The sequence below is a fragment of the Desulfofundulus luciae genome, from assembly GCF_030813795.1.
Taxonomy (GTDB): domain Bacteria; phylum Bacillota; class Desulfotomaculia; order Desulfotomaculales; family Desulfovirgulaceae; genus Desulfofundulus; species Desulfofundulus luciae.
The window spans coordinates 230,687-285,135 of the sequence record NZ_JAUSUX010000001.1; the positions used below are offsets into that span (position 1 = coordinate 230,687).

Annotated in this window: 47 protein-coding genes and 1 other RNA gene (1 of these 48 cut by a window edge); 40 read left to right on the forward strand and 8 right to left on the reverse strand. The window is 53.8% G+C overall.

Going from position 1 to position 54,449, the window contains the following annotated elements; translation table 11 throughout:
* Positions 1 to 138 carry the 5' end (the start) of a Uma2 family endonuclease gene (locus tag J2Z49_RS01110; protein WP_307399050.1) on the reverse strand. It extends 426 nt beyond the left edge of the window, so only the first 138 of its 564 coding nucleotides appear in the window; it begins with the start codon at positions 136 to 138; the stop codon falls past the left edge of the window.
* A 152-nt stretch (positions 139 to 290) separates the two neighbouring features.
* Between J2Z49_RS01110 and uvrA the strand changes: the two genes are divergently transcribed.
* The 18 genes from uvrA to J2Z49_RS01200 all read left to right on the forward strand — a co-directional run bounded on the left by uvrA (position 291) and on the right by J2Z49_RS01200 (position 25,278).
* Positions 291 to 3,188, forward strand: coding sequence for an excinuclease ABC subunit UvrA (uvrA, locus tag J2Z49_RS01115; RefSeq protein ID WP_307399052.1), 2,898 nt, complete (start codon positions 291 to 293; stop codon positions 3,186 to 3,188).
* A gap of 19 nt (positions 3,189 to 3,207) precedes the next feature.
* Entirely contained in the window at positions 3,208 to 5,067 is a 1,860-nt protein-coding gene (uvrC, locus tag J2Z49_RS01120) for an excinuclease ABC subunit UvrC (RefSeq protein WP_307399054.1), read from the forward strand.
* A gap of 100 nt (positions 5,068 to 5,167) precedes the next feature.
* Positions 5,168 to 5,977, forward strand: coding sequence for a Cof-type HAD-IIB family hydrolase (locus J2Z49_RS01125; RefSeq protein ID WP_307399056.1), 810 nt, complete (start codon positions 5,168 to 5,170; stop codon positions 5,975 to 5,977).
* Positions 5,970 to 6,977: an ROK family protein gene (locus J2Z49_RS01130; protein ID WP_307399058.1), complete on the forward strand. Its 1,008-nt coding sequence runs from the start codon at positions 5,970 to 5,972 to the stop codon at positions 6,975 to 6,977. Before J2Z49_RS01125 ends, J2Z49_RS01130 begins: the two co-directional genes overlap by 8 nt.
* 71 nt (positions 6,978 to 7,048) lie before the next feature.
* A complete protein-coding gene (locus J2Z49_RS01135; protein ID WP_307399060.1) occupies positions 7,049 to 9,019 on the forward strand; it encodes an amylo-alpha-1,6-glucosidase in 1,971 nt (656 codons plus the stop codon).
* Between the two features lie 50 nt (positions 9,020 to 9,069).
* On the forward strand, positions 9,070 to 10,131 hold the full coding sequence (locus J2Z49_RS01140; protein ID WP_307399062.1) for a bifunctional phosphoglucose/phosphomannose isomerase: 1,062 nt from the start codon (positions 9,070 to 9,072) through the stop codon (positions 10,129 to 10,131).
* Between the two features lie 173 nt (positions 10,132 to 10,304).
* On the forward strand, positions 10,305 to 11,156 hold the full coding sequence (rapZ, locus tag J2Z49_RS01145; RefSeq protein ID WP_307399064.1) for an RNase adapter RapZ: 852 nt from the start codon (positions 10,305 to 10,307) through the stop codon (positions 11,154 to 11,156).
* A 17-nt stretch (positions 11,157 to 11,173) separates the two neighbouring features.
* Positions 11,174 to 12,508, forward strand: coding sequence for a gluconeogenesis factor YvcK family protein (locus J2Z49_RS01150; RefSeq protein WP_307399066.1), 1,335 nt, complete (start codon positions 11,174 to 11,176; stop codon positions 12,506 to 12,508).
* Between the two features lie 200 nt (positions 12,509 to 12,708).
* On the forward strand, positions 12,709 to 13,569 hold the full coding sequence (locus J2Z49_RS01155; protein WP_307399067.1) for a polysaccharide deacetylase family protein: 861 nt from the start codon (positions 12,709 to 12,711) through the stop codon (positions 13,567 to 13,569).
* 347 nt (positions 13,570 to 13,916) lie between these two features.
* Positions 13,917 to 14,921, forward strand: coding sequence for a DNA-binding protein WhiA (gene whiA, locus J2Z49_RS01160; protein ID WP_307399069.1), 1,005 nt, complete (start codon positions 13,917 to 13,919; stop codon positions 14,919 to 14,921).
* 71 nt (positions 14,922 to 14,992) lie between these two features.
* A complete protein-coding gene (gene rpoN / locus J2Z49_RS01165) occupies positions 14,993 to 16,408 on the forward strand; it encodes an RNA polymerase factor sigma-54 (RefSeq protein WP_307399071.1) in 1,416 nt (471 codons plus the stop codon).
* 243 nt (positions 16,409 to 16,651) lie between these two features.
* Entirely contained in the window at positions 16,652 to 17,683 is a 1,032-nt protein-coding gene (gene gap / locus J2Z49_RS01170; RefSeq protein ID WP_307399074.1) for a type I glyceraldehyde-3-phosphate dehydrogenase, read from the forward strand.
* 206 nt (positions 17,684 to 17,889) lie between these two features.
* Positions 17,890 to 19,056: a phosphoglycerate kinase gene (locus J2Z49_RS01175; RefSeq protein ID WP_307399165.1), complete on the forward strand. Its 1,167-nt coding sequence runs from the start codon at positions 17,890 to 17,892 to the stop codon at positions 19,054 to 19,056.
* Between the two features lie 10 nt (positions 19,057 to 19,066).
* Positions 19,067 to 19,828 (forward strand): triose-phosphate isomerase, encoded by a 762-nt coding sequence (gene tpiA / locus J2Z49_RS01180; protein WP_307399076.1) that lies wholly within the window; start codon positions 19,067 to 19,069, stop codon positions 19,826 to 19,828.
* Between the two features lie 72 nt (positions 19,829 to 19,900).
* On the forward strand, positions 19,901 to 21,448 hold the full coding sequence (gpmI, locus tag J2Z49_RS01185) for a 2,3-bisphosphoglycerate-independent phosphoglycerate mutase (RefSeq protein ID WP_307399078.1): 1,548 nt from the start codon (positions 19,901 to 19,903) through the stop codon (positions 21,446 to 21,448).
* 63 nt (positions 21,449 to 21,511) lie between these two features.
* Positions 21,512 to 22,813 carry a phosphopyruvate hydratase gene (gene eno / locus J2Z49_RS01190; protein ID WP_307399080.1) on the forward strand — a complete coding sequence of 434 codons (1,302 nt, stop codon included), beginning with the start codon at positions 21,512 to 21,514 and terminating at the stop codon, positions 22,811 to 22,813.
* Between the two features lie 60 nt (positions 22,814 to 22,873).
* The gene (gene secG / locus J2Z49_RS01195; protein ID WP_072867274.1) at positions 22,874 to 23,101 is read left to right on the forward strand and encodes a preprotein translocase subunit SecG; all 228 of its coding nucleotides are present in this window, start codon (positions 22,874 to 22,876) and stop codon (positions 23,099 to 23,101) included.
* 161 nt (positions 23,102 to 23,262) lie between these two features.
* Entirely contained in the window at positions 23,263 to 25,278 is a 2,016-nt protein-coding gene (locus J2Z49_RS01200) for a sodium-translocating pyrophosphatase (protein ID WP_307399083.1), read from the forward strand.
* 124 nt (positions 25,279 to 25,402) lie between these two features.
* On the opposite strand, the gene J2Z49_RS01205 is transcribed toward J2Z49_RS01200, so the two are convergent.
* Positions 25,403 to 25,687, reverse strand: coding sequence for a CC/Se motif family (seleno)protein (locus J2Z49_RS01205; protein WP_307399085.1), 285 nt, complete (start codon positions 25,685 to 25,687; stop codon positions 25,403 to 25,405).
* A gap of 374 nt (positions 25,688 to 26,061) precedes the next feature.
* Complete coding sequence (locus J2Z49_RS01210; protein WP_307399087.1) at positions 26,062 to 26,346, reverse strand: metal-sensitive transcriptional regulator; 285 nt, start codon at positions 26,344 to 26,346, stop codon at positions 26,062 to 26,064.
* A 250-nt stretch (positions 26,347 to 26,596) separates the two neighbouring features.
* On the opposite strand from J2Z49_RS01210, the gene J2Z49_RS01215 reads away from it, so the two are divergent.
* Entirely contained in the window at positions 26,597 to 27,271 is a 675-nt protein-coding gene (locus J2Z49_RS01215; protein WP_307399089.1) for a 4Fe-4S binding protein, read from the forward strand.
* 86 nt (positions 27,272 to 27,357) lie between these two features.
* Here the strand turns inward: J2Z49_RS01215 and J2Z49_RS01220 are convergent, their stop codons facing one another.
* Positions 27,358 to 28,740 (reverse strand): radical SAM protein, encoded by a 1,383-nt coding sequence (locus J2Z49_RS01220; RefSeq protein ID WP_307399091.1) that lies wholly within the window; start codon positions 28,738 to 28,740, stop codon positions 27,358 to 27,360.
* Positions 28,741 to 28,965: 225 nt separating this feature from the next.
* The gene (locus J2Z49_RS01225; protein ID WP_307399092.1) at positions 28,966 to 29,658 is read right to left on the reverse strand and encodes a LexA family protein; all 693 of its coding nucleotides are present in this window, start codon (positions 29,656 to 29,658) and stop codon (positions 28,966 to 28,968) included.
* A gap of 818 nt (positions 29,659 to 30,476) precedes the next feature.
* Here J2Z49_RS01225 and J2Z49_RS01230 point away from each other — a divergent pair.
* From J2Z49_RS01230 to J2Z49_RS01330, 21 genes are all read left to right on the forward strand, one after another.
* Positions 30,477 to 30,893, forward strand: coding sequence for a PaaI family thioesterase (locus J2Z49_RS01230; protein ID WP_307399094.1), 417 nt, complete (start codon positions 30,477 to 30,479; stop codon positions 30,891 to 30,893).
* Positions 30,890 to 31,441, forward strand: a complete 552-nt coding sequence (locus J2Z49_RS01235) for an HD domain-containing protein (RefSeq protein WP_307399096.1) — start codon at positions 30,890 to 30,892, stop codon at positions 31,439 to 31,441. Before J2Z49_RS01230 ends, J2Z49_RS01235 begins: the two co-directional genes overlap by 4 nt.
* Before the next feature lie 209 nt (positions 31,442 to 31,650).
* Positions 31,651 to 32,106: an SsrA-binding protein SmpB gene (gene smpB, locus J2Z49_RS01240; RefSeq protein WP_307399098.1), complete on the forward strand. Its 456-nt coding sequence runs from the start codon at positions 31,651 to 31,653 to the stop codon at positions 32,104 to 32,106.
* A gap of 10 nt (positions 32,107 to 32,116) precedes the next feature.
* Positions 32,117 to 32,469, forward strand: a transfer-messenger RNA (tmRNA) gene (gene ssrA, locus J2Z49_RS01245).
* A gap of 295 nt (positions 32,470 to 32,764) precedes the next feature.
* A complete protein-coding gene (locus J2Z49_RS01250; protein ID WP_307399100.1) occupies positions 32,765 to 32,980 on the forward strand; it encodes a hypothetical protein in 216 nt (71 codons plus the stop codon).
* A 161-nt stretch (positions 32,981 to 33,141) separates the two neighbouring features.
* Complete coding sequence (locus J2Z49_RS01255) at positions 33,142 to 34,650, forward strand: copper amine oxidase N-terminal domain-containing protein (protein WP_307399101.1); 1,509 nt, start codon at positions 33,142 to 33,144, stop codon at positions 34,648 to 34,650.
* 12 nt (positions 34,651 to 34,662) lie between these two features.
* Complete coding sequence (locus J2Z49_RS01260) at positions 34,663 to 34,968, forward strand: tetratricopeptide repeat protein (protein ID WP_307399103.1); 306 nt, start codon at positions 34,663 to 34,665, stop codon at positions 34,966 to 34,968.
* Positions 34,969 to 34,985: 17 nt separating this feature from the next.
* A complete protein-coding gene (locus J2Z49_RS01265; protein ID WP_307399104.1) occupies positions 34,986 to 35,255 on the forward strand; it encodes a hypothetical protein in 270 nt (89 codons plus the stop codon).
* A gap of 305 nt (positions 35,256 to 35,560) precedes the next feature.
* Entirely contained in the window at positions 35,561 to 37,948 is a 2,388-nt protein-coding gene (locus J2Z49_RS01270; protein ID WP_307399106.1) for a tetratricopeptide repeat protein, read from the forward strand.
* 42 nt (positions 37,949 to 37,990) lie between these two features.
* Positions 37,991 to 39,073 carry a serine/threonine-protein kinase gene (locus tag J2Z49_RS01275; protein ID WP_307399107.1) on the forward strand — a complete coding sequence of 361 codons (1,083 nt, stop codon included), beginning with the start codon at positions 37,991 to 37,993 and terminating at the stop codon, positions 39,071 to 39,073.
* The gene (locus J2Z49_RS01280) at positions 38,994 to 39,704 is read left to right on the forward strand and encodes an FHA domain-containing protein (RefSeq protein ID WP_307399109.1); all 711 of its coding nucleotides are present in this window, start codon (positions 38,994 to 38,996) and stop codon (positions 39,702 to 39,704) included. Before J2Z49_RS01275 ends, J2Z49_RS01280 begins: the two co-directional genes overlap by 80 nt.
* A gap of 228 nt (positions 39,705 to 39,932) precedes the next feature.
* Positions 39,933 to 40,202: a WXG100 family type VII secretion target gene (locus J2Z49_RS01285; protein WP_307399111.1), complete on the forward strand. Its 270-nt coding sequence runs from the start codon at positions 39,933 to 39,935 to the stop codon at positions 40,200 to 40,202.
* Between the two features lie 99 nt (positions 40,203 to 40,301).
* Positions 40,302 to 44,324, forward strand: coding sequence for a type VII secretion protein EssC (gene essC, locus J2Z49_RS01290; protein ID WP_307399113.1), 4,023 nt, complete (start codon positions 40,302 to 40,304; stop codon positions 44,322 to 44,324).
* A 38-nt stretch (positions 44,325 to 44,362) separates the two neighbouring features.
* Positions 44,363 to 45,790 (forward strand): glucosaminidase domain-containing protein, encoded by a 1,428-nt coding sequence (locus tag J2Z49_RS01295; RefSeq protein ID WP_307399115.1) that lies wholly within the window; start codon positions 44,363 to 44,365, stop codon positions 45,788 to 45,790.
* A 15-nt stretch (positions 45,791 to 45,805) separates the two neighbouring features.
* A complete protein-coding gene (locus J2Z49_RS01300) occupies positions 45,806 to 46,522 on the forward strand; it encodes a hypothetical protein (RefSeq protein WP_307399117.1) in 717 nt (238 codons plus the stop codon).
* A 19-nt stretch (positions 46,523 to 46,541) separates the two neighbouring features.
* Positions 46,542 to 47,363 (forward strand): hypothetical protein, encoded by an 822-nt coding sequence (locus tag J2Z49_RS01305; RefSeq protein ID WP_307399119.1) that lies wholly within the window; start codon positions 46,542 to 46,544, stop codon positions 47,361 to 47,363.
* A gap of 13 nt (positions 47,364 to 47,376) precedes the next feature.
* Positions 47,377 to 48,099: an FHA domain-containing protein gene (locus tag J2Z49_RS01310; RefSeq protein WP_307399121.1), complete on the forward strand. Its 723-nt coding sequence runs from the start codon at positions 47,377 to 47,379 to the stop codon at positions 48,097 to 48,099.
* 51 nt (positions 48,100 to 48,150) lie between these two features.
* Complete coding sequence (locus tag J2Z49_RS01315; RefSeq protein WP_307399123.1) at positions 48,151 to 48,801, forward strand: FHA domain-containing protein; 651 nt, start codon at positions 48,151 to 48,153, stop codon at positions 48,799 to 48,801.
* Positions 48,802 to 48,808: 7 nt separating this feature from the next.
* The gene (locus J2Z49_RS01320) at positions 48,809 to 50,776 is read left to right on the forward strand and encodes a serine/threonine-protein kinase (protein ID WP_307399125.1); all 1,968 of its coding nucleotides are present in this window, start codon (positions 48,809 to 48,811) and stop codon (positions 50,774 to 50,776) included.
* A gap of 251 nt (positions 50,777 to 51,027) precedes the next feature.
* Positions 51,028 to 51,864: a Stp1/IreP family PP2C-type Ser/Thr phosphatase gene (locus tag J2Z49_RS01325; protein WP_307399127.1), complete on the forward strand. Its 837-nt coding sequence runs from the start codon at positions 51,028 to 51,030 to the stop codon at positions 51,862 to 51,864.
* A gap of 147 nt (positions 51,865 to 52,011) precedes the next feature.
* Positions 52,012 to 52,773 (forward strand): DUF3352 domain-containing protein, encoded by a 762-nt coding sequence (locus tag J2Z49_RS01330; RefSeq protein ID WP_307399129.1) that lies wholly within the window; start codon positions 52,012 to 52,014, stop codon positions 52,771 to 52,773.
* A gap of 171 nt (positions 52,774 to 52,944) precedes the next feature.
* On the opposite strand, the gene J2Z49_RS01335 is transcribed toward J2Z49_RS01330, so the two are convergent.
* The 3 genes from J2Z49_RS01335 to J2Z49_RS01345 form a co-directional block, all read right to left on the reverse strand.
* Entirely contained in the window at positions 52,945 to 53,211 is a 267-nt protein-coding gene (locus J2Z49_RS01335) for a hypothetical protein (RefSeq protein WP_307399131.1), read from the reverse strand.
* 17 nt (positions 53,212 to 53,228) lie between these two features.
* A complete protein-coding gene (locus J2Z49_RS01340; protein WP_307399167.1) occupies positions 53,229 to 54,029 on the reverse strand; it encodes an ExeA family protein in 801 nt (266 codons plus the stop codon).
* Positions 54,029 to 54,449, reverse strand: a 421-nt coding sequence (locus tag J2Z49_RS01345) for a Mu transposase C-terminal domain-containing protein (protein WP_307399133.1), incomplete at its 5' end; no start/stop codon positions are given. The genes J2Z49_RS01340 and J2Z49_RS01345, both read right to left, overlap by 1 nt.

Sequence of the window (54,449 nt, forward strand, 5' to 3'; positions counted from 1 at the left end):
CTGGTGGCGGGTGGTGGGGGAGGGCGTCATGTGCAGCACCCCTTCCAGGATTTCATAACGGTTACCGTCGTCGGGCAGGTCAAGATAATCCTCATAGGTGAGGATGATCTTCCCTGCCGGGGGAGTGGGGATACTCATGGCCGGGCCTCCTTTGCGCTCAAATATTCCTGAGCGGCTTTTGTTTTGCTACCGTCAATTGTATAATATATCCCCGGGACAGTCAAAGGGGTCCCTTTATTCTTTTCTGTGGCGCTATAGTGCGGCAAAGAGCATTATATGGAGGAAGAGTTATGCTAGAAAAAATTGTCGTTAAGGGAGCAAGGGTGCACAACCTTAAAAATGTTGACGTGGAGATTCCCCGGGGAAAGCTGGTGGTGCTGACGGGCCTTTCCGGCTCCGGGAAGTCTTCCCTGGCCTTCGACACCATTTACGCCGAAGGCCAGCGCCGCTACGTGGAATCCCTGTCGGCCTATGCCCGTCAGTTCCTGGGCCAAATGGACAAGCCGGACGTGGACTACATTGAAGGTCTTTCCCCGGCCATCTCCATTGACCAGAAAACCACCAGCCACAACCCCCGTTCCACCGTGGGGACGGTGACGGAAATATACGATTACCTGCGCCTCATTTTTGCCCGGGTGGGCCGGGCCCACTGCCCGTCCTGCGGCAGGCCTATTTCCCGGCAGACGGTGGAGCAGATGGTGGATCAGCTCACGACCCTGCCGGAAGGTACCCGCCTGCAGATTCTGGCCCCGGTGGTACGGGGCAAGAAGGGCGAGCACCAGAAGGTGCTGGAGGAAATCCGCAGAAGCGGCTTTTCCCGGGTGCGGGTGGATGGCGAGGTCAGGGACCTGGCCGAGGGGGTCAAGCTGGATAAGAATAAAAAGCATACCATAGAGGTAGTGGTGGACCGGGTGATCATTCGCCCCGGCGTGGCCCGGCGCCTGGCCGACTCGCTGGAAACGGCCCTGGGCATGGCCGGGGGCGTGGCCCTGGCTGCCGTGGTGGACGGCCCCGAGATGCTGTTCAACGAAAACTTTGCCTGCCCGGAATGCGGCATCAGCCTGCCGGAGATAGCCCCCCGGCTGTTCTCCTTCAACAGCCCCTACGGGGCCTGCCCGGTGTGTACCGGCCTGGGGGTGAAGCGGGAGATTGACCCCGACCTGGTCATTCCCGACAGGCGCAAGTCCATTGCCGAGGGGGCCATCGTAGGCTGGTTCCGCGGTACCAATGCCTATGCGTGCCTGGAAGCCCTGGCCGAAAAGTACGGCTTTTCCCTTTCCACCCCGGTGGCCGAGCTGACTGAAGAGCAGCTGGATAAAATCCTTTACGGCACCGGCACGGAGAAAATCCTGGTCAATTACCGGGACGCCTCCGGCCGGCGGCACCAGTACATGGCCACCTTTGAGGGGGTAATCAACAACCTTTCCCGGCGCTACCGGGAAACCACTTCCCCCCATATCCGGGAGGAAATCGAGCGGTACATGAACGACCGTCCCTGCCCGTCCTGCGGCGGAGCCCGCCTGCGGCCCGAGGCCCTGGCGGTGAAGCTGGGAGGACTCTCTATTGTGGAAGTTACCCGCCTGTCGGTAAAGGAAGCCCGGGAATTTTTCCAGCGCCTTGAACTGACGGAAAGGGAGCGGCTCATTGCCCGGCAGGTGCTCAAGGAGATTAACGCCCGGCTCGGTTTTCTGGTCAACGTGGGTTTGGACTACCTGACCCTGGACCGGGCGGCGGGTACGCTTTCCGGCGGGGAGGCCCAGCGCATCCGCCTGGCCACCCAGATCGGCAGCGGACTGACCGGGGTACTTTACATCCTTGATGAGCCCAGTATCGGCCTGCACCAGCGGGACAACCAGCGGCTCCTGGACACCCTGCTGCACCTGCGGGACCTGGGCAACACGGTGATCGTGGTGGAGCACGACGAAGACACCATCCGCACGGCGGACCACATCATCGACATCGGCCCGGGAGCCGGGGAGCACGGGGGCAGGGTGGTGGCCCAGGGCACCCTGGAGGACATCCTCAATAACCCCGACTCCATTACCGGCCAGTACTTGAGCGGCCGCCGCTTCATCCCCGTCCCGGCTGTGCGCCGGAAGCCCAACGGCAAGGTGCTTGAGGTGATGGGGGCGGCCGAACACAATCTCAAGAAAATCGATGTGACCTTCCCTCTGGGGGTGTTTATCTGCGTCACCGGGGTTTCCGGTTCGGGCAAGAGCACCCTGGTCAATGAAATCCTGTACAAGTACCTGGTCCGGGAACTTCACGGCAGCCGCACCCAGCCGGGGGCCTGCCGGGAGATCAGGGGGATCGAGCACCTGGACAAGGTGATCAACGTGGACCAGTCCCCCATCGGCCGCACGCCCCGGTCCAACCCGGCCACCTATACCGGGGTGTTCAACGACATCCGGGATCTTTTTGCCAGCCTGCCCGAGGCCCGGATGCGGGGCTACAAGCCGGGCCGTTTCAGCTTCAACGTCAAGGGCGGGCGTTGCGAGGCCTGTGCCGGGGACGGCATCATCAAGATTGAAATGCACTTTTTACCCGACGTCTACGTGCCCTGCGAGGTCTGCAAGGGCCGGCGCTACAACCGGGAGACCCTGGAGGTAAAATATAAGGGCAAGAACATTGCCGACGTGCTGGACATGACGGTGGACCAGGCGGTGGAGTTTTTCCGCCACATCCCCAAGATCCACCGGCGGCTGAAAACCCTGCAGGACGTGGGTCTGGGCTACATCCGCCTGGGCCAGCCGGCACCGGAGCTTTCCGGGGGTGAGGCCCAGCGGGTTAAGCTGGCCACCGAGCTTTCCCGGCGTTCCAACGGCCGCACCCTGTACATCCTGGACGAACCAACCACCGGCCTGCACATGGCCGATGTGCACCGTCTGCTTCACGTGCTGCACCGCCTGGTGGAAGCCGGGGACACGGTGGTGGTCATCGAGCACAACCTGGACGTCATCAAGACCGCCGACTACATCATCGACCTGGGTCCCGAGGGCGGTGACGGCGGCGGCCGGGTGGTAGCCTGCGGCACCCCGGAAGAAGTGGCCCGGGTGAGCGAATCATACACCGGTCAGTTTCTGGCCCGGGTACTGGCCAGTGCCCCCGTATCCCACCATTTCTTTGCCGGTGGAGCGGATACGCAGGGTTCGTCCTTACTTGATGGGGTGCGTGCGGTGGGAGGTTGATGACGGGGAGGGGAGCAGGATGACACCCGAGGAAAAATTACAACACCTCCCGGACAAACCCGGCGTGTATCTCTTCCGCGATACGGCCGGGGAAATTATTTATGTGGGCAAGGCTGTTTCCCTGAAAAACCGGGTGCGTTCCTACTACCAGTCCGGTGCCCGGCAGAGCCCCAAAGTCCGGGCCTTGATGAACCGGGCGGTGGACTTTGAGTATATTGTGACCGACAACGAAGTGGAGGCTCTCATTCTGGAATCAAACCTGATCAAGGAGCATCGCCCCCGCTATAACATCTACCTTAAAGACGATAAAAGTTATCCTTACCTTAAAGTAACCCTGGGGGAGGACTTCCCCCGGGTGCACGTCACCCGCAGGGTGGTCAGGGACGGCTCCCGTTATTTCGGTCCCTACACTTCGGCGGGAGCGGTGCACGAAACCCTGGACCTTTTGCGCCGGCTCTTTCCCTTCCGCACCTGCAAGCAAAAACTGGCTGAGGGTGTGATGCCGGCCAGGCACCGTCCCTGCCTCAACTTTCATATCGGCCGCTGCCTGGCCCCCTGTTCGGGCCAGGTGGGCAGGGAGGAATACCGGGCCATGATCCGGGAGATCAGCCTGTTCCTGGAGGGCCGCCAGGACGACCTGATTAAGGAGCTTACCAGGCGCATGAACGAGGCGGCGGAAAAACTGGAATTTGAGCGGGCGGCCCGCCTCCGGGACCAGCTGCAGGCCGTGCGCCAGGTGCTGGAAAATCAGAAGGTGCTGTCAACCAGTAAGGAAGACCGGGACGTGGTGGCCCTGGCCCAAAATCATGACCTGTCCCTGGTGATGGTTTTCTTTGTGCGGGGCGGCAAGCTCATAGGCCGGGATCAATTCCTGGTGCCCGGTGCGGAAAACACCCCGGTGGAAGTGATCACCGCCTTTGTTAAGCAGTATTATGCCCGCGCCGATTTTATCCCCGGCGAAATTCTCCTTCCGGAAATAGACCCCCAGGAACGCCCGGCGATGGAAGAATGGCTTTCCGGCATCAGGGGGGCCAGGGTGCGCCTGGTGGTGCCCCGCCGGGGAGAAAAGAAACAACTGGTGGACCTGGCGGCCAAAAACGCCCTTCTGGCCCTGCAGGAGGTCGAGCAGGATCAGAAGTCCCGGGGGCAGGGCAGGGATGCCTGCGGGGAGCTGGCCCGGGAACTGGGCCTGGAGAGCATACCTTACCGCATCGAATGTTTTGACATATCCAACACCCAGGGCGAGGAAAGCGTGGCCTCCATGGTGGTTTTTGAGGAGGGGCGGCCGGCGCCCGACCAGTACCGGCGGTTTAAAATCCGCACCGTGGAAGGGCCAAACGACTTTGCCTCCCTGAAGGAAGTGCTCACGCGCCGCTTTACCCGCGCCAGGGAAGAGCGGGAACTGGTCCAGACCGGCCAGTTATCCACCAGGCAGGCCAAATTTTACCGCCTGCCCGACCTGGTCATTGTGGACGGGGGTAAAGGCCAGTTGTCGGCGGTACGGGAGGTCATGAAAGAGCTGGGCTTTGCCCACATCCCGGCCTTTGGCCTGGCCAAGGAGGAAGAATTGCTCTTTGCCGAGGGCCGCTCCGAGCCCATTCGCCTGCCCCGGGATTCCCGGGCCCTGCACCTGTTGCAGCACCTGCGGGATGAGGCCCACCGCTTTGCCGTGACCTACCACCGGCAGCTGCGCACCCGGCGCAACCTCAAGTCCCTTCTGGACGAGATCGAGGGAATCGGTCCCGTGCGCCGCCGGGCCCTGCTGAAAGCCTTCCCTTCACTGGAGGATATGGCCCGGGCTACGGTGGAGGAGCTGGCCGCCGTGCCGGGGATGAACCGGGCGGCCGCCCTGGCCGTTTACCGTTTTTTGCGTGGTTAGGACTGGTTTTTTCAGAAAACCATGGTATAATATCCAGAGATATGCTTAACTCATTACCTGCGGCGGCAGGGTAATGCTGTTTTTCTGGGGGAATGAGTCCTTGTATCGATTACTGGCTGTAGATCTTGATGATACCCTTTTGGATAAAGACCTGCGCATCAGCGAAGACAACCGGCGGGCCCTGGCCCTGGCCCGGCGTGCCGGCGTGGTGGTTACCCTGGCTACGGGGCGCATGTACCGGGCCACCCTGCCCTTTGCCCGGGAACTGGAGATCGACGCCCCTCTGATTACTTACCAGGGGGCTTTAGTCAAGCACGCCGTCACCCGGGAGGTGGTGGTTCACCGGCCGGTGCCCCTCGCCTGCGCCATGGACATCATTGCCCGGGTCCAGTCCCGTGGTTATCATATCAATATCTACCTGGACGACCACCTTTACGTTGAGCGGCACACTGACGAAAGCAGGCTTTACCAGTCTATCTCCGGGGTCCAGGCCCGGGCAGTGGGACCGCTCGTTCCTTTTTTGAAAGAAGCACGGCAGGATCCCACCAAAGTACTGGTGATTGCCCGGGAAGAGAAACTGGACGAACTGGCCACGGAATTAAGACCCCTGTACGGGGATAACCTTCATATCACCAAGTCCAAGCCTTACTTTCTGGAGTTCTCCCACCCGCAGGCCACCAAGGGGCACGCCCTGGCGGCGGTGGCCGCCGCTTACGGTTTCAAGCCCGGGGAGGTCATTGCCGTGGGGGACAGCTACAACGACCTGGAAATGATTGAGTGGGCCGGCCTGGGAGTTGCGGTGGCCAATGCCCGGCCTCAGGTCAAGGCCCGGGCCGATTACGTTACGGCTTCCAATGAGGATGGCGGCGTGGCCCGGGTGGTGGAGAAATTTATCCTGGGTTATGCCTGAAGAGGTGGGGGTAGTGAGGGGAATTGTTGTCGGCGTTGATCTGGGTGGTACGAAAATTTATACCGCCCTGGCCGAGCAGAGCGGCCGCGTGCTGGCCGAAGTCATGGTTCCCACCCGGCCCTGGGAGGGAGCAGGGGCAGTGATCGGGCGGATTGTGGAAACGGTGGACCAGGTATTAAAACAGGCCGGGGAGCAAGGGCCGCCCCTGGCCCTGGGGATCGGCTCTCCCGGTCCCTTAAATGCCGCCACCGGGGTGGTCTACCAGGCACCAAATTTGGGCTGGCACGATGTTCCCCTGAAAGAACATCTGGAGGAGCGGCTTTGTATTCCCGTGGCGGTGGACAACGATGCCAACCTGGCCGCTTTAGGGGAATACGTCTACGGGGCCGGGCGCGGTGAGGAGGAGATGGTCTACATCACCGTCAGCACTGGCATCGGGGGCGGCCTGGTCCTGCGGGGGCGGCTGTACCATGGCGCCGGCTACGGGGCCGGGGAAATCGGCCACATGACCATAGACCCCGGCGGCCCCCGGTGTGGCTGCGGCAATTACGGCTGCCTGGAGGCCATGGCTTCCGGGACGGCCATGGCCCGGGAGGCCCGCCGCCTGGTGGAGTCCGGCGGGGGCAGGGCCATCCTGGAGGCGGCGGGAGGAGATGTGGACGCCATCACCGCCCGGGAGGTGGCCCGGGCGGCCGCTGCGGGTGATGCCGAGGCCCGGCAAATAATCATCAACGCCGGCCGGGCCCTCGGTATCGGGGTGGCCAACGTCATCAACCTGTTAAATCCGGCCCTGGTGGTGCTGGGGGGCGGGGCCATGCAGGTGGGACCCCTCTTGTGGGAAACCATGGAAGAGGAAGTGTCCCGGCGCGCCTGGGCCCCTGCCCTCAAGCGGGTGCGGCTGGTGCCGGCAGAACTGGGCGGGCGGTCCGGTTTAATGGGGGCGGTGGCCCTGGCCCTTCAGAAGGCGCGGGGGGAAAAACCTCCCAACCCCGTGGTATAAGGGGCGCTGTAATGGACTATTCTATGCATATTACTGAAACGATCCGGGCTATTGGGAAAGGAGGAGGTGCGTTGCGCTTTGGCAAAGGGGAATGGCGCAACTTTGAGCGGGGTATTGAAAAGGAATGGCTGGTCACCAACGGTCTTGGTGGTTATGCCTCCTCCACCATTATCGGTGTCAATACCCGCAAATACCACGGCCTGCTCGTGGCTTCCCTTTCCCCGCCGGTACGGCGCAATCTGCTTTTAGCCAAACTGGATGAACGCCTGGAAACCCCCCGGTGCACGTACAACCTGGCCACCAACCACACCGGGGGGGGTGTGACGGAGTTCGGATTTGTCCACCTGCAGCAGGTACTGTTTAATCCCTTTCCCACCTTTATTTTGTCTTTTGGCGACATCACCCTGCAGAAACAGATTTTTATGATCTACGGTGAAAACAGCACCGTCATCCTTTACCGCATTCACAACGGTGCGAACCCCGCCGTCCTGCGCTTGACCCCCCTGGTTAACTGCCGGGACTTCCACTGGACCACCCGGAAGGGGCAGATTAACTTTTCCCGGGAAGAAATTCCTTTCGGGGTGGCGGTAAAGGCAGTCCCACGGATTCCCGCCCTGCGCCTGGTTTGCAGTGAAGGTAAATTCAACGGCCGCGATGATTGGTTTTACGATATGTTTTACGTGGAAGAACAAAGGCGGGGTTTGGAAGCCCGGGAGGACCATTTTATACCCGGGGATTTTACCATTCCCCTTGAACCGGGGGAGACAAAAACCATAACTTTTATTGCCACCCTGGAGGAAGTTTTTACCCTCGATGGGAAAGCCCTTTTGGAACTGGAAATTCGCCGCCTGCAGGAACTGGTGAAAAGGGCCGGGTACCGGAGCGTTTTAGCCCGCCAGCTGGTGCAGGCCGCCGACAGCTTTATTGTCTACCGCCGGTCCACGGGCGCGAAAAGTATCATCGCCGGTTATCACTGGTTCAACGACTGGGGAAGGGACACCATGATTGCCCTGCCCGGGTTGACCCTGGTTACCCGCCGTTATGATGACGCCCGGGACATCCTGGTTACCTATGCCCGCTACTGCAGGGACGGGCTCCTGCCCAACATGTTTACCGATGCCGGCAGGGAGCCCCTTTACAACACGGTGGATGCCTCTCTGTGGTATTTCTGGGCGGTCTGGAAGTACCTGCAGTATACCCGGGACCATGCCTTTATCCGCCGGGAGATCTATCCGGTTCTGAAAGAAATTGCCCATCACTATATCAAAGGTACTCACTTTAACATTAAAGTGGATGAAGATGGGCTGCTGGCGGCAGGCTCTCCGGAGCTGCAGCTGACCTGGATGGATGCCAGGGTGGATCAATGGGTGGTCACGCCCCGCCACGGTAAGGCGGTGGAAATCAACGCCCTCTGGTATAATGCGCTGTGCGTATTGCGGGAACTGGCTGTCCGGTACGGGGATACTTTTCCCTACCAGGACCTGCTGGAAAAGCACAGGGAAAGTTTTTTGCGGGAATTCTGGTTTGAGGAGGGTGGATATCTCTACGATGTGGTCGGTGAGCAGGGGAAGGACGCTTCCCTGCGCCCCAACCAGGTTATTGCCTTAAGCCTGCCCTTCACCATAGTTGATGCCGGTAGGGGGCGAAGGGTGCTGACCCGTGTCTGGCAGGAACTATACGCTACCTACGGGCTGCGCACCTTATCCCCCAGCGACCCCCGGTACCGGGGGGTTTATAGCGGCGACCGGTGGCAGCGGGACGGTGCCTACCATCAGGGGACGGTCTGGAGCTGGTTGATCGGGCCATTTGTTACGGCCTGGCGCCAGGTACACCATTACTCCACGGCCAGCCGGTTGCAGGCGGCACGTTTTCTTGTTCCTTTCCAGGACCAGCTGCGCGACCACGGGGTGGGCTATATCTCCGAAATCTTTGACGGCAACGAGCCCATTGTCCCCCGGGGGTGTATTGCCCAAGCCTGGGGTGTGGCGGAAGTGCTCCGGGCCTATGTGGAGGACGTGCTGGAAATCAGACCGCAAATTTAACAAATTTAGAATCATGTTTTAAAATTTTTGAATCAAAGGAGGGGTCCATTTTGCCCATTCTGGATGATGCACAGGCCATGTATAATGCCGATACGAAGGGAATGCTCAAAGCCCTGTGGGAGTTGCCCGAACAATGTGCCCGGGCCTGGGAGCTGGGTATGGCCGCCGACGTTTCTCCCATGGATAATCTCCGCCAGGTAGTGGTTACCGGTCTCGGAGGTTCGGCCATCGGGGGCGATCTCCTGCGGGTTTATGCCACGCAGCGCCTGGACGTGCCGGTGGTGGTCAACCGGGACTACGTGCTGCCCAAATTTGTCGGACCGTACACCCTGGTTTTCGCCGTCAGTTATTCCGGCAATACCGAGGAAACCTTGAGCGCCTACGTCCAGGCCCGGGAAAAGGGTGCCCGGATTGTAGTTCTAACCACCGGCGGAAAGTTAGGAGAACTGGCCGGAAACGACGGCGTGCCGGTGATTACCGTGCCCGGCGGCATTGCCCCCCGTTCGGCAACGGGATACCTCTTTATTCCCACCCTGGCCGTGCTTTACCGGATGGGCCTGTTGCCGGACCTCAGCCATGAGGTGGCCGAGTGCACCTCCCTGTTGCAATCCATGCGGGAGAAGCTCAAGCCGGAAGTTCCCCGGGATTCCAACCAGGCCAAGATGCTGGCGGCCAATTTCCATAACCGCATTCCGGTAATCTGGGGTTCCAGCGGGACCACGGAAGTGGTGGCCCAGCGCTGGAAGGGGCAGATCAATGAAAATGCCAAGGCCCCTGCTTACTGGAACGTATTTCCGGAGCTGAACCATAACGAGCTGGTTGGCTTTGAGTTTCCCGGTGAACTCCTGCGCCGGCTTTATGTGGTTATTTTGCGGGATCCCCAGGATCACCCGCGGGTGCAGAAACGTTTTGCCATCACCCGCGAAATCATGGAAGGTGAGGTGGCCGGTGTTGTCGAAATTATGGCCCGGGGCAGCGGCACCCTGGCCCGCATGTACTCGCTGGTTTATATCGGAGACTATGCCAGCGTGTACCTGGCCATGCTGTACGGCGTGGACCCCGGCCCGGTCAGGGTGATCGACACGCTCAAAGCCCGCCTGGCGGAGGAGTGAGCGGGGACCCAGCACTCACTGGAATACTAGCTCTTCCCAAAACTTTATCAATTAAACCTGAAGCACCGGGAGCAGAGTCATATTGTGGTGAGTGCTGGGCCGTGCCTTAAGCGGGTTAACTGAACACTTACGTATTCGGCAAATTGAGCCGGGCTAATGAGTTGGTGATAATTATGCGGCTGGTAATCGTTACCGGTCTTTCCGGGGCCGGTAAGACCCAGGCCTTAAGGATTCTGGAGGATCTGGGCTTCTTTTGTGTGGACAACCTGCCTCCAAGGCTCATTCCCAAGTTTCTGGATCTTTGTTCACAATCTTCCCGGGGGATTAATAAAATAGCAGTAGTGGTGGATATCCGGGGTGGGGAGTTTTTCGACGCCCTTTTTGAAGTGCTGGCCGACCTGGAAAAGGAGGGGCTCCGCTACGAGATATTGTTCCTGGAAACCTCCGATGCCACTTTAGTCCGCCGGTACAAGGAGTCCCGCCGCAGCCACCCCTTGAGCGTCGACGGGGAAGTGCTGCAGAGCATACGGCAGGAAAGGGAGCGGCTGCGGGAACTGCGGGGGCGGGCCCATAAAATAATCGACACTTCCGAAATGACCCCCCAGCAGTTGAAGGAAGAACTGATCAGTTTATTTGGCGATAATGCCGGGGCGCCCCTGCGTATTACAATAATTTCCTTCGGGTACAAGTACGGCATACCTCTGGACAGCGACCTGGTTTTTGACGTGCGCTTTTTGCCCAACCCCCATTACGACCCGGCGCTGCGCCCGCTGACCGGAAACGATCCGGCCGTACGGGATTATGTCCTGTGCGCCCCGGTGAGCCAGGAATTCGTACACCGGTTCTATCAGTTTATTGATTTTCTCCTTCCCCACTACATCCAGGAGGGCAAAACCACCCTGACCATTGCCATCGGCTGTACCGGTGGCCAGCACCGTTCCGTAACCCTGGCCAGCTGTCTGGGGGCCCACCTGGCGGAGCAGGGTTACCGGGTGGCCGTGCGGCACCGGGATCTTCCCCGTTAAGACAGGGGTGAAAGGTGATGCACCTGTTCAAGTGGCTTTACCCCGGCTTGCATTTCAAGCGCTGGCTGGCCCTGTCTTTTTTGGGCCTGGTGCTGGCCGCTGCCGGCATCGGCCTTTTGGGCCGTCTTTTGCCCCGGGAGCACCAGGCGGTGCTGATGGTCTGGTTCGCGGAGCTTTTCGGCCCCGGGCGGGTTTGGCTCGGGGGCGCGCTTCTCCTGGTACTGGGTCTGCCGGCCCTGGTCTACGGCAACTTCAAGGCCTTTCGTTCGGTGGTGGACGCCCTGGCTCCCGGGGAGAGCATGCGCCTGGCGGATATTATCTATACCCGCCAGCACCTGCGCCGGGGACCCCGGATAGTGGTAATTGGCGGCGGCACGGGGCTGTCGGTACTGTTGAGGGGTTTGAAACAATATACCAGCAATATTACGGCCATTGTGACCGTAGCCGATGACGGCGGGAGTTCCGGCCGGCTGAGGGGGGAACTGGGTATACTTCCCCCGGGGGACATCCGCAACTGCCTGGTGGCCCTGGCGGATAAGGAATCGTTGATGGAGGACCTGCTCCAGTACCGCTTTAAAAGCGGGGACCTGGCCGGCCACAACCTGGGCAACCTGCTCCTGGCGGCGCTGAACGACGTGGCCGGGGGGTTTCACGAAGCCGTGCAGGCCTTAAGCAAGGTGCTGGCCATCAGGGGGCAGGTATTGCCCGTTACCTTGCAAAATGTGGTTCTGGGGGCGGAACTATCCGACGGCACGCTGGTATACGGGGAATCTACCATTCCCCAGTGCAGGAAGCCCATTAAACGGGTCTTCCTGGTGCCCGGGGATTGCTACCCCCTGCCCGAAGCATTGCAGGCCATTGCCGGAGCGGATGCGGTGGTATTGGGACCGGGGAGCCTTTATACCAGCATCCTGCCCAACCTTCTGGTGCGGGGAATTCCGGAGGCCATTGCCCGCACCCGGGCCGTGCGCATTTATGTCTGCAATGTGATGACCCAGCCCGGGGAAACCGACGGTTACGCCGCCAGCGATCACTTGCAGGCCATTTTCAACCACGCCGGTCCCATTGTGGATTACGTGGTGGTCAACCAGGGCGGCATACCGGCCCGGCTGAAGGCGCGCTATCGCCGGGAGGGAGCAGTGCCGGTGGTGGTGGATGGGGAGAGATTGCGGCAGATGGGAGTGGCGGTAATTGGTGCCAACCTGGTGCACGAAAGCAACGTGGTCCGCCATCACCCCGATAAACTGGCCCGCCTGATCCTGGAGCTGGCCCTCCTGGAGCGAAAATCGGGAGAACCCTTCGGGTCGTTCGACGGCTCTTTAAACGGCAGCCTGCGTTCGGGGCGCATGTGACCCGGTTAAATAAATCAACCACCCTTCCGCAGAAAGCGGGAGGTTTTTTGTCGAAATGGCAGTTGTCAGGGCCAGAGGCGGGTGTTAAGATCTTGTTAGGACACGGTTGGGTGCTGTCGCAAAGCCTACCGGGGGGCGGTTACCCCTTACTCCCGCGTTTTGCGACAGTCAATGTTGGGGAAAAGAATCTGGAGGGCTAGATGAGCGCAAGAATTTTGATCGTCATCGTGACGCTGCCGTTGCTTTTATTGCTGGTTCTGGCCGGCGCCCGGAACGCAGCCGATTCCCTGGCCCAGAGCCTGGCCCATCCCCTCCCGCCGCCTGAACGGGGAGAGATGGAGATACCTATTCTGATGTACCACAAGGTAAACCCCGATCCCCGTACGGGAGGTCTGGGGCTGCGGGTGCCCCCGCAAAAGTTCGCCCGGCAAATGGAATATCTGGCCGGCCACGGGTTTCACACAGTTTCCCTTACCGACGTGGTGGATCACTTCCAAAAGAGCAAACCTCTCCCGCCCAGGCCGGTGGTGATTACTTTTGACGACGGCTACCTGGACAATTATACTTATGCCTTTCCCATTTTAAAAAAGTATGGTTTTACCGCTACCGTTTTCGTGGTAGCCCATACGGTAGGCAAGACAAATACCTTCGATGCCGGAAGACAGCCTTTAAACAAAATGGCCGGCTGGCGGGAGCTTAAGGAGATGGCCAGTTACGGCATAACCATTGGTGCCCATACCCTGGATCACCCCCGGTTGACCCGGCTTTCTCTGGAGGAAGTCCGGCGCCAGATTAAAGAAAGCAAGGCCCTCCTGGAAGCGGAGCTGGGGCGTCCGGTAGAGGTTTTCAGCTATCCTTACGGCGAGTACAACCGGGAGGTGGCCCGGGTGGTGAGGGAAAGCGGGTACCGTGCCGCCGTTACGACCAGGCAGGGGCTGGCAGGCCCCGGGGATGACCCCTTTACCCTGAAACGGGTGCGGGTCATGGGCAGCTACGACCTGCAGAAGTTCATTACGGAACTGGTGAAACATTATTATTCTTCCGCCCCTTTAAAGGAGTAGATACTCATGACGCATTCAGCGCCACCAACAGAGGATGAAAATGGCCGCCGTTTTGCACGAAGCGACCCAGCACTCACTGCAACCAGAGTTCTTTGGTATGGATGATTGCTGGGTATGTGGGTTTCAATCCCTACGCGGGTACCCAGCACTCACAGCAACCGGGTTCTCTATAGTAACTGCTAACCATATGCTGCTTTAGTCCCTGCGCAGGTACCTGGATCCGGTGAGTGCTGGGTGAGTGCTGGGGAACGGAGCGAGCGTGTGCAAACGGCAGGCAAGTACTATTTTTAGGACAGGCCGGTAAAACCCGTCCCCGTTGTGGTATAATATTTTCAAGGTGAGCTTAAATGTCCTTTTCTACCCTGACCAAAAATGAACTGGCCCGGGTGGTGGGGAAGGAAAAATGCTGCAGGCTGGCCGAACTGGCTGCCCTGGTCAAAATGGACGGCAGCCTGTCCATCGGCACGGGGCCTAAAACCGCCCTTACCATTGGCACCGAAAATGCAGCCGTTGCCCGCAAAATTTTTTCTCTTTTTAAGGAAATCTTTGGTGTGCATACCGAGGTCCTGGTGCAGCGCAAGAACCGGCTGCGCAAAAAGAACCTCTACCAGGTGCGGGTCTCCCCCCCGTCCGGTATGGCCGACATTTTGCGCCGCCTGGGTATGGTGGATGCCCGCGGCCGGTTGACCGGGGGCATCCCCAGGGAATTGGTGCGCCGGGAATGCTGCCGCCGTGCCTACCTGCGGGGAGCCTTCCTGGGAGGAGGGTCGGTGAACAACCCCGAGGGCACCTATCACCTGGAAATCATCACGGGCAACGTCGAGCTTGCCCGGGCACTCGGCCGGCTGATGGGGGAGTTCGGTCTGGAGGCACGGGTGAGCGCCCGCAAAAACTGGCATGTGGTTTATTTAAAGGACAGCGACCAGATTGTGGCCCTGCTGAATATTATGGGAGCCCATACCGCCCTTTTAGACTTTGAAAACGTACGCATATATAAGGACATGCGCAACCAGGTGAACCGCCTGGTGAACTGTGAAACGGCCAATCTGAACAAAGTGGTGGATGCGGCCCTGCGCCAGGTGGAGAATATTCGCTTCATTGCCGACACCATGGGGCTGGAAAAACTCCCGCCGGCTTTGCGGCAGGTAGCCGAGGCCCGCCTGCAGTATCCCGATGCAAGTTTACGGGAACTGGGGGAAATGCTCGAGCCCCGGGTGGGTAAATCCGGCGTGAACCACCGGCTGCGCAGGCTGGATGAGATTGCTAAAAAGCTCCGCGAACCTTCGTGCGAGGTCCCTGCCGGAGCTCTCCTCACGTCTCTCAGAGGCGGCAGGAGAAACCTGCAGCTTTAGAGAATAAAGAAATAGTTTATCTTCAGAAAATTAACGTTGTTAATGGCGGAGCTTTGGAGGAGTGGAAGGCCATGCGCCTGGGTTACGGACTTAACGTGGAACAAACGCAAAAATTAATCATGACTCCCGAGCTGCGTCAGGCCATAACCGTGCTGCAGCTGTCCTCCCTGGAGCTTTCCCTGTATATAGAACAACAGCTGCAGGAGAATCCTCTTCTGGAGTTGCGGGAAGAAGAAACGGATGAAAACGGGAAAGAAGGAGAATTTGAGTGGGAGCTTGAGGGAGGGGAAGAAAAGAGGGAATATGACCTGGACTGGGAGGAGTATTTCCAGGATTCCAGTGATCTGGGCTTTCCCCGGGTGGAGCGGGACCCCGAGCCCCCTGCCCATAATTATGAAAGTTTTCTTTCCCAGGCGCCTACCCTGCTGGAACACCTGATGTTCCAGCTGTATTTAAGCAAGTGCAGTCCCGAGGCAAGGGTTATCGGCGAATACCTGATCGGCAATATTGACGAGCACGGCTACCTCCAGACCACTGTGGAGGAGGCCGCCAAACAGTTGGCCGTATCTCCCGGGGCCGTAGAAGAGACGCTGAAGCTAATCCAGACCTTTGACCCGCCGGGGGTGGGTGCCCGCACCCTGCAGGAATGCCTGCTCATTCAGGTCAACCAGTTGGGTATTAAAGATCCGCTGCTGGAACGGATCATCCGCTATCATCTAATGGATCTGGCCAGGGGCAAGTTTAACCGCCTGGCCCAACAGCTTAATGTCCACGTCAGTGAAATCCAGCGGGTGGCCGATATTTTGAGAACCCTGGATCCGAAGCCTGGCCGTAATTTTTCCACTCCCCATGAGGTGCGCTATGTGGTACCGGATATAGTGGTGGAAAAAGTCGGAGACGACTATGTCATCCTTATCAACGATGTATCCTTGCCCCGCCTGACCATCAACCCTGCCTATCGCTCGGTGCTCAGCCAGCAGGAAAACATTGATTCCCGCACCCGCCGTTTTGTGGAAAGCAAGCTCAATGCGGCGGTCTGGTTGATCCGCAGCATAGAACAGCGGCGTTTGACTCTTTACAAGGTGGCCAGTTGCGTAGTACAACTGCAGCGTGATTTTCTGGACCACGGGGTGAAATATTTAAAACCCCTTAATTTGAAGCAGGTGGCTGAAATGGTCGGCCTGCATGAATCTACCGTGAGCCGGGCCACTTCCAACAAGTATATCCAGACCCCCCAGGGAGTATTTGAAATGAAATACTTCTTCCCAACGGGGATTAACAGCGACGGTGGGAACCTGACCTCCGCTGAAAGCATTAAAAAGATGCTCCAGGAAATTGTGACGGCGGAGGATCCCAAAGAGCCGTTAAATGACCAGAAGATTGCGGAAATTTTATCTAAACAAGGAATTCGCATCTCCCGGCGCACCGTGGCTAAATACCGGGGTGAATTGGGTATTCCTTCCGTCCAGCAGAGGAAGCGCTACTAGCCTGGTGCCGGGCCACTCCACGGGACGGTCCCTTTTCCGGGGCGGCCGCCCGCGTGGAGCTGGAAGACTTTTAACGCGGGTAACTTTCCACCCGGGTACCGGTTTTGTAACCGGTACCCAATTTTTTTATCTCAATTAACCAGAAAAAGGAGGAACTATTTGACTGGATGGCGAATAAGAATGTCATAATTCAAATAAATTTTACTAAATGAGGTATACTATTGAAAGGAGCGAGAGGGAATAATGACGGTAAGAATAGGGATTAATGGTTTCGGCAGGATAGGGAGAAATGTTTTGCGGGCATCGCTCCGGCATCCCGAGATCCAGGTGGTGGCCGTAAACCACAAGTCCCGGCGGCTTCCGGTGAACGGAAACTACGCCCGCACCCTTGCCCACGCTTTGAAATACGACCCGGTACACGGCCGGCTGGACGCCGATGTGCAGGCCGATGAGCGCTCCCTGGTGGTAAACGGCCGGGAGATCGTGGTCCTGGCCGAGGCGGATCCCGCCAATATCCCCTGGGGTGAACTGGGAGTGGATGTGGTGGTGGAGTCCACCGGCAAGTTTAAAACGGCGGAAGACGCCTCCGTGCACCTTTCCAGCGGGGCCCGGAAGGTGGTCATCAGCGCCCCGGCCAAAGGGGACATCCTGACGGTGGTCATGGGCGTGAATGAGGAGCTTTACGATCCTGCCGTACATCACGTGGTTTCCAATGCCTCCTGTACCACCAACTGCCTGGCGCCGGTGGCTAAAGTGCTGGATGAGCAGTTTGGCATAATCAAGGGTCTCATGACCACCGTCCATGCCTATACCAACGACCAGCAGATCCTGGATATGCCCCACCGGGACCTGCGCCGGGGCCGGGCCGCGGGCATGAGCATTATTCCCACCACCACCGGTGCGGCCAGGGCGGTGGAGCTGGTGCTCCCGCAGTTGAAAGGCAGGCTGAACGGTATGGCCATGCGGGTGCCCACCCCCAATGTCAGCGTGGTGGATTTTGTGGCCCAGCTGCGCCGGCCAGTTACGGTGGAGGAGGTCAACGGGGCCCTGAAGGACGCTTCCGAGGGTAAGCTCAGGGGGATCCTGGCCTACAGCGACCTGCCTTTAGTATCGGTGGATTACTGCGGGGACTCCCACTCGGCCATTGTGGACGGCCCGTCGACCATGGTTATTGGTGAGGACATGGTCAAAGTGGTGGCCTGGTACGACAATGAATGGGGTTATTCCAACCGCATCCTGGACTTAATTTTATACATGGCCGAAAGAGGATTTTAGTAAAACATGTCAAAGAATATACACAGGCAGGTGTTTCCGGCGGGCCCCTGACGCGGTGCCCGCCGGAACAGGTAATGGGCAAGACCAGAAGAAAAGGGCGGCAGTCCTTCCGCGGCCTTTTCGCCGGGGAGTGGAAAAGTACCGCCCGAATATTATGTTACAATTTCCATCAGGGAGGTATATGCGTGATCAAAACCATCCGGGACATGGAAGTAACCGGTAAGCGGGTACTGGTACGGGTAGATTTTAACGTACCCCTGGACCAGGAGGGTAATGTTACCGATGACACCCGGATCCGGGCGGCACTACCGACCATCCAGTACCTGATTGACAGGCAGGCCAGGGTGATCCTGGCCTCCCATTTGGGGCGTCCCAGGGGCAAGGTGGACGACCGCTACCGCCTGGACCCGGTGGCCCGGCGCCTCTCCGAGTTGCTGGGCAGGCCGGTGGTCAAGGTGGACGACTGTGTCGGGGATGAACCCAAAAGGGCCATCGCCGGGATGCAGCCCGGCGATGTGGTGCTGCTGGAAAATGTGCGCTTTTACCCCGGAGAAGAAAAAAACGATGAAAATTTTGCCCGGCAACTGGCCGAACTGGCCGACGTATATGTGAACGATGCTTTCGGCACCGCCCACCGGGCCCATGCATCCACCGAGGGGGTGGCCCACTTCCTGCCCGCTGCAGCCGGGTTTCTCATGGAAAAGGAAATTACCGTCCTGAATCAGGCCCTGTCCAACCCCTCCCGTCCCTTTGTGGCCATCCTGGGCGGGGCCAAGGTTTCCGATAAGATTGGCGTCATTGAAAACCTCCTGGGCAAGGTGGATGCCCTGCTCATTGGAGGGGGTATGGCCAATACCTTTTTGGCCGCCCGGGGATATGCCCTGGGCAAGTCGCTGGTGGAAGCGGACCGGGTGGCCCTGGCCCGGGATTTAATGACCCGGGCGGAAAAGGCAGGCGTCAAACTGGTGTTACCCCTGGACCTGGTGGTTGCCGAGGCGGCCCGCCCGGAAGCGGAACCCAGGGTGGTAGCGGTGGATTCTGTGCCGGAAGAGTGGATGGCCCTGGACATCGGCCCAAAAACGGTAGAAACCTTTGCCGCCGAGGTGCGCGATGCCGGTACCGTCATCTGGAACGGCCCCATGGGTGTTTTTGAGATGGCCCCCTTTGCGGCGGGCACCTTTGGCCTGGCCCGGGCGCTCGCCGAAAGCAAAGCCACCACCCTCGTGGGCGGGGGAGATACGGCGGCGGCGGTGGAAAAGGCCGGGGTGGCCGGCAGGATGTCCCATATCTCCACCGGCGGTGGTGCTTCCCTGGAGTTTCTGGAAGGCAAGGTCCTGCCGGGTGTGGCAGTGCTAATGGACAGAGGGAAATGAGGGAAAGACCATGCGCATACCCTTACTGGCAGGCAACTGGAAAATGTACAAGACCGTCGCCGAAGCGGTAGAATTTGTGCGGAGGCTGAAGGAGGCCCTTTCCGGTGTCCGGGGAGTGGAAGTGGCCGTCTGCCCCCCTTTTACAGCCCTCTATGCCGTGGCCCGGGAACTGGCGGGCAGCAACATTGCCCTGGGTGCTCAGAATATGTACTGGGTCGAAGAGGGAGCCTATACGGGAGAAGTTTCTCCGGTTATGTTGAAAGAAATCGGCTGCCGTTATGTGATCCTGGGTCACTCGGAGCGGCGGCAGTATTTCGGCGAGAATGATGAAAATGTCAATGCCAAAGTAAAGGCGGCTTTAAAACACGGGCTCGTCCCCATTGTCTGTGTGGGCGAACGCCTGGAAGAAAGGGAAGCGGGGCATACGGAAGAGGTTATTGCCGGGCAGGTGCGCCGTTCCCTGGCCGGCCTTTCCGGCACCGAGCTGGCCGGCCTGGTGGTGGCCTACGAACCGGTATGGGCCATTGGCACCGGCCGCACGGCCTTGCCGGAAGATGCCCAGCAGGTGAACGCCTTTATCCGCCACCTGCTGGCCGGGATGGGCGGCCGGGAGGCGGCCCGGCAGGTGCGCATCCAGTACGGCGGCAGCGTCAAGCCGGAAAATGCCGCCGAACTGCTGGGGCAGCCCGATATAGACGGCGCCCTGGTGGGCGGCGCCAGCCTGAAGGTGGACAGCTTTGCCGCCATTGTCCGGGCGGCGCTGCGGGGATAGATCGCCAAACGGTGCTTTTGCTGCAAGACAAAGCAGGCCAAGCCAGTATTTTCAACATCCTGGAGGTTTTCGATGGAAATAAAGCATGTCCCCATGGTCCTGGTTATCCTGGACGGCTGGGGCCTGAGGGATGAACAAGAAGGAAATGCCATAGCCCAGGCCAGGACGCCCAATATGGATCGCTTTTGGGCCACCTATCCCCACACCACCCTGGGAACATCGGGGGAGGATGTGGGCCTGCCCGACGGCCAGATGGGCAATTCGGAGGTGGGGCACCTCAATATCGGGGCCGGGCGCATTGTCTACCAGGAGCTGACCCGCATTACCCGGGCCATCAGGGACGGCAGCTTTTTTACCAATGAAGCCCTGGTGGCGGCCGTGGAGCATGTCCGGGCCAACCACGGGGCCCTGCATTTGATGGGTCTTTTGTCCGACGGCGGCGTGCACAGCCATATTACCCACCTCTTTGCCCTGCTGGAACTGGCCAGGAGGCATAATTTGCCGCGGGTGTACGTACACTGTTTCCTGGACGGCCGGGACGTTCCCCCCGATAATGCCGGGGAATACATTCGGCAGCTTGAAGAAAAGTGCCGGGAACTGGGTACGGGCGAGATTGCCACGGTTATGGGGCGCTACTACGCCATGGACCGGGACTGCCGCTGGGACCGCACCAGAAGGGCATATGAGGCCATGGTCCTGGGGGAAGGGTTGAAGGCGCCTTCCGCCATGCAGGCCCTGGAAGAATCCTACCGGCGCGGGGAAACCGATGAGTTTGTGCAGCCCACGGTAATTACCGGGGGAGATGCTCCCGTGGCGGTGGTCGAAGACGGCGATGCGGTGATCTTTTACAACTTCCGCCCCGACCGGGCCAGGCAGATCACCCGGGCCTTTGTGGACGAGGATTTTGCCGGCTTTGAGCGCCCGGCAAACCGCCCGCGGGTGCATTTTACCTGCATGACCCTTTACGATAAAACCATAAACGCTCCGGTGGCCTTTAAACCTCACCATCCCACCAACACCCTGGGGGAAGTGATCAGCCGTCTGGGGCTCAAGCAGCTGCGCCTGGCCGAAACGGAAAAATACGCCCACGTCACCTTTTTCTTCAACGGGGGAGTGGAAACGCCCTATCCCGGGGAAGACCGCCTTTTAATTCCCTCTCCCAAAGTGGCTACCTACGATCAGAAGCCGGAGATGAGCGCCCCGGAGGTTACGAACGCCTTCCTGGAGCAGCTGGCTGCGGATAAATACCAGGTAATCATCATGAATTATGCCAATGCGGACATGGTGGGCCATACCGGCGACATGGCTGCGGCGGTCAGGGCCATTGAAACCGTAGACCTGTGCCTGGGGAAGGTGGTGGGGGCCGTGCTGGAAAAGCGCGGTACGGTCATTATTACCGCCGATCACGGCAATGCCGATGAAATGCTGGAACCCAACGGGCATCCCCATACCGCCCATACCACCAACCGGGCTCCATTTATACTGATCGGGGAGGATCTCGGGCGGGTAAAACTCCGTCCGGGGGGCATTCTGGCGGATATTGCCCCGACCGTGCTGGACCTGATGGGGATTCCCAGGCCGCCGGAAATGACCGGCGAGTCGTTAATTATGGAGTGTTAGAAATTTAGTATGCCTGTTATTCGGCGCATCCTTGCCATAATACAACCGAGGAGGAAGAAATTCATGAGCACAACCATAGTTGACGTATACGCCAGGGAGATTCTCGATTCCCGGGGCAACCCCACCGTGGAGGTGGACGTGCTGCTGGAAGATGGCACTCTGGGGCGCGCAGCCGTACCCTCCGGGGCTTCCACCGGCGCCCACGAAGCGGTGGAACTGAGGGATGGCGACCCGTCCCGTTACCTGGGCAAGGGCGTGCAAAAGGCCGTAAACAACGTAATTGAAAAAATCGCCCCCGAGATCATCGGCTTTGACGCCACCGACCAGGTGGGCCTGGACATGACCCTCATCGAGCTGGACGGCACGCCAAACAAGAGCAACCTGGGTGCCAACGCCGTCCTGGGTGTTTCCCTGGCCACGGCCAGGGCGGCGGCCCAGGCGGTGGGACTGCCCCTCTATCAATATCTCGGCGGAGTCAATGCCCGGCGGCTGCCCGTGCCAATGATGAACATTTTGAACGGCGGCAAGCACGCCGACAACAACGTGGACATCCAGGAATTCATGATCATGCCCGTAGGGGCCCCCAGCTTTGCCGAGGCCCTGCGGATGGGGGCCGAGGTCTTCCACAACCTGAAAAAGGTGCTCAAGAAAAAGGGCCTGAATACCGCCGTAGGCGACGAGGGCGGCTTTGCGCCCAACCTCAGTTCCAATGAAGAAGCCTGCGCGGTAATTATGGAGGCCATCGAGGCGGCCGGCTACCGGCCGGGGGAAGATGTGGCCCTGGCCATCGATCCCGCGGCCACAGAGTTTTTCAAGGAAGACCGCTACATGCTGGAAGGGAAGCCTTTCACTGCGGAGGAGTTGATTGACTTTTACGCTTCCCTGGTAGAGCGCTATCCCATCCTTTCCATTGAGGACGGCCTGGCCGAGGACGACTGGGAGAACTGGCCGAAGCTTACTGCCCGCCTGGGCGGCAGGGTGCAGATAGTGGGGGACGACCTTTACGTTACCAATACGGAAAGGCTTCAAAAGGGGATCGAACTGCGGGCCAGCAATTCCATCCTGATCAAGGTGAACCAGATCGGCACCCTCACCGAAACTCTGGAAGCCATTGAAATGGCCCGGCGGGCCGGGTTCACTGCGGTGGTCAGCCACCGTTCCGGGGAGACGGAAGACACCTTCATTGCCGACCTGGTGGTGGCCACCGGTACCGGCATGATTAAGACCGGAGCGCCTTCCCGGACCGACCGGGTGGCCAAGTACAACCAGTTGCTGCGCATAGAGGAACAACTTGGTGATACCGCTATTTATCCGGGCCGGAACGCCCTGAGAACCTCACGTCTCCAATTTATCCCGCATGTGTAATTGTCAATTATTATTGTTCTGTGCTATAATAACAACGAATGGAAGGGGAGGTGCCAGCGGGTGTTAAAAGGCGTTTTAATAGCCTTTCACGTTCTCTTAAGCATTGCTCTCATTGCCACAGTGCTTTTGCAGTCGGGAAGAAGTGCCGGGCTCTCCGGGGCCATAGCCGGGGGAGCGGAGGTTTTGTTCGGTAAAAAGAAAGGGTTGGACGAATTTTTCAGCAAACTGACTACGGTAGTGGCGGTGTTATTTGCCATTACATCACTGGTTTTGGGCTTATGGATATAAGCCCATTGTCTTATTCTTTGCAGGCTGCCGTCCACCAGCCAGAAGATTTATAAAAGAAAGGTGTGCGGCGCCTGTTACCGGGAAGGGGAGGTGATCGGGAGGGGGAGGTTAGGTATTTTATGACAGGCTGTTTAAAAAATTAACCATGGGGGGGAATATTCTTGGTACAGTCGTGGGTGACCTATTCCGGGATAGTGGCTGCCATTATCGGGATCCTGTTTGCAGGTTATCTGGCCTCATGGGTACTTAGTCGTCCAGCCGGTTCCCAGCGCATGCAGGAAATTTCGGCGGCCATTCAGGAAGGGGCTATGGCCTATCTCAACCGGCAGTATAAGACCATAGCCCTGGTTGGTGTGATAGTAGCCCTGATTATCCTGTTCGGCCTTAACTACTGGACAGCAGTCGGCTTTGTCATCGGTGCTGTTTTCTCCGGTTTGTGCGGTTATATCGGCATGTACGTGACCACCCGGGGCAATACCCGTGTGGCGGAAGCGGCCAAGTCCGGCATCGGCTATGCCCTGCAGGTGGCTTTCCGGGGCGGCGCCGTGACGGGGATGATGTGTGTGAGCCTGGCCCTTTTGGGCGTATCGGCCATGTACGTCATTTTTAAGGACCCGGTGGCGCTGGTGGGCCTGGGCTTTGGCGGTTCGCTGATCAGCGTGTTTGCCCGTCTGGGCGGCGGCATTTACACCAAGAGTGCCGACGTCGGCGCCGACCTGGTGGGTAAGGTGGAAGCCGGCATTCCCGAAGACGACCCCCGGAACCCGGCGGTTATTGCCGACAACGTGGGTGACAACGTCGGTGACTGTGCCGGTATGGCTGCCGACCTCTTCGAGACCTATGCCGTGACTGCTGTCGGTGCCATGCTCCTCGGTTTCCTGATCTTCAAAGATCAACCCCAGTACGTGGTCTATCCCATGGTTCTGGGAGCAGTCGCAATCATTGCCTCCATTATCGGTACCTTCTTTGTCCGGATGGGCGGCGGTACCAACATCATGGGCGCCCTGTACAAGGGGCTCTGGGCTTCCGCCATCCTGGCCCTGATCGGCTTCTGGTTTGTCACCGGTGCCGTGCTGGGCTCCACTGCCTTCTTCTGGCCCGCTCTCATCGGCGTGGTCGTCACCGTAGCCATCGTGTACATTACCGACTACTATACATCCAAGAGTTTCCGCCCGGTGAAGTCCATTGCTGAAGCTTCCCAGTCCGGTCACGCCACCAACATCATTACCGGTATCTCTGTGGCTATGGAGGCCGGCGTTTTGCCTGCCATTGTAATCATAGCCGGTATTCTGATTTCCTACCTGATCGGCGGCGGCGGGGCGGAAGGGCTCTATGCCATCGGTATTGCTTCCATGGCCATGCTCTCCATGACCGGTATCATCGTGGCCATTGACTCCTACGGGCCCATTACCGATAATGCCGGCGGTATTGCCGAAATGGCCGAGCTGCCGGAAGAAGTGCGCAACATCACCGACCCGCTGGATGCCGTGGGCAACACCACCAAAGCGGTGACCAAGGGTTACGCCATTGGTTCTGCCGGCCTGGCGGCCATCGTGCTCTTTGCCGACTACACCCACCACCTGGCGGACTTTGTTCCCAGTGAGAAGCTCACCTTCTCCATCCACAACCCGTGGGTGCTGGCCGGCCTGTTCATCGGTGCTGCCCTGCCCTACCTGTTCTCCTCCCTGGCCATTGGTGCCGTGGGCCGGGCGGCCTACGAGGTGGTCAACGAGGTGCGGCGGCAGTTCCGGGAAATTAAGGGCATTATGGAGGGTAAGGCCAAGCCGGAATATGGCCGTTGCGTGGATATCGTCACCCGCCGTGCCCTGAAGGAAATGATCCTGCCCGGACTGATCCCCGTTCTCTCCCCAGTGATCGTAGGCCTGCTCCTGGGACGGGACGCCCTGGGCGGCATGCTGATGGGCACCATCATCAGCGGTCTCTTCCTGGCCATCTTCCAGACCTCCGGCGGCGGTGCCTGGGACAACGCCAAGAAGTACATTGAAGAGGGCATGTACGGCGGCAAGGGTACTCCCACCCATGCTGCGGCGGTAACCGGCGACACCGTCGGAGACCCGCTGAAGGATACGGCGGGACCGGCCATCAACCCGATGATCAAGATCGTGAATATCGTGGCGCTGCTGATCATCCCGTTGATTGCCAATATCGCCCGCTAGGATCAAAACTGGCAATAAAAAATGCCCCTGCCGTATGCGGCAGGGGTACTTTTATATGCGCGGCCTGAGTTAACCCACTTTCCAGTTGCCCTTACCCCGGCTTCCGTTTGCGGTGATTACCGCCTCAACCGAGCAACCCCTGAATGGAAAGGCGTCGCCATACGCCTTTGCCGGTGATGTCGATACTCACCCCATCCGGGGCTACCCTGGCATTTTTCGGGAGAAACACCTTGAGGCCGTTGGCCTCGGTCTGGTGGAACCTTTCCACGTCGGCAGGTAAGCCTGCATACACGGCAGGCTCATAGGTCATGCCTCCTCACCCGCCGCAGAGTTCCATAACCAGGGTGATGGTATCGGTTTGTTGCAGTATATAGTCCCTGGCCTCGTCGGATACATGTACCTGAACCACAAAAACCACCCTCCTGTTCTTATGTGATTACTCAATGACCCATAATATTCAGTTAATGTACGGCTGACCAGGTTAATGTGCGACGTCAGGCACGGCCCAGCACTCACCACAATATGACTCTGCTCCCGGTGTTTCAGGTTTAATTGACAAATCAGGTTTTGGGAAGAGCTAGTGTTCCAGTGAGTGCTGGGTCCCGCTCACTCATATGCTCCCCAGCACTCACTGGAAAAGCTGTACTTCAAATACCAGCATTCACTGCTTGTCACAGCAGGTCTGGGTAAAGCAACATTGTTCAGTGAGTGCTGGGCAAAATCATTCGCTCCAGACAACGCCGTGCCTTTAGGGCGATGGCAGGAATGATTACGGGCGCAATGTTAAGTGAACTTGCGAAAGACCTGCATGAATTCAGCCATTATGTCTTTAAGTTCCTTGCCTCCCGCCAGGCCCTCCATAATCTCGTCGGCCAGGTGGCAGGCCAGGGTGGTCATGGCCACCTGGTTGATGGCCGCTTTAATGGCCGCCAGCTGGATGACCACTTCACCGCAACTGCGCTGGTCCTGGATCATCCTGGACACTCCCCGCACCTGCCCCTCTATGCGCTTTAACCGGGCCAGCAATTCCTCCTGCACTTCCTGCCGGTAAACCGGGTCTTTTTTCATGAAGCCTGCTCCTTTCCCGGAAGGTCAAATCACAACTCCAAAGCCCCATACCCCGTATGGTATATAAAAGTTTACTATTAATCCTGCAGTTTGTCAAGAGCAAATCCCCAATTAATATGTATTGACAATCTGAAAGGACGCGGGTAATATTATATATACGAGATACCCCTACGGGTACCCGTAAATGGGATGTAACAGTTTTCCAGTAAGCCGGCAATCTTTAGATGTTTCCAGAAAAGGAGGAATCACCATGCTCAAGGAAAAACAAAAACAGCGTAAACTAAGGCAAAGCTTAACCTGGTTGGGCCTGCCCCTGGTGGCCGTGCTGGGATGGTTCTACCCCTGGCTGGGCTTCTTGCTCCTCGGGTGTATGGTCGGGGCAGTGGGGGTGGCAGCCTTCCGGGGACGGGCCTGGTGCGACTGGATGTGTCCCCGCGGAGCCTTTTTCGATCTCTTTGTGCGGCCCCTGTCCCGGAAGAAAGCCATCCCTGCCTTTTTCCGCAGTCGAGCGGTGCGGGTATTCATGCTGGGCTTAATTTTCACCATGATCGGCGTCCAGTGGTACCTGGCCGGGGGAGATGTGGCGGCCATGGGACTGGCCCTGGTGCGTATACTTACTGTTACCACGGTGGTCGGAATTATCCTGGGATTGCTTATTCATCCCCGGATCTGGTGTCACATCTGCCCCATGGGCACCCTGGGCCACTGGCTCTCCAGGGGCAATGAGCCCCTCTCCATCAGCCGGACCTGCACCGTCTGCCGGGCCTGCGCCCGGATCTGCCCCATGCAGCTGAAACCCTATGAGTACCGGCTGGAAGGAACTATGGGGGACAATGACTGTATCAAATGCGGCTCCTGCGTGGCCGCCTGCCCCCGCCGCGCCCTGTCCTTCAGCTCCGGTTACGGGGAAAAGGAAGCGGCCTGACGGCCTGAACCCACCCTGTTCTGCTGAAGGCTGGCGTTAAAAATGGCCGGCTATCGCCGGCCATTTGCCCTGGGAAGGGGCTGTTTTCAGAATCCCTGTGCCTTTTTGAACCGGCGGCGCTCCGCCCAGAGCCGGTCGGCCACCCGGCCCCACTCCCGGGAACGGTCGTCCAGGCAGGCGGCAATGGTGCCCTCCAGTACGGTGTCCGCCCCTTCGTGGGTCGGGCGGGCGCCGGATTCTTTAACGATATCCCGCAGGGCCTGCGGTACATCGATGATCGGGCAGGGCCGGAGCAGGTTGTCGTGGAAGGGCTGGCGCTTCTGGTAGGCCGCGAACAGGGGCGAGCGCAGTACTTCGATCAGGCTCTTTTCATTGATGTTGTCCACGGCAAAGTGGACGAAGGCGCAGGGTTCCACTTCCCCGGCGGCATTGATGTGGAAGTAGCGCCTTCCCCCGGCAATGCACCCCTCCACCAGTTCACCGTCGTTCCAGAAGTCGGCAATCTGGATGGGTTTGTGGGTGCGGATGTAGGGTATGCGTTCAGCCAGGTAGGCCCTCTGCTCCGGGGTAATCATCAGGTTCACGTTGGGGTTGCGGCCGATGGGAATGTAATGGAATGTCCAGCCGTAAATAACCCCTTTATCAATAAGGAAATCGATAAACTCGTCGCTGGTTACTTCCATCACGTTTTCCCTGGTGATGGTGATGGAAACGCCAAAGGCCGCGCCCCGTTCCCGCAACAGGTCCATGGCCCGCATGACTCTGTCGAAGGTACCCGGGCCGCGCCGGGCGTCGGTGCGTTCCCGCCACCCTTCCAGGCTGATGGCCGGGGAGAAGTTTCCTACCTCGATAATTCTATCGGCCATTTTTTCATTGATCAGTGTACCGTTGGTGTAGGCCATGAAGGCCATATCGTGATGTTTGGCCATCAGGTCGAAAAGGTACGGGTAGACCAGGGGCTCCCCGCCGGAAAAGACGATCCAGTAGATGCCCAGCTCTTTGGCCTCGCTGAAAAGGCGGTCCAGCCTCTCCGGGCTCAAGGAGTTCTTGTGGGAATATTTGCCAGCCCAGCAGCCCTCACAGGCCAGGTTGCAGGCGCTGGTGGGATCGACCAGGATGAAGTTGGGAACGTTCACCCCCAGTTTTGCGGACATATTCCTCTGGCGGGGAATACCGAAAATCATGGCGTTCATAAACCAGTTGTATGCCAGGCGGTTACGCACGTTGGGATGGAGGTTTTGGGCCAGCCTGTTGATGTACTCCCGGATGGCCGGATTTTCCCGGTAGGCGGCGGCTACCGTTTCCACCTGACGTTTGTGCCGTTCCTGAATGGCCAGTAACTTCACCAGATTTAAGAGTCGCGGAAAATTCGTTTCCGGTTTTTTACTCACGTAGGCCAGAACGTTTTGAGAAAGGTGCGCGGCAAGGAAATTTTTGGCTCGACCCAGTTTGGTAGTCCCGGAATGCATAAACAGCAACCTCCTGTAAGTTTTTTATATGACCACTTGCATTTACTGGCTGGGGGAGAATATCGCAAAACTGCCCGGTGGTGGTCGTCCCCCGTCGCGAAAGACACTACCCAAAGGAAATATCCTGGGGTGCATGTCAATATGCATAGGATTTCCCCTCTTTCGTCAAAAAATTCCCCAAGAAACCTAACAGGCCAAAAAGACCCAAAAACATTTTAAAAAAATTTACCGTGAGCGTTGCAGGGCTTCCGTTAAAAAGCTGGCCAGGATCCTGCGTTCCTGGTTGTCGCATTCGGAAATGTGATCTTCAAAGCGGCGGATGCAGGAAAGGATTTTGCTGTTAACCGCATCTTTCATGCTCTTGAGCATGGTTCCGATTGCCGAGCCGGCAAAGAGGCTTAAGACCAGCTCGGGCTTGGGGGCCAGTTCGAGGATGTGCTTCAGTGCCGCCATGCCCCGGGAGTTAATCTCGTGTATATGGGTGATTAAAAGGGCGATGGTATAGGCACTGAACACCACCGGCAATTCTATCCGGGACATTTCCTCTAAAAGTTCTTCCTTGATTTTTTGGGGGTTCAAGTTCTTCATATTATCAACCAGGGATAACAGTTTGCCTCGGGCTGTCGACCAGTCCTCCAGGTTTTTTGATTTTGCTTCCTGTGGGGGCAGGAGCTTAAGGGCCTTTTCCGTCGGCCGGAAAACCACCATGGAACGGCCGGGAGCCTTTTCGCTGCGGCTGAGGGTGTACTCCCTGCGCAGAAAGTCTCCTTTTTCCAGCTCTTTAAGGATGTCGTAGGCTGTCCACTTGCTTACGCCAAGTGCCTGAGCAACGGTGGCATAGTGGACGGGAAGACCAGTCTGGCGGAAGAGGTTTACAATTTTATAAAGGAATTCTTTACGCCGTTGGGTAAGGTTCATGGGGTGTCACTCCCAGCGAGAAATGAATCAGTCCTGCTCCCAAAAAACCAAAATTTAATTATTATTATACTTTTCCTTTCCGGGCTGTCAAGGTTCCCTCGAAACATCACCCGTTCTTATTCAGTGCCGGCCCGACGCTACACTTGCGATATGACAAATTTTTGGTAAAATATTTTATAAATGTTCAGCGAACCTGGTTGGATGCGGCCCAGCACTCACCAAAATATGATTCTGCTTCCGGTGTTTCAGGTTTAATTGACACATCAGGTTTTGGGAAGAGCTAGTATCCCAGTGAGTGCTGGGTCCTCGCTCACTCCAGTGCTTCGCGCCGACAGCACCGCGGTTCGCTTCGGGCCGCCCAGCACTCACTGAAAAAGTTATACTGGAAAGCCCTGCACTTACTATCTTGTTACAGCAGGCTTAGAAAGAGCATCATTGCCGGTGAGTGCTGGGTCTTCTGCGGATTGCCCGTGACTAATTGTACTTCGTTGTAAGCTGTTAACTAATGTGTTTCAAGCTTTTCTTACGCTTAGTCAATCTTGCGTCCTCGAGAGCCGAGCCGCCCATCACTCACTGAAAAAGCTATACTGGAAAGGCCTGCACTTACTGTCTTGCCATAGCAGGCTTAGAATGAGCATCTTTGCCGGTGAGTGCTGGGTTCACCGGGTGCTGTTACCGGCGCTTCGCAAGTCGTTCGCTCCGGACAGCGCCGCATCCTCGTCGTTACGGTTTTGCTGAACATTCACGTATACCGTGTTCAAAAAGGGACACTTCTCCATAAGTGTGATGAGTGCCCAAAAGCAAGGTGAATGAAGGTTATGTACAGTGTTAGCCGGAGTGACGGCATGTGTTTTGCTTGCAGCCCCAAAAATCCCATCGGCCTGCACCTGGAGTTTTCCCTGGAAGGTGATGTTTGCCGGGCCACCTTTACCGCCGGGGAAGAACACCAGGGGTGGGACGGTTTGCTGCACGGCGGCCTCATTGCCACGCTGCTGGACGAGGCCATGGCCCAGTGGCTCTGGCGCCGGGGCGTTGCGGCCATGACGGCGGAAATGCTCACCCGTTTCAGCCGCCCGGTGCCCGTCGGCGTGCCGGTGACCGTGGAAGCCTGGAAGGTGGGCGGTAAAGGGCGGCTGTGGGAGCTTTCCGCCCACCTCATCCTTCCCGGCGGCAGGGTGGCCGCCCGGGCCACGGCCAAGTTTCTGACTATAAAAGAAGGGAGTCTTCAAACGTGACGCGGGATGAAGCCTATACTCTTCTCACCAGGCATTTGAAAACACGCAACCTGGTAAAGCATTCCCTGGCCGTGGAAGCGGTCATGCGCGGCCTGGCCAGGCATTTCGGCCAGGACGAGGATATCTGGGGCCTGGCCGGGTTGCTCCACGACATCGACTACGACTGGACGAAGGACGAGCCCGCCCGGCACAGCATGGAAGGGGCGGACCTGCTGGCCCGGGAGGGCTTGCCGGAGGAAATAGTCTACGCCGTCCGGGCCCACAATGAAGTCCACGGCCTGCCCCGGCAGAGCCTGCTGGACAAGGCCCTTTACGCCAGCGACCCCCTCACCGGGCTGATTGTGGCCGGGGCCCTGATCAAGCCGGAGAAAAAGCTCTCGGCCATAGACGTCCCCTTCCTCCTCAACCGCTTCCACGAGAAATCCTTTGCCCGGGGGGCGAACAGGGAACAGATTAAAAGCTGCTCCGAGATGGGGCTCTCCCTGGAGGAGTTCATGGAAATCGGGCTTAGGTCCATGCAAGGTATTGCCGGGGAGATGGGGCTTTAAAGGATGCTGGCCGGCAGGTTTTTTCTGCCGGCTTTTTCCACGCGTCCGGTTGTCCCCAGGGTCTTCGGGCCAGAAAATGGAATTGCCTGTTGACATTTGTGCATCGACTGCTATAATAAGAATAGGCTGATAAGTATTTAGGTACTTAAAAAGTTACTTAGCCCAGCCGCCTGAAGGTAGGGCTTTATTTATCTGCAGGGGAGGTGGTCATGGTGGGAAAGGTGGTCACGGTGAACAGGAAGGCCCGCCATGACTATCACATCCTGGAAACCTACGAGGCCGGCATTGCCCTGACCGGCACCGAGGTTAAGTCCCTGCGGGCAGGGCGGGCCAACCTGCAGGACAGCTTCGCCCGCATTGAAAACGCCGAACTGTTCCTGTATAATATGCACATCAGCCCCTACGACCAGGGCAACCGCTTCAACCACGAGCCCAAGCGGACGCGCAAGCTCCTGATGCACAAGAGGGAGATCATGCGCCTATTGGGCAAGAGCCGGGAAAAGGGCCTGGCCCTGATCCCGCTGAAGGTGTACTTCAACGACCGGGGCAAGGCCAAGGTGGAACTGGCCCTGGCCCGCGGCAAGAAGGTGTACGACAAGCGGGAAGACATGGCCGCCCGGGACGCAAAGCGGGAAATGGAGCGGGCCCTGCGGGGGAAGATGTAATAAGTGCCATGGGGGCGAAAGGTTTCGACGGGGGAAGCGGTGGCAGGAGAAGCGAGCCGGGGTTCCATCAGCCCGTAAAACGGTGGAAAAACAATAACTGCCAACGAAGAATACGCTCTGGCTGCTTAATTTAGCGGCCACATCCTACCCGGGTCCGGCCCGTGACGCGGGATAGGGTGTCAAACTAACGGGCTTGCCGCCGGGACGGTTCTCGGAGGCCCGGCGGGACATCAAAACGAGATAGCCCCTGCGGAGGCTGGCTGTGGCCGCCAAAGGGGCGAAAGCCAGAACACAGCCTGCGCTCGGAGAAACTCCTGTGGCTGTTCTTCCGGACGGTGGGTTCGAATCCCCCCGCCTCCACCAGTGGTAACCACAGACACCTTGAAGATTATTGAGTGGTGTCTTTTTTTTTTGAAAGAACAAAGGGAGTGGTTACAATTAGTTATCCCGGGTTGGGGGCCCGGGATATTTTGCTTTGTCCAACTTAAATCAGTAGGTATATCGGATCTTTCTATAATCAACAAACCCGGAACCTTAGGAAAGAAACCAGTAATTTTACGTCCGGGAAGTTGTAGGATTAGATGAACAGGTCTTATTATCATGTATGGAAATAATTTCTTCGCTTTGGGGCTGGATAGCGCCTGATGGGGGTAGAGGAATGGCGGAAAAAGGAGATAACCAACCAGCCCGGCAAAAAAGGAAAATTTCGCCGGAAGAAAAGCAGCAGCGGTATAAGTTAAGGTTACGCGACCTGCTCTATCCCGATAATCTCGTCAAGCGTTATTTGGGACTCGGTAACCCAGGCATCCAGGTGCTGGTTGATTGCCCCCAGGGTGAGCCGCCAGAAGATCTTTCCGTTTTAGGCAGAATATAAGATATTTTTATATTGTTCTTAATATGATTTTTAAACGTATATTTTCATGCAATCCGATATAGGGGGTGAAGCTCAAAAAGGAGGGCAAAAGAAAGGCTTTAGCGGAGGAGGGTGAGTGTTTTTGAAAATTTACACAATTTTGTCGAGGAGGGGAGTAAACAATGAAATTTAATCGTGCTCATCTTATTGTCATTGGGTTACTCTGTTTTTGGGGAGTCTTCCTAGGGGGCATAGCTATTGGCAGTGCAGGAAATGTATTACAGTCGATAGCTGTCGATTTTTACGCCGTAAAGAAGATTATTATCGATGGTGCTGATAAAACCCCGCCTGCCGACAAAAGACCTTTTGTTTATAACGGAACAACCTATGTGCCGCTAAGATACGTTGCAGAAGCCCTTGGTAAGCAGGTAAAATGGGACGGAGCAACGGGAACCATATATATCGGAAAATCACCCGATCTGATTGAACAAAAAGTAATTTATGACGACTTTTCACAGCCCTTAAGTGTAAACTGGGTGATGGATAAAGGAACGTGGTCAATAGATCCAAATAACGGTGCCTATGTCGAGGACAGCACGGGGTATTTAAGATTAGACAATAACAAGTACCATATAGGTGAGAATTATACAATTGAATGTGACGTAGCTGTTTCAGGTATTCATGCTTCTGCTGGTGTCTTTGTTGGTGGAACACCTGGTGATCCTCATTTTAATTATCCTCGTATTTATTTGGATTCGGTTGGTATAGTGTGCGGTGAATATGGTGTTGGATTAGATTATAGATACAAGAAGTTAGATGTTAAAGAGGGTAAATTTTATAAGCTAAAAGTTTCTGTAAGGGATAACAAAGTGGATGTTTATCTCGATGGCAATTATATAACGTCCACCGAATTTACACGAGGGAAAGGGAACCTTGTGGGATTATACTCTTTTGAATACGATGATGATCATGGGTATATTAGAAACTTTAAAATTACCATGGATGATAAAATTACCATGGATAAAAGCATGATAAGCCAAAACAACGAAGTAGCATATGTTTCTAATTCAAAAGAAGAATCTCCAATACATCAACCTGCTTTTCAGCAACAAGAAGATGAACTCCAATCTGAACAACAACTGCAGCCTCAGCCACAATCGGAACACCAGCAGCATTTACAAGTGCTGCCCCAGCCTCAGCATGGGACAGAGTTGGAGCCGCCCGGTGACAACTATTTCGATCAAAGTGATGAAAAAATTGTCATTTCTGATAGCAACCAGTTCAACCAGAGTGAAGACTCAGAGTCTTTAATTCCAGTATCAGTATTTGTAGATGCAAGAAAAGATGGTGTAATTCAAAAGGCTGGAACAGGGTATATTAAGGATAACAGAATCTTTATTCCTGTTAAAGATGTTGCACTGGAGCTAGCAATTGGTATACCAACTGACAATATTCATGTTATTGAGGCAAGTAAGGAAACATTAGTGATTATTAAGGGTGATAAAGTTATTGAGTTTAAAGCTAATTCGCCGTATATGTTTGTAAATGGAGCGGAGATTAAGATGGATGTTTCGCCTCAAATTATTGAGGGAAAGATTATGGTTCCTTTTCGTTGGGTTGTACAGGCATTGGGGTACTCTGCCGTGTGGGAAGAGGATAGTCAATGTTTAACAATTAGAGGATACAATTAGAGGATGTATGGAGTGATTATTTTGTTTTCTGGAAGACGTATTTGCTATCTGTCAGTAATCTTAATACTTCTTTTTACTTTTGCCGCCGGTTGCGGTGGAGGAGCAGGCGCCAAGGTAACAAAACAGTTAGAGCTGGCCGTAAAGTACCTCAGCGAGAACAAGTTTGAAGAGGCCATCCTGGCTTACCAGGAAGTAATCAAGATCGATCCCCAAAATGTTCAGGCTTATAAAGGCCTGAGCGTTACCTATTATTTACTGGGGAAAACCGACCAGGCGGAGCAGGGGCTGCAGGATGGTACGTTCACGATTGTTCTTTAGAATTTTCTGATCCCGTTATGGAAAGTGCAGGAGATATTTTGTCATTGCTGGGCTCCAAGGAAGGGTTCAAATTTGAAAATAAACCCGGAAGTTATGACATTGGCTGGAAATTTGCCAATGCCCAAAAAATCGTTGCCCTGGTTGCTCCCTACGGAGAGCACTGGAAATGGGCCTATACTATTCAGAAAGACGCGGGTAAATGGGAAATCGTGAAAAAAGAGTATGCAAATGAAGATCCCTTCCCGTTTTCCAGGAAATTGCATGAAATTTATTATTACCAGGAATGAGAACTGGGCACACCTTGAATAGGGAAATTTACAGTTGACAATCTCAAGAGACCCTGGGCATTGAAGAACAGTTTAAACTGCCAAACTCAGACTCTTTTATGGCGTTATTTTTGGTTACGGTACTAGTGTAGCAAGCAGTTTGACGGGTTAGTTTACATAGATGACAAGAGGAAGAAAATATTGAAATATTATTAGGGAAGGAGTAAACGGAATCTATCTTGTTTGGCTCCTTGGATAAATCGAGAAGAGAACTCTAATCCAGCCTTAGTCTTGTACGGATCCATTTGTAATGAGGAGTGTTATAGGTGAGTGCCGTTTTTGTTAGAAGAATGATTATGGCATTTGCCATCCTGATCTTCATAGGTAGTCTATGTTTTGGTTGCAGTGCCGGTACGAACGCTAAGGTGACCAGGCAACTGGAACTTGCTGTGAAGTATTTGAGTGAAGGCAAGTTTGAAGAGGCGGTACTGGCGTACAATGAAGTATTGAAGATAGACCCGAAGAACCTTAGCGCCTATAAGGGCTTGGGCAAGGTGTATGCCTTACAGGGCAAGTACGACGAAGCGGAAAAACTGTACCTGAAGGGATTAGACGTTGTTGAGGATAAGCCGCAGTTGAAGCTTTGCCTGGCCGGATTGTACGTTGATAAGAATGAAACCGACAAGGCGCAAAAAATTTATAACGAGCTTATCAACTCCGATCCCAAATACCTCCCCGCCTACGAAGGCCTAATGGCACTATACCTTTCCCAGGGGAAGACAGACGAGGCCATCGGACTTCTTTCAAGATGTATTGAGACGAACAAAGATAACGAGCGGAGTTACAGCCTGCTGGCAGAAGCCTATTTAGAAGCCGGAAACAAGGAGGAAGCTTTAAAAGCCGTCGTCAAATCGCTGGAAATTAACCTTAATCAGCAGGCGGCTTACGACCTGATCGAGAGGATATTCCAAAAGAATTGGGAAGACGTAATCGCCTACGGAACGGAAGTATCAAAAGAAAACGAGCGCGTCGGAAGGATGCTCCGGATATACGGTTGCTGGAACTCCGGGCGCTATAACGAAACGATTAATCTATTTGAACAGATACCGTCGCCCGGAGCACAAGTTTACAAGGCGATGGTATACACCGCCCTGGCCTATCTGAAAACCGGCAGAGAAAGCGAGGCTGACAGGCTTATCAAGAAGATAGACCTCAAGGAAGCTAAAAACCCGGTTCTCTGCGCCGATGTAGCGCGGTACTACTTGGAGAAAGGCGATAAAGACAAAGCGCGCAAAATCGCCCTGCAGGGTATCGAAATAGATGATAGCTGCAAAGAGAATTACCTTGTTTTAATGGAGATCGAAAAAGGCAACGCCGCCAAGGTTTCTTATTACGGTTTTATGCTCGTGACCCGGGTGCCGGATCCGCCTGTAAAGGCGCTGAATTATGCTGTTGACCATGGCTTGAAGCTTAACAACGAGAGATTAAGCAAAGCTTATGCCGGTATAGTCGCTACTTCGCTGATTAATAGTTACTTGCAGATCGCTAAGGATGTAGCGAATGATAGAACTCCGTACTACACTGACGAACAGATCCACACCTTACTGAACCGTCGGTATGAGGCTATTATGAGACCTCCTGTGCTCGATGAATGGAAGGAATGGGTGGTCCTGGGGAGTTGGAATTCCGATTATTACGGTGAACTTTATTCTGATCAAAAAGACGAAGAGATTGCTGATATTTTCGTAAGCGAGTCAGGGAAAGATGAAATCAGCGGTTACGCAATGGTAGAAAACAATAACTTTTTTATCTCTGGGATGGACTATAACAGTCCTTATGAGGTAAAGAAACAGTATAAGGTTAGTAATGTAAGCGAAGAAGACTTTGAACATCTATGTGATTACTATCAGCGCGATGATGGTGATCTTACTTTCGGCGGAGTGGCTACATATCGTTATGATTTCGTTCTTATAAGAGTGAATCAAAAATGGTACTTTAAAAATCTTGATCGCAACATTGTTGAGTTTAAAATCAAGAATATTGGTATCCCCGGGTCTCCAAAGATTGATATTGATAGAGCTTTGGCAGAATTGAAGAAAAGACCCGGGCCTCCTCTAACTGAAAAAATGGTTAGGGAATTGTTCCTTAATAAGACGAATGATGATGGCCGGAATTATAATCTGACCGATATCAAATTGGTTCAAGGTTCATTTACTAAGACGGGTGCTTTGGAGGCGGTAGTTTCTTTTTATGATTATAATCAAGGCCACGCCTCCGGCTGGACCGAAGTATGGTTACTAAAGTATGAAAACGGGTGGCGCCTAATGAGGAAGTTGGCGGATTCAGATTCTGTTGTTTTTGAATTGGTCGATTTAGAGAGCGATGGCAGGTCTGAAATATTGATTACCACCAGTGCCGGAGGCCAAGGCTATCAACGTACCGGGGGGGAGCTTATATCTGTGGGTCAGAACTCGGTTTCAACCCTGTATTCCTTCCGCGGTTTTGATAATACCGGAGCAGGAGAAGAAGGTGAGGCACAGTGCCTTCATAAGATAGAATTCGAGGATGTAGATAACGACGGAATTCTTGAACTGATAGATACGGAGGAGAGAAAAACGTTCTCCAGCGAAAGCGGTAACTACTCACAAAAATCTTCTGTAACCAGAAAAACGGCTTTTAAACTTATTAATGGCAAGTTTAAACAGATTAAGTAATCTGAATAATGAATTTATAATAGTTAAACAAGGTGGGTCGGAATGCCCTATTGCCAGTATTGTGGTGCCGAAAACCCTGATGACGCCGTTTTCTGCGTAAAATGCAACCGGAGCCTGACCGAGAAAACTGGGCAGCTTGCGCCTGATACTGTTCTGGAGGGGCGCTACATCATTATTAAGGTCTTGGGCCGGGGGGGCATGGGCGCCGTCTATAAAGCACTCGACCAGCGGCTCAACAACAAGCCGGTTGCCATCAAGGAGATGAGCACCAAGGCGGTCGGTGCGGAAAACCTCCAGGCAGCCATCGCCGCGTTTAAAAAGGAAGCCAGCATGCTGATCGGTTTGGAACACCCGGCGCTACCCCGCATCACGGATTTTTTCGGCAGTGGTGAGGACCGCTGGTATCTGGTTATGGACTACATTGAAGGTGAGACCTTAAAGGCCATTGTAGAGAAGCGCGGACCCATTCCTGAAGCGGAAGTACTGAACTGGGCGCGGCAGCTCTGTGAAATTCTCGATTACCTGCACAGCCAGAACCCCCCGGTAATCTTCCGGGACCTAAAGCCCGCTAACATTATGCTCACCCCCAAAGGTGATATAAAACTCATCGATTTCGGCATCGCCCGGCACTTTCGGCCGGGGTTAACGTCGGACACTACCCTGTACGGCTCTGTCGGCTTTGCTCCGCCAGAGCAGTACGGCGAGCATCAGACCGATGTCCGGTCGGACATCTATGCACTTGGTGCAACCCTCCACTATTTACTCACCGGCATAGACCCTAAAAAGAACCCGTTTACCTTCGATCCGCCGGGGAAGATTGTATCTGTCTCTCCAAGGTTTGAGTCGGCAATAATGAAGGCGCTGGAACTGAAGCCGGAAAACCGCCCTGCCAGCGCTAAAGAGATGCTTGCGCTTATTTCCGGTTTCCCCTACGGTCAAGACGGGCTGGTTCATCTGGCCAACTTTATAGTTCATCAAATGATAATAAAGAACAAGTTGTACACAGTGACTTATACACCATTCCCCGGGTTCCTGGAGGTTGGAAATGAAAGGGTGCAAGCCTTTTGTTATTGTGGTAACTGGGGAGCCGTACGAAAGCGGCAGTCGTATATATCTTCCCTTTAAGGAGTTTCTACTGGGGCGTTCATGGGGAACAATCCGGCCTGATGTTTCATTCGCGAGCCAGTATATCTCCAGAAAACATGCGCTTATCAACTATGAAAACTGCCAATTCACTATCACAGATCTTGGAAGCAAGCACGGAACACAGATTAACAACTATGATCTCGTTCCTTACCGGCCCGTCCTGCTGAAACACGGTGACCAAATCGGCCTCGCGAAGGGAACAGTCGTACTTTCATTTAATAATGCTGATGAATCCGAATCGGGAGACACAGTTGAATTTACAGGTTCTGTTTCTGAAAATCCCACCGGCGGAGCTGAACTGGCTTCACCGATTGTTGTTAACATTCAACGAAGGGAGGTTTTAGTTGACGGTAAGCCTGTACCCCTGTTTGGCAAGGAGATTGAGCTGATTATGTTACTGTATCAAAACCGAAACAAAGCAGTTTCTTATGACGAGATTAGAAAAAAAGTCTGGCCGGAACGACCTGCAAATTTAACAACTGGTGTACCGGATGTCGGAAATGATGAAATCAATGCCCTGGTGTATCGCTTGCGAAAACGGTTGGATAAGTACGGGCGGCAGATTGTTACTATTCCCCGTTATGGGTACATGCTGGACTTCTATCGATGATATTTAGACTGTCAGGGTTTTAACATAAAAATATTATTGTGATTTCATTGTTAGCCGGCTGAAATCCTTATATGATTTTTTTAACCAAACTTACTGGTTGTATCCAAATTTAGGGGGAGGGAGGTAGCTGAAAACTGTAGAATAATGTTATCATAAATTTATGTACCGTTAATCTGAGGTCTTGTTCCGGCTTTCCTAGTGAATTCAATAGTTTGGAGGGTGTTCGTTATGCCGAAAATCTTAATTACTCCTGAACAAGTAAGGCAGGTTTCAGCACAGTTTAAACAGGCCAGCCAGCAGAGCCAGGAAATGGTTACCCGGCTGCAAAACCAGGTTAACAGCCTTCAGCCTGAATGGGCAGGTTTAACAAAAGAACGCTTTTATCAGGAGTTTCAGCAATGGCAGGCAACTATGCGCCAGTTCGTTGAATTGCTCAATAGCATTGGCCAGCAACTGGATGCAATTGCCCAAAAATTTGAAACCGTTGATAGGAGCTAGGTGCGCGGGATGATGGGGGGTCGGGCGTCCGGCCCTCCCGTTGCCATTTTTCTTAACACAAGGATGGAATTGTTTAGAGGAGAATCGGAGGCAATAAGGATGAGCGGTCCGCCCTTCTTTCAACGGGCACCACGCCTTTATCCTGAAATACCCAGTGGAGAAATAGAAATACCTGCACCACCACCGGCCCCGACACCCGCTTCCATGTCCATTTTTTCCATACTTCTACCGGTGGTTGCCACCCTTCTTGGTTTTGGTGTAATGGGTTATTTCAGCATTTCGGGTAACAGCCAGTTCTGGCTTTACATTGGTTTTTCCTTGCCAATGATGATGGCTACTTACCTCGTAAGTTTTTATAGTTACTATTCACAGAAAAAGGCTTACCGCCGGGCGGTTTCTTCCCGGGAAGAAATGTACCGTAATTTGCTTGATACCCGCAGGCGGGAACTGGAACAGTTGCGGGAGCAGCAAAAGACCGCTCTGCTTCGGGTTCACCCCGATCCCGACGGTTGTTTGGATAGAGTCATAAAACGAGGGCGCAACTTATGGGAGCGGGCCCCCAAGGACGCGGACTTCTTATCGCTCCGGTTGGGTACCGGGTCATTACCGTTTTCCGTTAAGGTAAAAGCTCCCCGGAAGGACACAACTCTTGAGCCGGATCCCTTACTGGAAGCCGCGCATCAATTGAGTGCTGATTTCAGCAGTATTACTGAAGCGCCCATTTGCCTTCCCCTCCGCGATGCCGGCGTTGCCGGATTGGTCGGACCGCGCGCGGTTACTATAAATACTGCCCGCAGTATGATTTTGCAGATCGCCACGCACCATTCACCGGATGAGGTCAAGATAGTTGCGGTTTTCCCTGCCCACGAATCGGAAGAGTGGGAATGGATGCGGTGGTTGCCCCATACCTGGACAGAAGACCGCACACGACGTTTCCTTGCAAAAGAGAAGAATGATGCCCATACCCTTATGACCGGGTTAAACGATGAACTGAACCGTCGAAAACTGCAACGGTCATTACTGAATACTACCAATGCATTGCCGCCATTGCCCTGTATAGTTATCTTATTAGCAGACCAGAGCCTGGTCGAGAAAGAAGCCGTCCTTCCGCTTTTGTTATCGGAGGGTCGGGCATTGGGTGCGTTTACTGTTGTCATGGCCGAACATATAGGAGCCTTACCGAAAGAGTGTGAGGCCATTGTTGATGTTCGGAAGAAGACCGGTCAATTGACGCAGACTGCTCCTACCATGATTCAAACAACCTTTGTTCCTGATCAGACTCCGGTTAATAAGGCGGACCGGCTGGCCCGGACACTGGCTCCCCTCCGCCCGAAGCAGATGGCTGCTTCGACTGAGATTCCTGGCATTGTTCCTTTATTTAGTCTTTTTGACGTTCAGCGAGTGGAAGAGATCGACGCTGCCCACCGGTGGCGTTCCGCTCAACCCTACCGTTCTTTGGCCGTACCCATCGGCCTCCGGGCAGGAGGCGAAAAGTTATTCTTAAACCTTCATGAGCGAGGTCACGGTCCCCACGGTCTGGTAGCAGGAACCACGGGTTCCGGCAAAAGCGAGCTGCTTCAGTCAATAGTTGCGTCTCTGGCTGTGAATTTTCACCCTTATGATGTGGCGTTTGTGCTGGTGGATTATAAAGGCGGCGGCATGGCCAACCTGTTTGCTGATCTGCCGCATTTAGTGGGAACCCTTACCAATCTCCACGGAAACCTGGCGACACGGGCGTTGGTTGCCCTCAAGGGTGAAATGCTGCGCCGGCAGGCACTCCTGGCTCAGGCCGAAGTTAACCACATCGATGATTACCAGAAACTCTGGCGGCAGGGTCGCGTAACGGAGCCATTACCCCACCTGGTGATTGTGGTTGATGAGTTTGCTGAACTTAAGATGGAGCAGCCGGATTTTATCCGTGAATTGATCAGTGCGGTACGGGTGGGACGCAGTTTAGGGGTTCACCTTATTCTTGCGACACAGAAGCCGGCCGGTGTTGTTGATGAACAGGTTTGGAGCAACGCCCGCTTCCGGTTATGTCTGAGGGTAGAGCGACCGGAGGATAGTCAGGAGGTGCTTAAACGTCCTGATGCGGCGAGCCTTACCCAGCCCGGACGTGCTTTCTTCCAGGTCGGGAATAATGAGATTTTTGAATTGTTTCAGGCTGCGTTTAGCAATGCTTTATATTATCCGGAAGGCTTTGTGGCCCAGGACCCCAACGAAATAGCAGAAGTCACTTTAAATGGCACCCGCCGCTCTTTGTCTCCTTCCCAACGTGCCAGGCCTGATGCAGCCGGCACCCAGTTGCAGGCTTTGGTCGGGTATCTAAAGGGCGTGGCGGAACGGGAGGGTTTGCGCCGGTTGAAAGGCCCCTGGTTGCCTCCTCTGCCGGAAGAAATAAATCTTTGGGACTTGCAAGACGCGGCAGGACAGGGTTGGGACGGGAGGACCTGGAAGCCCGGCACTGCCTGGATTGAACCAATTGTTGGAATAGTTGATCACCCTGCGCAGCAGTATCAGGGGCCTTTATCCTTTAACCTGGGCAAAGAAGGGCACCTGGCGGTATATGGTGCTCCCGGCTCCGGCAAAACCACGTTATTGCAGACTCTGATCACTTCACTTGCTCTTTACCATTCGCCTGCAGACGTTCACCTTTATCTGATGGACTTTGGCGGCCGAATGCTTAACCTTTTTGCCCAGATGCCCCATGTAGGAGATGTCATTCTGGCCGACGAGGAAGAACGATTAAACCGGCTTATGCGTTTTCTCCTGCGGGAGATGGAGTCACGCAAGGAACGTTTTTCTGAAACCGGAGTAAGCACGCTTCCGGCGTACCGGGCAACGAGTGCCGAGCAGTTACCGGCTATTGTAGTCGTCCTGGACAACTATACCGGTTTCATAAATGCTTACCCCGACGCGGAAGATTATCTGGCGCAACTGCTTCGCGAGGGAGGTAATCTGGGTATTCACTTCGTAATTACTGCCAACAGCCCTTCCGCTGTCCGGATGAAGACCAGTGGGAATATTACTCTCGCAGCGGCGCTGCAGCTTGCTGACCGGGGCGAATACAGCGCTGCTGTGGGGCGTGCTTACGGGTTGGAACCGGCACCGGTACCCGGCCGGGGACTTGTGAAAGGTAATCCACCACTGGAGTTTCAGACAGCGCTACCGGCTCCCGGGGAAAATGAAGTATCCCGTACTACCGCTCTCAAACTTCTGATGAAGCAGATGCAAGATGCCTGGGACGGGCCTTGCGCCAAGCCGATTCCGACTTTACCCGACATAGTCTTGCTATCCAGACTATTACCGCCGGCGGAAGGATGGCCTGTTTTGCCTTCCGACGGTTCATTAGTTGTGCCGGTTGGGCTGGAAGTAAAAGAACTGGAACCGGTGATGGTTGATCTCCGAGACGGTCCCCATTTCTTGATCACAGGCCCGGTGCAGAGCGGTAAGTCAAGCTTCCTGCAAACCTGGCTTCTGGCTCTCGCTGAGTGTTATTCTCCTGAACGTCTCTATCTCTATCTCATCGATTTCAACCAGACCACCCTGTTTAACCTGCAGCGGCTGCCCCAGGTTAAGGCGTATATCGAAAGCGAGAATCAGTTAGGTGAGATGCTCAATGAAATAACCTGCCTGCTGCGTGAGCGGCGGCAGGCAATGGACGAAGCCAGACGGGCTTCCATGGGTTTGTTTTCCGATAGGGAATTCCTATCTCACCATCCAGCGATTGTAATCGCCATGGATGATTTTGATGCCGTGAGCAAACAGGCCGACCCCATGTCTAAAGACCAATTGGAGCAAATCGTCAGGCGGGAACGGGGAATGGGGGTTCATGTGCTGGTGGCCGCCAATTCGACCGATTTAAATTCGGCTTGGGACGGATGGATCAGAGCGCTCAAGGAGCTGCAAACCGGTTTCTTGTTAGGGAGCAGCGATCATAGCGACCTGCAATTGTTCAACCTGCGGCTTCCGGTAGGGGAGGCGGGGAAACTTCTGCTTCCGGGGCGGGGTTATTACACCCGCCGCGGGCGCTACGTAGAGTTTCAGGCTGCAACCGTTCAGACGGGTGACCCGACCCTATCCTCCTGGATCGAGAGAATTCGGGGGCGGTCACAGGTATAGGAACTTTTTTAGTTGGGTGTTTCAAGGAGGTGTCTGCTGTGCCGCGTATCCTGGTAAAACCGGACGATTTGCGGATGCTCGGCTCACAGTTGCAACAAGTTGCTGGCGAGGTGCAGGCTGTAGAATTACGGTTAAGCAGTGTTATGGCCGGGCTTGACTGGGATGTGCGGGCCAGGGCCGGGGTTGAGAATCAATGGTATAACGCCCGCAGCCTGGCTCGAAGTACAGCTCAGCGCGCCGACGCCATGTCACAGTTTCTAATTCGCAAGGCTCAGGCATTCGAAGATGCCGACCGCCAGGGCGAAAGCATGGTGGGACATACCGGGACGGCTTTCGTTGCAGCCATCCGGGAATGGGTGCAGAGCCCTTTTGGAAAAACTAATAGCTTTTCTTGGCAAAAAATTGATGATGTCATTAAACTGGGCCTTTTGGGTGCTATGGGTATGACGTTTCCCGCGATTGGTATGTTTGCCCTCCCTTTTGTAGGAGCAGGAATCCTGAATGCTGTTGTTCCAGGGCTAATGCAACCTGGTCTGACGGCTCCGGGTCCAACACCACCACCATCCCTTTCTGGGCCGGCTGGGGGCAGCACGGCTCCGGGTGCCACACCTCCAGGGACGGGTTCGGCGCCGCCTGTAGGCGGGGGTGCCGCTATTCAGGGAACAGGTAATCCTTTATCGCTTGATGAAGCAATTAGAGGTGTAAGCGGTAATCCAACAGTAATAAGAGGACAGGGGTATTTAACATTAATGGGTTTCCCAATAGGAACATCTGGTCCAAATGGTAATGGCGTAGATGCAAAGTGGGGCAATAAGTGTAAAGCATCGACAAAACTATTCCAGTTAATAATGGGTTTACCTCAGACTGGTGAATTAGATGCAACTACCCTTGCAAAGATGAAAGAGTGTGCTAGTTCTGGACTAACTTTAAAGCAACTTGCAAAGAATGCGTTTGATAATGGAATAAGGCCAGAAATTGCTAAAGGCTCTACTCAGGCAGAGCGTGTCAACGCTATATATTTCTATGCATTGATTGATGAAGATACGAGTGGTGTTCCTGCTGCAATAACTGTGGCTCAGGCAATACAAGAGAGTAATGCTGGCGCAAGTATACCTGTTGACAAAAATAACGGAACATATAGTTATAATATGTTTGGAATAAAAGCTGATAAGGAATGGTTGAATAAAGGGGGAGCATATGTTGTATCTAATACTTGGGAACATAGGAATGGACAGGATATTAGAGTTGATGCAAAATTTAGAGCTTATGGTAGTTATTTAGAATCTGTTAATGACCACTCTCAGTTCCTTAGGGATAATAGTAGATATTCTTCTCTATTTAGCTTAAAGAAAGATGAAAACTATTTGTCAAATTGGGCTAGAGGTCTTCAAAATGCTAAATATGCTACAGATCCTAATTACGCAAAAAAGTTGATGAGTCATATTAATGCTTACGGGTTAAAATGAAAGGATGTGCGTATTTTGAAAACTATATATAGATGTGTAATATTATCAATTGTTATAATCATAGCATTAGTTTCTGGATGTTCATTTACGAAGATTAAGTCAGATAATATATTGAATAATGGCAGTAATATCATAAATAAAGATGCTAATATTGATGGTGCTTTTACAACAAAACTAGGTGCTAATAAGGAAGTAGATTCAATTAAAATAATCGAGGATTTTATTAAATCTATAAAAAATAATGACGCAGAAGCCTTGAAGCGTATTACCAGTCCATCAGGGCTTATAATAATAAGAAACTTTTCTTCTGGAAGTGGTGCAAGAGGTAAAGATATAAGGAATCTATATTTACCTGACGAAATTCCTTCTAATCTTCAGTTTGAAGTCAGTGGTGAAGTACCTATTATCCTTCATGACCTTTTTAAAAAAGAGCAAATTGGAATAAAAGACATGCCAGTGGAAAGGCTTAATGATCTTAATTTTAATTTCAAGGATGATAGCAAAAGTAATATTTTGGGACCTCCGACTGATGAAGTTAGAGATATTTGTGGGAAAATAACAAGTACGAAAGATACGAATAACCAGTATAGTTCCAAGATTTTTAGACTTGGAGATAAGGAAATAGTTTTAACGGAATCTGCATTAGTTGCGGATTCACCTATTGGAGTATGGGCAGTTTTTGAAAAATTAAACGGAAAGTATTTTTTAAGGGCTGTTATTGACTTAAGGTAAATAAAGTGAGGGATCTGTTTTGAATAACAACACAGTACACCTTACCTGTACCCCTGTTGAATTGACTTTTTTGGCGAAACTGCTGGGGGCAGAGACCTTCCTTGGCATCCAAGACCCGTTCAGAGGCTGGTTGGCAGACGAGATCGAGGCCGCCTGGCTTAAGGCGCGGGAATCTTTGGCCGCCCGGCGTTTTATCGAAGTGGAACCTGACGGTGGGATTATTATGGACTCGGTTGTTGCTGCGCTTGTTGGTGCCTGCGGCTCGCCTGATGCCTCGTACGCTTTGACTTATACCTCTGGTGGGGAGGAAACGTATTCATGCTGCTTTCATGTAACGCGCAACCTGGGGGTGGAAATTACCACCCGCGGGGAGCCGCCTGTGTGCGAACTCACGGCGTTAGATGGTTTTGAGGCTGTCTATCAGCGTGTATGCGAAATCTTCGGCTTGGCGGACCAGGAGGCGCCTGTTGCCTCAAAGGGAGAGCTTCTGGAAACCGCCCTTTTCGAGGCGCGGCGCATTGCAGGTGAGTCCGGGGTTGAAGCCGCCTCTGCTTTCCTTAGACAGGCCCACTTGAATCAGGCGATTGCGGAGGCACTGGCTGCTACCCTGGCGCAACCGGTGGGTAACGGTGCGCTTGTGACCATGTCCTGGCAGGATGGCACCTGGAAGGTAGACGGGCTGGGTTTGCTGGAGGGAGATAATGGTCTGTGGCTGCTGCGTTCGTTTGTAAAAAAGGACGCCAAGTGGGTTGAGCTTATCCCATGCAGCGCAGAACAGGCTTGTGTGGAAATCAAACGGATGATGGAGCGGGTATTACCGCAGGTTGCGCAAGTCGGATAAGGGGGAGAAAGCAATGACTGAGCGTGTTATCGTAACCGTTCAGCGGCAGGGTGAGAGAGAAGTGCGTGACCTTGAGGTGCCGGCAAATGTACCCTCGGGTCAGCTTGCTAAGATGATCGCCCGTGCTCTTTCCTGGGATGCACGTCCGGAGGGCCAACAGCCATCCTATAAGATAGAAGCCTACCCGCCGGGCCGGGTCCTGTTACTGCAAGAAAGCCTTGCCGAGGCGGGTGTCTGGGACGGCGCCTGGTTGGTGATCCGGACGGACGGCGCTTCGCCGTCGGTTTCACCAGCGCCTGTTCCATATACACCACCGGCATCTTTTCCCCCGGTGTCTTTTCCGGCACACTCTGGTTCCTCCGGTATGTCTGGCGATAACGATCAAACCGAATTAATGAACGAATCCGGCACGACCATGGTTTTTGACCAGCAGGTTACTGCTGCTTTGAAGGTTTGGCGGGGTGAACAACAAGAAATAATTCCCATAAACAAGGCAGAATTTTATATTGGCAGAAACCGGGAGGCTGTCGATTATTGCGAGGCCGCAAACAAGAACATCGGAAGAGTGCATGCCAAAATAGTATTCGTAAACGGCGTTTATTACATAGTCGACCTGGAATCGAAAAACGGAACCTATCTTAATGGGGAGAGGCTTCTCAGCAATAGACCATACCCGTTGAAATTCGGGGATAAGGTTAGATTGGCAAACGTGGAATACCTTTTTGACCAAATCTAAAGCCATTTTTGATAAAATGTATACTTTGTACAAAAGTTATGGGGTTAAATTATGACGGCTTATTTGGACTCCTATCTGTATATTACTGCTGGAGTTATACTGATCCTGATCAGTGTATTTATTGTAGCTTTCCTTTATATCAAGTCGACCAAACAAAAAAAGGGGGAAGAAGTTCGGGAAATAGATAAAACAATTACCAAAATACAAAAAGCAGCCGGCGGTTCGAAGGGGTCATTCAGAAGCGGGCCGTGCTTTCCGTTGCAGCCGTTTCACGGGGGTAGTACCTCTAACAAACGCACTCCTGCACCAAACGAGACGACTGCGCTGCTGGATGACTCGGGCGAAACGCAGCTTTTGATTTTTGATCGAGAGTACTTTCCCGTCCTGCGGGTCAACAGATCTGGTCGCGAAGAGATTATCTATATAGACAAACCTGATTTTTATATCGGGAGAAACGAGGCGGTCGTTGATTATTGCGAAACCGGTAGTCCTTATGTCTCAAGGGTGCATGCTAAAATCATTTTTCGAAAAGGCACCCATTTCCTTGTGGATCTCGATTCGAAAGGCGGTACCTATCTTAACGGCGAGAAGCTGGTCAGCGAGAAGCCGTATCCGTTATGTTTCGGAGATAAGATCCAATTGGCAGATATAGAATATGTTTTTGACAGTGAGCCGTCTGAAACAATAGAGCAAGAGAGGTAACATTTTAATGCTAAAGATAGGTGAAGTCGTTTTTGATAAATACCGGGTTCTGAAACTGCTCGGCAAAGGCGGCATGGGCAGTGTCTACCTGGCGGAAAACATTAACGTCGGTAACCTGTGGGCCATCAAGGAGATTAATTATTCCGCCGGCAATCCTGTGGACCTGCTTGCTGAGCCTGATATATTAAAACGATTAAAACACCCCCATATGCCGAGAATTATTGATGTGATCCGGACGGATTGCTGCATTTACATCGTCGAGGATTATTTCGAGGGGCAAAACCTGCGGGAACTGCTGAAGAACAGGCAGGTATGTACCGAAGCGAATGTGCTTAAGTGGGCAAGGCAGCTGGCTGAAATCTTAATCTATCTTCACAATCTGAAGCCGGCTCCCATTATCTACAGAGATTTGAAGCCAGGCAACATTATTATTGATGAAAACAATGACTTGAAACTGGTTGATTTTGGCATCGCCAGGGAGTATAAAGAGGGCGCTACCAGAAGCCTTTATGGTTCCAGGGGGTATGCGGCGCCAGAGCAATACCGGGGTAAATATGATGAAAGGACCGATATATATGGCTTCGGTGCGACCTTTTACCACGTGTTAACCGGTGTCAAATACGACCCCGCCAGGCCTGTAAGGCTTAAGGAGATTAATAAAAATTTTTCGGAAGGCATCGATTTTATTATCGACAAGTGTCTGAAGGAGGATCCGGCCCAGAGATACCAGAGTGCGGCTGAGCTATATAAGGACCTTAAGTTCATCCACAAGTTTAATATCGATTATAAGAAGAGCAGGATAAAACAGAAGCTTGTTATTGCCGGAGTCATTTGCTCGCTGGCTGCCGGTGTATTTGCGGTCAAGCTGGGCATCGAGCAAAGAGAACTGACTAATATAAAGTTGTTTCAGCAGAAGATTGACGAGGGAATCAGCCTGTGTGCGAAAGGGCAGTACGCTGAAGCCGAAAGGGCCTTCTATGAAGCCTTAAAGTATGAACAAGACGTGGAAGTTTATCATAACCTGGCCAGGATGTATCTCAGGAAAAACGAACCTCAAAGAGCCATCAACCTGTTAATTGACAAAATACAAAAAGGTGAAATCAAAGAAGATGCTGCTTCGTTTTACCTGCTGGGATCGGCTTACTTCGACTTAATGGATTACGCAAACGCAGCCTGGTATTTTCAAAAATCAATCCAGACCAATCCTTTCTCCCTGGGAGAGAATTACGAGTTGGCCATGCGGGATCTGGCGGTATCTTACGGACGGATGGGCAGGTATGACGAGGCCCGGGAAGTCCTGAAAACAATCGAGGAGAGAATAGGCTCCACCAGCCATGTGACAAGCTATGTCCTGGGGGAATTCTGCCTGGCCAAAAAGGATTACCACGAAGCCTTGAGGTATTATAACCAGGCCCAGGCCGGGGATCCTAAAAATATCCGGTACAAGCTGAGCACGGCCAGGCTCTACAGTCTTTTAAGCGCTGGGGCTCAAACTCAGCATGATAAAGAAGAAAAATTGAAAAGCGCCATATCAATCTTAAAGGAAGCCGAAGCAATAGACCCTTATAACATTCAAGTCCTGAGCGACTATGGTAAATTCAGCTTTGATTTGGGTGAGCTCTACCAGTCAACAGGCAATCCTGCCTGTACTGCAATGTACCAACAGGCGCTGCTGGCCTTTAATAAGCTTAAGGATATAGGTATTGCGAATGCGAATACCTTTCTAAACATTGCAATCATAAGTGATAAGCTGAATAACTATGGAGCTGCAGAAAAAGCATTTAAAGAAGCTTTAAGACTGGATGAAGGAGACTCCCACACTAACTTTGTGTATGGTTTGTTTAAGTTAAAACATAAAGAATACTCTGAGGCCTATAAGTACCTCCAAAAAACTGTGGATTTAAACAAAAACAGCTATGAGGCATCTGTTGCCAGGGCAAAAATAAATGAGCTCAGAGAGAAAGGATGGATATAAAAAAACCTGGTCAATTTTTGATCGGGTTTTTCATGTTACAGGCGCTTTGGAAAATATTAATCAATTTACCATTCTTTAAAATGGATCGTTTCATCGCCTTATTAGCAAACTATCATTCAGGAATAATTGTTTTTCATAAATAAAGGTTGTGTAATATAAAGAAAGCTCAATTTTTATAATTGCCCAGGTGGGAGCACGAGAATTAATATTGCGGTCAGTAACAATCAGGGTTAAAAAGGAGAAATTTTACATTGCCCAGGAAAAAGGTTCAGTCCGGTGTCGCCAGCGATACCGGCCAGAGGCGTAAAAACAACGAGGATAGCTGGCTGATCTGCGAGCCAGAAGGCGAACTTAATCTTAAAACAAAGGGAAGGCTTTATGCCGTGGCCGACGGCATGGGCGGCTCAGTAGCGGGGGAAATAGCCAGCCGCCTGGCAGTCAGGGAGCTCCAGAAATATTATTTTGCGGAAGTTCCGTCCCAACCTCCTCAAGAAGCCCTCCGGAAAGCATTTCAGGCGGCTTACGAAAGCATTCGCCGGAAAGCTATGGCTGAACCGGAACTCACCGGGATGGGCACAACTCTTACGGCGGTAGCGTTAAGGGATAACACCGCTTATGTTGCTCACGTTGGTGACAGCCGTGCTTACCTTATCCGTGGTAAAGAAATAATACAACTCACCAGAGATCACACAGTCACGGCCAGCCTTGTGGAAAAAGGAGAAATTACCCCGGAGCAGGCCAAAACCCACCCGCAGCGGCATATACTTCTCCAGGCATTGGGCGGGCGAAAGCAACCCACTGTTGAATTGCTTACCGTACCCGTTAAACCTAAAGATGTCTTCATCCTCTGCAGCGACGGCCTGTACAATGCGGTGAGCGACGACGAAATAAAAGAAATTATAACGTCAGCACCAGATATCCAAAAAGCTGCCGGAACTTTAGTTGCTCTGGCCAACCAGAGAGGCGGGCGCGATAACATAACCGTGGTTGTGGTTAAAAAAGTTAAACCGGCGAATTTATTAGGAGCGGTATTATTAACCATTTTGACTATTGTCCTGATAGTTGCCGTTAAGTGGATATTTTTTTAAAGTTTTCCGCGTAGGGAGGTGATTTAATAAGCAGGTTGCAAAGGAACGCGTTATCGATATTGAACTGGAAAATTAAAGAGAAATGGCTGGTTACTTTTGCGGGATAGTCAAAAAATTATCACTCGTAAATAAAGGGAGTTGTTAGACATGAATATTTGTCCTGGCTGCAACACAATAATTGAGAATACAGGCGCAAAATTCTGCCCAAAGTGCGGAACACCTGTTAATTACGCCCAAAAACAAAAACCAAAGACCCCCTGGATTATAGCAGGTGTGGCAGGTTGTGTGCTGTTAATCGCGGTTATTGCGTTGATCGTCCGCTTCCTGCCCTTCCTTAAGCCTGCTTATGCGGCGGCTATTGCGCCCGCGGAAACGGACTTGTTTTTTGCTATTAACCCTGATTTGAAACAGGTTAAAAATTTCAACCGGATTAAGGAAATTTATGAATCAATACCAGAAGTAAAAAGAGCTCTGAACGATTTGAAAAGTAAGTTAAAGGAAGAAGCTGAGATAGATTTTGAGGAAGATGTCAAGCCGTGGCTGGGCAAAGAGGCCGCCCTGATAATTCCGGACGCATTTTCGTTAACTAATGACAGCTCACCCCCTTTTGTTATTGCCGTAGCCTCTAAAAATAAAAAAAAGACAGAGGCCTTCATGGAAAAATTGCGCCAGGGGGAGGAAAGACGCCGCGGAACTACTTTCGAGGAAAAGATCTATAAAGATGTAAAAGTTACTGTTGAAAAAAACACCTCATCGCCGCTGGTCTATGCCCTGGTCAAAGACTTTCTAATTTTATCCGACGACGAAAATCTTGTTTGCCAGACCATTGACAGGATCAAGGAGAAGAATAAGCAAAGTTTATCCAATAGTGAAAACTATAAAGAAGTTATGTGTAGATTTTCAAATTGATTCGGGAAAAATCTTCAAATTAAATTGGGGCAACCAGCTGGTGGAACAAAGGAAATTCTCATTTTAAACCGGTAACCACGAAAATAATTTTCAAATTCCGCCGGCATTTCCATCGAATACCCAAAAAAGAAAAACCGGCTACCCGAAAGAGGCAGCCGGTGGTAATACCGCTCAAAACCGGTTAAACGGATATTTTTTCTTAAGGGCCAGAATTTCCGCCCGTGCTTCCAGCAACTTTTCTCTGAACACGGCAGCAAACCAGGCCGGCCGGTTTCTGGTCGGCGGATACATTCTGGCTTTATCGGCCACCTTGCAGATAGCCTCGATCATTTCCTCCGGGGTAAAGTGCAGTTCCCTGACCATTTGGAGTGCCAGTGGCAGTAAATCATAAAAACCGGTGCTGGCAAAGTAATATTCCAGGCTGAGTCTTTTGTACATATGAGCCGCCTCCGCACCTAAACTTCCAGCTCCTGGCTTGCCTGGTACACCACATCCTCGTCAATCTGCTTTTGTTTCCTGCCGTATGCGCAGATCAGGCAGCTGGTCACCAGATTGTTAACCAGCCGGGGCAATCCTTTGGTGATGGCGTAAATGGCCTCCAGAGCTTGCGGGGTAAAGATCTCCTCGTGCAGGCCGGCGTTTTTCAGGCGGCTTGCACAGTATTCCTGGATTTCGCCGGGTTTAAGGCCCTGCATGACATACTTTACGGTGAGCCTTTGGCGCAGAGGGCTGTTGGCATTGAGGGCCAATTTGTTGCGGATCAGCGTTTGCCCGGACAGGATCAGGATAAAGGGATTCTGTGAATCCATTTTAAAGTTGAAAAGCAGCCTTAATTCCTCCAGGACCCTGCCGTCTGCCAGGTGAATTTCATCCAGTACAATAACCGGTGTAATATGGCGGTCGTAATACAGGTTGGTGATGGTGTCCTGGATCTGGTGGAACAGGCTTACCTTTTTGTGTTTGGGCTGTTCGCCCAGGGTTAGGGCCAGGCCCTTGTAAAATTCCAGTACCGTCACCGTGGAGAGGGTAAAATAGCACGGTTTGAAATGGGCCGGGTTGAGTTCCTCCACATACTTGCGCAGGGCGGTGGTTTTACCGCAACCCGGCTCCCCCGCAACTAAACCCATACCCCGCACCTGCTGTAAGTACTTCAGGCGGGAGGTGAGTTCCATCAGGTCCTGGCTTAAATAAAGCTGGTCAAAAGGCACTTCCTTGCTGAAAGGGTTGAACTTCAACCCGTAGAACTGGGTGAACATCACTTCTCACCCGCCTCTTCACTTTTGAGCAGTTCGGCAAAGGAGACGGCTGGTACCGGAATCTCACTGATACTCGGGGTTAGAGGTTTATCTTCCGGGCCGGTACCGGTATTTTGGAGGGCCGGGCGGCCGCGGCCTCTCCTTTTCAGCTGCGCGTTGGCATAGAAATCAACCTGTCTGGCCTCGCCCACTTTCAGGCCGTCTTTGTAGAGCAGCACAGGGCGGGCGGGGTTTCCCAGCCACTCGGGTTCATACCTGACTTCCAGGCGTATGCCGGCAAACTGCTGGTCCGTCTCGTAGAGTATGTTATCTAATGGGAAGGTAGCGTCGTGATTAATTTTGCGCGTTACCCGCAAAAGGAAGCTTTCGTCTAAAAAAACCGGGTTGGAAACCATTTTCACCGCATGTGCCTGGGACATA

Coding starts and splice junctions, on each gene's coding strand:
- uvrA (WP_307399052.1), top strand. CDS start 291: ATGCTAGAAAAAATTGTCGTTAAGGGAGCAAGGGTGCACAACCTTAAA.
- uvrC (WP_307399054.1), top strand. CDS start 3,208: ATGACACCCGAGGAAAAATTACAACACCTCCCGGACAAACCCGGCGTG.
- J2Z49_RS01130 (WP_307399058.1), top strand. CDS start 5,970: ATGCCTGAAGAGGTGGGGGTAGTGAGGGGAATTGTTGTCGGCGTTGAT.
- rapZ (WP_307399064.1), top strand. CDS start 10,305: ATGCGGCTGGTAATCGTTACCGGTCTTTCCGGGGCCGGTAAGACCCAG.
- J2Z49_RS01150 (WP_307399066.1), top strand. CDS start 11,174: ATGCACCTGTTCAAGTGGCTTTACCCCGGCTTGCATTTCAAGCGCTGG.
- J2Z49_RS01155 (WP_307399067.1), top strand. CDS start 12,709: ATGAGCGCAAGAATTTTGATCGTCATCGTGACGCTGCCGTTGCTTTTA.
- whiA (WP_307399069.1), top strand. CDS start 13,917: ATGTCCTTTTCTACCCTGACCAAAAATGAACTGGCCCGGGTGGTGGGG.
- rpoN (WP_307399071.1), top strand. CDS start 14,993: ATGCGCCTGGGTTACGGACTTAACGTGGAACAAACGCAAAAATTAATC.
- gap (WP_307399074.1), top strand. CDS start 16,652: ATGACGGTAAGAATAGGGATTAATGGTTTCGGCAGGATAGGGAGAAAT.
- J2Z49_RS01175 (WP_307399165.1), top strand. CDS start 17,890: ATGGAAGTAACCGGTAAGCGGGTACTGGTACGGGTAGATTTTAACGTA.
- tpiA (WP_307399076.1), top strand. CDS start 19,067: ATGCGCATACCCTTACTGGCAGGCAACTGGAAAATGTACAAGACCGTC.
- gpmI (WP_307399078.1), top strand. CDS start 19,901: ATGGAAATAAAGCATGTCCCCATGGTCCTGGTTATCCTGGACGGCTGG.
- eno (WP_307399080.1), top strand. CDS start 21,512: ATGAGCACAACCATAGTTGACGTATACGCCAGGGAGATTCTCGATTCC.
- J2Z49_RS01210 (WP_307399087.1), bottom strand. CDS start 26,346: ATGAAAAAAGACCCGGTTTACCGGCAGGAAGTGCAGGAGGAATTGCTG.
- J2Z49_RS01215 (WP_307399089.1), top strand. CDS start 26,597: ATGCTCAAGGAAAAACAAAAACAGCGTAAACTAAGGCAAAGCTTAACC.
- J2Z49_RS01220 (WP_307399091.1), bottom strand. CDS start 28,740: ATGCATTCCGGGACTACCAAACTGGGTCGAGCCAAAAATTTCCTTGCC.
- J2Z49_RS01225 (WP_307399092.1), bottom strand. CDS start 29,658: ATGAACCTTACCCAACGGCGTAAAGAATTCCTTTATAAAATTGTAAAC.
- J2Z49_RS01230 (WP_307399094.1), top strand. CDS start 30,477: ATGTACAGTGTTAGCCGGAGTGACGGCATGTGTTTTGCTTGCAGCCCC.
- smpB (WP_307399098.1), top strand. CDS start 31,651: ATGGTGGGAAAGGTGGTCACGGTGAACAGGAAGGCCCGCCATGACTAT.
- J2Z49_RS01250 (WP_307399100.1), top strand. CDS start 32,765: ATGGCGGAAAAAGGAGATAACCAACCAGCCCGGCAAAAAAGGAAAATT.
- J2Z49_RS01255 (WP_307399101.1), top strand. CDS start 33,142: ATGAAATTTAATCGTGCTCATCTTATTGTCATTGGGTTACTCTGTTTT.
- J2Z49_RS01265 (WP_307399104.1), top strand. CDS start 34,986: ATGGAAAGTGCAGGAGATATTTTGTCATTGCTGGGCTCCAAGGAAGGG.
- J2Z49_RS01275 (WP_307399107.1), top strand. CDS start 37,991: ATGCCCTATTGCCAGTATTGTGGTGCCGAAAACCCTGATGACGCCGTT.
- J2Z49_RS01280 (WP_307399109.1), top strand. CDS start 38,994: ATGAAAGGGTGCAAGCCTTTTGTTATTGTGGTAACTGGGGAGCCGTAC.
- J2Z49_RS01285 (WP_307399111.1), top strand. CDS start 39,933: ATGCCGAAAATCTTAATTACTCCTGAACAAGTAAGGCAGGTTTCAGCA.
- essC (WP_307399113.1), top strand. CDS start 40,302: ATGAGCGGTCCGCCCTTCTTTCAACGGGCACCACGCCTTTATCCTGAA.
- J2Z49_RS01310 (WP_307399121.1), top strand. CDS start 47,377: ATGACTGAGCGTGTTATCGTAACCGTTCAGCGGCAGGGTGAGAGAGAA.
- J2Z49_RS01315 (WP_307399123.1), top strand. CDS start 48,151: ATGACGGCTTATTTGGACTCCTATCTGTATATTACTGCTGGAGTTATA.
- J2Z49_RS01320 (WP_307399125.1), top strand. CDS start 48,809: ATGCTAAAGATAGGTGAAGTCGTTTTTGATAAATACCGGGTTCTGAAA.
- J2Z49_RS01330 (WP_307399129.1), top strand. CDS start 52,012: ATGAATATTTGTCCTGGCTGCAACACAATAATTGAGAATACAGGCGCA.
- J2Z49_RS01335 (WP_307399131.1), bottom strand. CDS start 53,211: ATGTACAAAAGACTCAGCCTGGAATATTACTTTGCCAGCACCGGTTTT.
- J2Z49_RS01340 (WP_307399167.1), bottom strand. CDS start 54,029: ATGTTCACCCAGTTCTACGGGTTGAAGTTCAACCCTTTCAGCAAGGAA.